Below are 57,671 nucleotides of genomic sequence, written 5' to 3'. Positions count from 1 at the left end.
TGGCTTATTATCAATCGTCGAAAACGCTACACTTTTCTTCTCCGAAACATTATCCGAGCCATCAATGGCAATCGCATAAAGGACATAATCCGTCTTCGTTTCTAACCCTGTCGCTTGGAATGGGACTTTCTCGTCCATTAAGACCGGACCGTTGCCACTTAGCGGGACGCCACCTGTTTTAATCTCACTAATTGTCGGTGCTTTTTCTTTCGCTTTTTTAATGACGTAGTAGTACATACCGTCTTCGTCTACCGTTATCGTACCGTCTGCAATTGTTCCGCCCGCTTTTACATCTAATTGAGTAATTTTAGGAGCCGATTCGTCAGAAATTACGGTATCTCCTACTGGATCACGGGATACAGGTGTACCGTTTTCATCTTCAATATAGCCGATGTTCGGTTCGTCTGTTTCAAAATCATCAAAAATCGTATTTACCGTTGTGCCTTTTGGAATAATGGCATCATTAATATACGCAAACTCGCCAAGATCTGAATAGCCGCTTTTTGTCGTTACATAATAATAATCATACGTGCTGTCTGTATTGAATTTGACGTTTTTTAAGGAGTTTTTGTACACATACTGAATATCATGTACACCGAAAACCGTCATATTGTAGTCATTATCCAAATACATCGCTTTTGCATCGGCATAAAATTCGAAATTCGTTACATCTCCGCGTACGGTTAGGCGATCAATCTCTGAATCCGCCTTCACAAATGCACGGTCTGCTGTTACTACCAAATTTCGAAGATCTGAGCCTTCAAAATCCACGTATTTCTTAACGTTGGCCATACGTTCTTTGTATTTCGATGTAGGAGAAGTCGACGGATTCGTCTTATCCTTTAATGTTTCATTATCTATTGGATTTAAAAAATCATCATTCTTTGACTCTGTTGGTGTATCCCAATCGATAAAGCTTGCAAAGTTTTCAACGCTCGCAAAACGAACATTTTGAAGCGCTGCTAATGAACGGCGTGGTGCTTCTGCAACCTCCACACGTCCTGTGAAATTAAGGTTTTTTAAACGAATGTAGCTACCATTAATCACAAGCTCTCCAGCAAATGATGTGTAATTGCCATCAAGTGCTAATAAGCGTGAAGAAGTACCGCTTGCGTTTAACGTCAATTTCGTAATATTTGTGAGCGTATTGTTAGCGAATGTTCCTTCAATATATGCGCCATTTAAAATATTTTTATTCGATGCGTTAATCACGCTTCGTAAATGCGATGCAACCGTATGGGCCACGCCGTTAATATAAATCGTATTACCTGACACATCACCTACTGTATAAAGTGGTGTACCTCGGTCTGCTTTTTCTGCACGCCAAACAAACGTCGCCATTTGCGCACGTGTCACATTTTTAAACGGATCAAACGTAACGGTTGTCGTACCTTTTGTTACATTTAAATCCACTAACGTTTGAATATAGTAAGCCGCAAAATTCGTTGGTGATACGTCTCTAAAGCTGTTATTTAACTTCGAAGACATTCCGAATTGAAAGCCTAATGTAATGATTTTCGCCATTTGGCCACGTGTAATTGGCTCATTTGGCTTGAATGTATTATCTGTAAAGCCATTGATAATTCCTGCTTCTGCTAAGGCCGCTATGTAACGGTAATTACCATTGTTCACATTGACATCTTTGAAGCCTGGGTTTTTAGGGTTTGCTATGTTGACATCAATCGCAAGTGCTAACATTTTTGCTGCATCTGCACGAGTGATCGCTTGATTTGGTTTAAATGTGCCGTCTGCAAAACCTGTCGCAATATTGCGGTTTACTAAATCAATGACAGGTTCGTAATAGTCGGCATATGGATTTAAATCTTTAAAGGTCGCTGCGCTTGATGGTTGCGGCATGGCCACAAGGATACCACTAGCTGCGACAACTGTTGCCACAGTAGCTTTTGACAGCGTACGTGTTTTTTTCGAGTCCATTTTGAAAATACCCCCTTTTGAAGTTGTGGAATCGGCATGGCTCTTCTTAAAATTCTACTCTTTTTATATCGGTCAAACCGAGTAAAAACTGTATAGAAAAAACGATTTGTTTTACTTTTTGAAAGAAAAAACGACATATTAATACCTTTTTCATCCAAATGTTTAAACCTAATGGGTAAATTACATTTATAACACTTTATAAAAATGAGTATTTTCACCTAGACAAAAGTGTCGAAAATATGAATTTTAGAGCACGATAATCAGCACACGAATTTCGATGGATTAATTTACTCGTTTATGTAACATTTTTCCTTTTCGTACGAGTTTATTATCTTTAAATAGGAAAATTCTATTTTATTCAAAATTCTATTTTTGGAAGCTAATTGGATATTGATTAGAACAAAACACACAAAATCAGTGTCTCTGCCCTTCAACGCAAGTATTTTGCTTAAACAACATCCGTGAAATGATAAGCAAAATCGGTATAAACTACTCTTCGTTAGCTAGCAAAAATAAAAGCAACGAAAGGGCAATACGAAAATGAAAAAATTTAGCATTATGATGGCAACCTTCATTCCTATAATTTTTAGTATTACATTAATCGTTACACAAGCTGCAAAATCTTCTAATTGGAAATCCTATTCAAATATAGCAAACAACAAAGAATGGTCGATTACATTCAACCAATTGATCGATCCGAATTCAATCTCAAACAATGTTTATCTGGTAGATAGTAACAATTCAAAAGTTGCCATTACAGCAAATGCTTCTGGCAAAGTATTAAAGGTAAAACCAACTGCCAATTTAAACTATAATGCCCACTATAAAATTGTCGTAACAGATAATTTAAAGTCAACGAAGGGGAAAGCCATGAATCAAGAAATTATCATTCCATTTACAACGATGAAACACGCTACTTCCGCTACTACTGCCGTTAAAACGTTTTCTTCAGAATATGATTTAACTTGGAACATGCCCTCTTCTGATTATAAGCAATTCTATTTAGCCGGCACAAAAAGTGATGAAACCGTTGGCGGCTATGAAACACGCGCTGGTCAAACAGTATTTGGCATCAAAGTCGGTGCTTCTCGTGATACCGTTAAAGCAAAATACGGTGCGCCCATTTCTAGCATCCAAAAAAATAATGTGAAGTATACACAAAAATACGTCGACAAATATAGCCAAGAAACAAGCGGGACGTATTTAATCGACAATCAATATGTCACATTTTTCTATGATGCACAAAAAAACTACACAGTGCGTTCGGCTACTTGGGTAAATGCCGATACTGAAATGTCAAAGCCAGGATTTTTTGCAACACCATCTGCCGAGTTACGTGATGGTCTTGAAAATTTAATGGTGGAATTAATTAACCAAGCACGTGTTGCTGAAGGCCTAAACGCTTTAACTTACACGCCAAAATACAATTCCATCGCACGTAAACATAGTACAAGCATGGCCGATAACAATTACTTCGGTCATGTGGACTTAAACAATTTACGTGGTGGCGACCGCATGAGGAACGGCGGCATCTCTTACAACTGGTGGGGAGAAAATTTAGCGTACGGTCAATACAGTGCGATTTATGCACATGAAGCGCTTATGAATTCACTTGGTCACCGTGAAAATATTTTACGTAAAGAATTTACACATGTATTCGTTGGCGTAGACTTCAACAGCAAAAACCAACCATACTTCACCATGAACTTCTATTCTTTATAAAGTGAGCCTGCAATCAGGCGATTACGAAATAAATTATAAGAAGCTACGGACTTCAACAAATCCTGTAGCTTCTTTTTATTGCATATAGTTTGCCATTTCTTCTGTTAGCACAGCCACTTCAAATGGATACCAATAATACGTTGACCCGTCAAAACAAATTGTATACCGATCAACAAGCGGACCATCGTGATAAAACAGCACTTCAAAATAGTTCGGATCCCGATTTTCAAAGTTCGGTTCAAAATCTAGAGTTTCTTCACTGTCATTTAATAGGGCTAGAAAGGCTTGAATATCGGCTTCACTTTCTAGCTTATTGACGAAGCGATACCCTCCTAATGACAGCATTTCATGTATTTCAACTTTATAAATATCCCGTTGCTCAACATTTTCGAAACGATGATTTCCATTTTCCTCGTAAATTTGATAGCCGTTAATTTTATTTTGCGGATCTTTTACCGCATAGACTCCTTCTGCGCCTTTCACTTCATAAATCTTTGTTCCCTTTTCACGATAGGAAGCGTCCCCATTTTTTGATCGGTAGGATGAATTCGTGATGTTTCCGTCTAATTTAAATTTCACCACGGATACCACTTCCCCCAAGGCTTGTTCTGATGCTAGTTCCTTCGAATAGTTACTCATATATGTAGTGTCATCAAATTTCACAAAATCGACCCAGTCAATAATCGTTTCCGGAAGAAAACATCCAGCAAGTAGCAACGATAACAAAATGACAATTGTGATTTTCTTCATCATTATCCGCCCCTTTTTACAATTAGTCGTTCGAATATGAGAAATGTTTCACCAAAATTCTGGTATTCGTCTATAGCTCGTTTTTGCACTATAATTTTCTGAACATTTAAAATATAATTGAAATCACAGCTATTATTTCGAATTCATTGTTGTTATAATACTGTTAAAGAAGTATTAAATCTGTATTACTACAGTTATATAAATTGATTGATTTAAAGGGGGATACGGTCATGACAATTTTAAACGGTTTAAAAATACTCGACTTTTGTTCACTATTACCAGGGCCTTTTGCGACGATGATGTTTGCCGATTTAGGTGCAGAGGTTATCCATATTGAATCGGAGCGACGTGTGGATTTGATGCGTATCATGCCTCCATATGATGAGGATCGTGAATCTTACATCCATCAGCATTTAAATCGCTCAAAAAAATCGCTCAAGTTGAACTTAAAAACACCCGAAGGAATTGATATTGTAAAAAAATTAGTTGCCGATTATGACATTGTCATTGAAGGATTCCGTCCAGGTGTGATGAAACGTCTTGGCATTGACTATGAAACTTTGCGTGAGCTTAATCCGCGCCTTATTTACTGCGCGATCACAGGTTATGGGCAAACGGGTCCTTATGCAAATCGACCAGGTCATGATAACAACTATTTATCCGTTGGCGGGGTACTCGATCATTCACGTTTAAAGGATAAAAAGCCAGTAGCGATGGGCATTCAAATTGCAGATATTGCAGGTGGGACAATGCATGCAGCAGTTGGGGTGCTTGCGGCTGCATTACACCGCGAAAAAACAGGTGAAGGTAAATTTATCGATGTTTCGATGACAGACGCCATGTTTGCGATGAATGCGCTGTACGGTTCACAGTATTTTGGCAGTGGGCGCCCTCCTCAACCCGAGGAGGAGATTTTAAATGGCGGGACATTTTATGATTATTACCGCACAAAAGATGGCCGCTATTTTTCGGTGGGCAGCTTAGAGCCACAGTTCCGAAAATTACTTTGTGAGGCGCTCGGGATTCCAGAGTTAATCGATAGTACCTTTAATGATTCTGCCTATACACAGCAACGCTTTAAAGAAGCGGTAAAGGATGCATTTTGTTCGAAAACATTTGAGCAATGGCTAGAAATTTTCAACGAGGATTTCCATGGTTGTGTGGAACCGGTACTGACATTTGATGAAGCCTGTGAACATCCGCAAATCATGGCACGCAATATGCTCGTCGACGTACCAAAACCAGACGGCACGATGCAACGTCAAATCGGCACCGCTTTAAAATTTGACGGTGTTGAGCCAAATTATCAATTTGTTGGGGCTAAAATGGGGGCACATACAGAGGAAATTTTATCGCAGTACGGCTACTCCCCTGAACAAATCGAGCAGCTATCAAAAGACTTCATTTTAAAATAAATGCAAAATAAAAAGGTGTATCAAAACAATTCACGTAATTGTTTGGTACACCTTTTCTAACTTATCATCCTACTGATACGAATGCAGAATAAATTCCTACACCTGCTATTACAGAAAGCACTATACCTACACAACTTAATAAAAATCCTTTAATCATCGTTTTCACTCCTTCTATAATTAAAATTTTAATAGAAGGCGACTGTTTTTAGCTGTAAGAAAAATCACACCTAAACCGATCTTTTTTAATTTATACCGGTATCGTAATTCGTTGTTCAATAAACTGTCGGAAATGATGCAAATGTGATGGGATGAAAAGATATTTTTTATAAACGTATAATAACTTTTCTACTAAAAGATCTTCTTCTTCGTGGAATAGTATTTTCAATAAATTACAAATATGCTGTGACGTCATTTCTGCAATGGCATAGTACGGGCCTTTTTTAGCTAAATAATTGTCTTGCCACGTCGCAAGCGATTCGCGAATAATTTGGGCGGAGCCGTCCACTAACACGGCAATATCTTGTTGAACGGTCGCTTCAATTTTATGAAGTTCTTCTTCCAAATTGTGCGAATTTAACAATTTAAATAGTACCGTACACGTCGCAAGTTCGTAATCTTTCATCAGTTCAAACGCTTTAGAAAGCTGTTCTTGCTTGACGAGTGTATCGATTAACACGTAAAAAACATGTTCCAAATAATTTGCGCGATAATTTTTTACAAGCGCACTCGGCTGTGGATTCATACTACTGAGCACATCTTCATATTCGACAACAAGCTCAATGGCATGGTCATTCAAGCGCTCACCCTCAATCAAGTACATACCATGTTCAATAATATGCTCATAATCCTTTTTGAAGATGGCCTCTTGAAAGAGCATATACCCAAGTAACGTATGTTCTTTGTCATTTAACGCGAAATTCCCCGTTGACCAGCTTCGTTGCAGTGTTTGAATGCATTTTCTTAGCTTCAACATATGTCTTCGTCCACTCGTAAAATGCGTACAAACATTGAGTAAATGTAGCTGTTTTAATGCGTAAGAGCGCGGATTTTCGTAATCTATGTGCTGAATAAGCTTATGTAAAATCGTTGCCGCGCGGTTTATGCTTACTTCACTTTTTAGCTGTCTTTTAAAAATTTGCATTAGCTCAACAGGCCGATCCATTTTTTGCAGTGACTGCTGTAAAAATAGGGAATACATTTTTTTCGCATAAATCGTTTCCCAAAATGCCGTATGCTCTGAATAAATTGGCTGGATTAAAAAGCGATCGTTTACTTTATAAACACTAATTTTATCGAGCCCTGTTGGTGTTATCGGTGCACTGATCGGCTTCGAAAAAATAAATTCAACGACTTGAGCAAACTGTACTTCCCCGTGAACTTGTAAAAATTGAAAGAGCGGTTGTTTATTTTGTGGATTATCAAAAAAGTGCTGGATTTTTTCGTTCGCCGTTTCGATATTAAAATTGGCTTCATGAAAAGAATCGTAAAAAAACAAATTCACTTTCCCCCAATAATTTTTGAGTAATTGAAAGCAAAATCGTTCAGCCCGGTCTTGTTCGATTAAAAATTCTGCACTATTTAGCGCTTGTCCCCATATCGTTTGTTCCTGTAGTGCATGTTGAAAATGTTCGTCCAACGCTTTTTCTAGTTTCTCCCCAGTATGTCCATTCGTACGTTGAAAGAGCTGCTCATCAAAGAAAAGCAACACTCAAATTCCCCCTTCAATCATTTCCCTTTTTCTCTATTTAAAAATATACCAAAGATTTGAAGCTGGTGAAAATAGGATTTCATACTTTTATATCGAGTAAAGTTGCATTTAAAAAAGCATACCTTCTTTCTTTTACTATTGGAATGAAAAAGAAATCGATATGCTTCCTTATTATTCGGTTTGTAAAATATCCGTTGCGATGATTTTTGTTGGGTTTGTTTGGGTTGGCATACTTCTCGTTGTTACCTCGTAAAAGACGAATAATAATTTTCCAACTAAACTACTGACGTCGATACGTTTCCCTTGTAAATTGACTATTTCTGTTGAATCATTCACATGTAGCTTTAATTTTAGTTGTTCACTATAAAGCGTTTTATCAAATGCGCCAACGGAAACTTCACCCTTTTTACCGTATTGATTGAAAATGACAAGTAACGGCTCAATTTGCGGTGGATGCACCATAGGTAAAGGCTCTCTCGAATCAACAAATGCAATGATTTTCCCCTTTACAGGAATGGCAGAAGCACCAATTTGATGCCCCTCCTTTGTCATAAGAGGTGTTTTAGCCGTAATTCGAAACACGGCGGATTTATGATCATCACGTTCACTGATTGTTTCAAGTAAGCCGATACCAGACTTCACACTAATGGAGATGACAATCGCTTCAATCTTTTTGATTAATGGTTGCATAACATCATCCCTTCTACTTTTCTCTTAGATTATTATTCCCGAAAAGTAGCACATAAAAACGTCTTAACAATCATATTGACGTTTAATTGGCTTGAAGATTCGTGCTTTTTTCAAGAGTGATTTTGGCATTTGCATCGTCGCGGTTACAACACCTGGATGACGTCCAATTTCGATAGAGCCAGTAATCGTTGCACGGTTTTTAACTTCCTCAACAGGTAGATCAAATAATTTTGCCGCGCGCTCTAATGCATTATCTGTCGCGCCATTTAAATTGGCACCACTGCCTACAATCGATAATGGGAAGCTATCTTCTATTTGCTTCACGCCATATTCTTCTGCTAAATCGCGTGCAATGCGTTTTTCTTCTTTTGTAAATGGTTTCGCAGTGTAAGGTAAATCCTCAACATTTGGTAATAAAATCGGTCCTTCAATTGTCACTTTTTTAAGTACACTTACTTGTAGCTGAATAATTCCTGACACATCTGTTGTGTGACCCGCAATCTCACCATCGCCTTGCATTGCGTGCATATCGCCTACATACACACCACCACCTGGGACTTTTACTGGGCAAATAAGGACAGCCCCTTCACGCACTCGGCTAATGTCCATATGACCATCTGTACGGTGAATGTCTAATTCGTCCTCTGTCATTGTAAATTCATGCGGTGCTCCAATTAAGAACGTTCCGAAGTCCCCTGCATTATGCGAATCAGGCATTGCTTTTGACGGTGTTGTCCCAAGCTGTCCTACAAATGGACGCATTCTGGCCATCAGCCCGATTAAATCACTAGGTGCGAAAGCCGTAGCAGGATTTTGAATCGATTTTTCAGGTGTACGCATAAAGCTTTTCGCATTTTGCGCAATGCGGCGGGCTGCTTCTTTACCAACTGTTAAGCCGATTTCCCCTTTCGGATTAAACGTCATCGTATAACCGTTTGATAATTTAAACGGCGTGGTATCTGTACCACATGTTGCACATTTTATTGCTTCTTGGCCGATACCTTGTACGATCGTTTGTGGATGTAATTTCCCGCAACCTGGGCATTTCACCTTAACGAACGGATCGCCGATAAAACGATCACTTTGCGCTTCATCTGTACCTGAAGAAGTAGCAATCGATGTTACTTGAATCGATTTAATTTGAATCACAAGTGCATCGCCTACTTCTGCACCTTCTACAAATACAGGCGTTGTTACTTCATGACCCCCACGAATAGCAGGTGTAATCATAGGCCCCCAGCAACCTGGAGCCGTGTTGGCAATAATCGTACCGCCGTCTTTTAGAGGTCCGAGCATCGGCGCGTTCGGATTTAGCACACCATCTGTAAACTCATTAACGAATAATGTTTCTACCGCTTGTACGGTTGGCTCCTCTGGATAGATTGTTTCTACGGATTCATTATTTTCCTCTATCATAGATGGATATTGTTCATTTAACATCGAAAGTCCTCTTTTCTTTTTCTATATTATTAAGAAGTGAAAAACTTCGTTAATTTCATTGCCATATTTGAAAATTTAAAACGCAAAATACCTTCTTCCTTTATTATACAATTTTTAGAGACCCATTTTGTTGTGATTTTTTTAACAAAGGTAAAACTTTTCCACTTCCTTTATAATGAATCGTAATAAACAAGTGAAAGGACGGGGTTTTTTTGGAGCAACCGCGAATTTTAATCGTTGATGATGAGGCGGATTTACGCAATTTAATGAAAGCCGCGCTAAAAAAAGAAGGCTTTACGGATATTGAAATGGCGAGCTCAGTCGAAGAAGGTTGGCATACTTTCGAACAGTTTGACCCAACAATCGCTCTGCTAGATGTAATGCTGCCAGATGGTGATGGTTACGAGCTATGTCGGAGAATCCGTGAAATCTCCCATATTCCCGTGTTGTTTTTATCCGCAAAGTCCGATGAGGTCGATAAAATTTTAGGACTTGCCATTGGTGGCGATGATTATATTACGAAGCCGTTTAGTCCAAAAGAAGTCGCATTCCGCGTGAAGGCACAGCTACGTCGTCTTGGATTTACACAAAACGTAGCCGCGCCTGTAGACAATGCTATTGTATGCGGCCCCTTTGAAATGAATGCCGACGAAACGGAAATAAAAAAGGACGGGCAGCTGCTTGAGTTAACCGCGAAAGAAGTCGGATTAATGGCCTGCTTTATGCGTAATCCGAATCGCATTTTAAGTAAGGAAACTTTGTTTGAGCGCGCATGGCATGAAGAATTTTTTGGATCGGATAATACACTGATGGTGCATATTCGTCGCCTACGTGAAAAGGTTGAAAACGATCCTTCGAAGCCGACGTTCATTACGACGGTGAAAGGCTTAGGCTACAAATTCATCGTTTAACGGAGGCTAAGGAGTATGAAATGGAAATTGACGAATCGCTTTTTAATGACCATTTTAACGATTGTGTTCATTGTCATTGTTGTCAACGTGCTGCTGCTGTTCGTCATTTTATATAAAGAGGCAACAAGTAGTGTCGGAGGGGCAAACGACGAAAAAGCCGAAGTATTTACAACCGATTTTAAGCAGTATATATCACTAGACAACCAAGTACCCATCGTCTCAGAAGCCGGGTTAACCGCGCTGAAAAATCGCAATGCCTGGATGCAAATTTTGGATGAAAACGGAAGCGAAGTAGCCGAATACTTTTCACCAGAAGAAGCACCAACTCATTACCGTCCAATCGATATGATTCAGCACTATAAATACCAGGAGTTCGATGGGATGACGACCATTTATGTCAGTAATTTTGAACAGTACAGCTATATACTTGGCATTGTGGACCCGGAAGTTTCTCGTCACACGTTTACACTAAAAGGCTATACGGTGCTACAAATGATTTCAAAATACTTATTGTATATTGTCATTGTTGATTTAATCATAGCGCTCATTGCGGGGCTGATGTTTGGCTCGTTGTTGACGAAGCCTCTGTATGCAATGATAGACGGGATTCAACAGCTGAAAAATCGTGATTTTCACTTACGTAAAGTAAAACGCCCTGGTATTTATAAGCAGGTGTTTACGAATTTACAAGACGTTTCGACAGAGCTTGGTAAGCAGGAAGCCGAGCGTAAAAAGCTTGAGCAAATACGCAATGAGTGGATTAGTAATGTGTCACATGATATGAAAACGCCACTCGCTTCCATTCAGGGCTATGCGGAGCTTTTAAATGATTCAGCTGTAACCGACGCTGAGCGCATGGAATATGCCCAAGTGATTGAACGAAAATCGATTTATATGCGGGAACTCATTGATGATTTCAATTTAACGATGAAGCTGCGCCAGCAAGAAATGCCGCTACAATTAGCGAATGTACGTGTTGAAAAGCTACTACGGGATTTAGTTATTGATGTATTGAACGACCCACAGTTTAGTATGCGGGAAGTGATATTTGAAAGTACTGCACCCGAGCTTGTGTTGAAACTTGATGAGCATTTAATGAAGCGTGCGCTACTCAACTTTATCGTCAATGCGTTCATTCATAATGATGATAATACGGTCGTGACAGTCCTGTTAAAAGTAACTGAAAATAATCATGCCACAATCGAGATTCGTGATAACGGGCGCGGCATGAACACGGAAGTATTAGCGAATGTATTTGAACGTTATTACCGTGGTTCGAATACCGAAAATATACGTGGCACAGGACTTGGCACTGCGATTGCGCGTGATATTATTGTGGCGCATGGTGGCGAGGTAACCATTAATAGCGTAGAGGGTTCAGGGACCGTTGTGCGGGTAGAGATTTAATAGGAAATACTAAGGCAAGAACTAAAATATCACGTTATGTTTCATAGTCAAAAGCATTATGATGCAGTTAGTCGTGTATTAGATATATGAAACGTTTCTTTCCTAATAACTAGACATTATAAAACCACCTAAACCGTTGTCATAACAACTTCTTAGGTGGTATATTTTTTAAATCCTATTAGTTAATTTGAAGATTACAACTTAAATTTTGTAACTAATCGTTGTAGGGATTCAGCCATTTCAGATAAGGCGTTCGCAGAAGAGGATACCTCTTCCATAACCGCTAGTTGCTCTTCAGATGAAGTGGCAATTTCTTCGGTTGCTTCGCTCGCTTGTCTAGCCATTGCTAAAAGCTGTTGCATTGCTGCAGCCACTTGCTCGGATTGAGCAGAGAACTGTGTCGCAGTAGATGAAATTTCCTCCATTTGAGGATTTAGCATCTGCATACTGTCTAAAATATGACCAAATTTATAAGCCGTTTCTTCCGTTACTTTTATACCTATTTCTACATTATCTGTTACATGACCCATCATTTGTACAGAGTGCGTTGTATCTGTTTGAATCGAATGGATGAGTTCAGCTATTTGCGTAGCAGAATCACGAGATTGTTCCGCCAATTTACGGACTTCATCTGCTACCACGGCAAATCCCTTTCCGTGTTCACCTGCACGAGCCGCTTCGATGGCAGCATTTAGCGCAAGTAAGTTTGTTTGATCCGCAATACCTGTAATGACATTTACAATAGAATCAATTTCTGCTGACTGTTTGTTTAATTCATTCACTTTTTGACTTGATTCAAGCACAGTCTGTTTAATTATTTCCATTTGATTAAATGCTTTTTCAACGGTTGTGTTCCCGTCCTTTGCATAGCCTGTTGTTTCATTTGTTAATGCAGAAATACGCACACTATTTTCAGCAATTCGTTCAATACCAACGACCATTTCATTCATGGCCTGTGTACTTTCCGTTAAACTTACTACTTGTACATCTGTATCTTTCGCCATTTGGTTGACCGCCGTGGTTGCATGCTCAACAGATGCTGTCGCTTCTTCTGCACTCGCATTTAACTCTTCACTCGAAGCCGCAACATGTTCAGCACTTGTTGAAATTTGTTGAACAAGCTCATTTAGCTGTACGGTCATTTTGTTAAATGCCGTTTCAACGTTTTTCATCTCGTCATTTGTATGTAAGGCGACCTTCACTCCTAAATTGCCATTTGCAACCTCAGTTGTTCCTTCTTCTAATAATTTTATCGTTTGTCGAATCGCTAAAAATAAGCTAACAAAAAGAAGAAGTGCCACGATAAAGATTACAGAAATTACGATGAAAATAATAATCTTCTTCTGTTGTAAGTCATCGAACTGTTGCTGTAGCGTAGATGCCACTGTCTCAAGACTTGTTGTATAAAACTCAAAGTTATCATTGATTGACGTTGTCGCTAAATCGTAAAACTCTGTCGCCGAAGATTTACCCTTTCCTAAATCATGGATAGCTGTTAAATAGATATCTGAGCTTTCTAGTAAGACTGTATAGGGTGTTTGTAAAGAAGACGCTATACCTGCATCATTGAATGAAATTGCCATTGTTTGCTTCAAGTTCTGAATCTCTTCTTGCACGGGGAAATAGATGGCATTCATTTCTTCTAATTGTGCTTTCCTAACAGCACCACTATTAATAATACTCACGCCTAATGCGCGCATTTGTCCAAATTGCTCTGTTAAATTTGGTAACTCAATCGATGCATTATAAATCAAATTAAAGTTTTCTTTTGAATCTGATAATAATAGTTCAGAGTTATTCGCCACATCTGACATTAAACTCAAAATATCCGATGTTAAAGCGGCATATTGCGAAAGAATATCTTTTGAATTCTTCCATTTTGTTTGCTGCAAGTCAGTCCATTTTGTTTGAATAGCTTCTAGGTTTTCTTTCGTTTCAAAGTCATACTTCATCTCAGGTTCTAATGTTTGAATTTTTTCAAATGCCTGATCGACTTTCTCTACTGTTTCCTCTAACGTCCCTTTAACAGATTCGTCACCTGTTAATAACGTAACATTTAACCCTCGTGTTTGCTGCGCATATTGCAAGACATCTTTTAATGCTAAGTTATATTCGGCGCCTTCCACACGTTTCTCAATCTGATTCGTTTCATCTCGCATCGTACCTAGGTAAGATAAACTAACCCAAAATAAAGGGACCAATAATATAAACCCAATAATCAAAAATTTTTGAGAATACTTCATCTTATTTAATAGACGAATAATAGGTGAAAAAATTTTCATAAGTACCTCCTAAAATCATTTCTATATAAAATATAGAATTACTCTTGAAATACTATATTAAAACGCACTATATATCTAATCTTTTGAACTACTTATTTAATCTTTGTTGGACTTTAGAATTATTTATACTACAATCATCAGTCTCAATTAGTAATATTTGGATTGAATTTCACTATTTTTATCAATTTCAATACATCCAATTTTTAGATATACGAATAAATTCTATAAGATTTAAATATATATAATTGTTTGCGTATAAAAAAATACGGTTTCGTAATGAAAGGGGTAGAAATGATTGAACAAAATTACTTGCTGTTTTATTTTAGCGGTGAGCATTCTTTTAATAGGTTGTAGCGACGACACATCCTATAAAAAACCTGTTTCAAATACTACTAATGCACCTTCTATCAATGCTGAGGGAAAAAGTTCAACTGGCACTTCCACATCTGTTTTGAACAATTATGAAAATGACTATGGGGAATTTGAGGTATTTTATTCAAGGGACAAACTCGATTTAAAAGAAACGTATGAAGATTTCGGGTTAAACGTCTCTTCTGTCGAGTATGGGGCTTTTTTAGTTTCAGATGCATATGATTACTATCCAGATCTTGAAAATAATGAAGGGAAAATTGGCTATGTGAAAATACATATAGCTATGGAACTTCCCGCAACTTTGGACCCTGCACTATTCTTTTATCCTAGCCAAACTGTGCTAACAATTGCTCCAGATATTCCTCCCATTGCTACGGATAATAATTTTGCTGACGAGGTGGCTGTGAACTTAGGAGAAGTAGCAACAGATGAAGGTTATCTTTTCTATCTCTTAGCGCCAAATGAAGTTAAAAAACTCGATGAAGTAAAATCGTTCACCTTATCAACCTTTGCTCCTTTCACTTCAAGGAATATGGAGCTGAAGGAAGGCTTTAGCTTTACTGTTACGTTGGATTAAACGAATTGCCTTTTCTAGTTCTAAAGAAGTTTTTAACTGAACTTATTTCTCCCAATTTAAATTTCCATAAGCTTAAAAATATAAAAAATTCACCCTAGCGACATAATAATGGCTAGGGTGAACATGTATTTTTATTCTAATTTCCTCATTATTTCTGGATGGCTTTAAATGCCGCAGACTGTGCTTCAATTCCTCGTTCCGCAGCAAAACGCTCGATACTAGAAGCCCCAAAGAAACCATCGATTTCAGGGACGCGACTAATTACATACTGCCATCCGCTACGCCAATGATATGGCCGTTTGTATGTATTTGCGCATTTAGCCATGGATAAATGCGTTTTTTATATTGCACTTAAATATAAATCTAGAGAAGCCTCTACTTCTTTCGCTACAAGCTCTACAAAATCGTCATAGTCTTTCGTTGTATGTGCTTTATCTAATGCGTTGTAATAGGCTAAGCGATTTTCTACACGAATAATAATTGATGGGTACCCAGATTTCATTAACTCTAAGTTCAATAATAATCTTGAAGTACGACCGTTTCCATCAATAAAAGGATGAATGCTAACAAAAATAGCATGTAGCATCACACTACGAACAATCGGATGTAAGCACTGTGCTTCCCCGTCATACCAACTCATTAACGAATCCATATGTTCCTGAATCTTAAATGGTGGTGGCGGTGTATGAACAGCACCTGAAATAAACACTTGCTGGTCTCGATACACACCTGCATAGTTATCATCAATCCCTTTTAATATGAGACGATGTAAATTTTTAATTTGCCAATCGGAAAAAGACTCTTCTTTATGAACAATATCTTCAACATATGAAATAGCATCTCGGTGATTGATGACCTCTAAATGCTCTCGCATCGTTTTCCCGCCTACTGTTATGCCTTCAAGTACAACTTTTGTTTCATTGATCGTTAAGGTATTGCCTTCAATTGCATTTGAGTTGTACGTCCATTCTAAAAATAACTTTTCTCGTAGACTTTGGACTGTATATTTTGGAAGTGGACGTTTTGCATCTAACTGCTGCTTTTTTATATCAATTTGTTCAAGCACCGTTTCATCTCCTTTATAGATGAAGGTTTATCACTTATCATATTATATGTTAATTTTATCTTGTCTATAGAACGTTTGTAATTTAGAGTTAAAATAATTTTATTTGCTCTGTACTTGATAAGTTACTATTTTTTTCACCAACCACTTTATACCCCATCGACTGATATGCCTTTAATCTCTTATCAAACATCTTTTGAAGCATGGGTACGTTTTGATCAATGTAATCATATACTTTCACTACCGATTTATTATCATGTGCTCGATGTAACCTTCCGACATACTGTTGCAGCGTTCCTTTCCATGATAAGGGCATTACTAAAAATAATGTATCTAATCTAGCATTATCAAAGCCTTCGCCTATATATTTACCTGTTGCAATAATAAGTTGTTCCTCATTCATATTTGGGTTTTGCAGTGCATCTAATTTCTCTAGCTGTTCCTTAGATTTCATACCGCCAGTTAGCACGATAATATTTTTTACAAAATTTTTAAACATCGTTTCTAAAATTTTCACATGTTCTAATCTTTCAGTCAAAATCAACGGAGCAGCTCCCTCGTTTAAAGCTTTTAAAACATCATCAAAAATCAAATAATTTCTTGCAGAATCATGCACTATTTCTTTATAAATTTCTTGGATTTGCTTCGTATCATTTGGCATGGAACACTTAAAATTCGTATAACGAGGATGTAAAATTTGTTCAAATAAATGTTGCTTTGCATTGGACTTAGCTGTGACCTTATAACGAATTGGACCTAATTGCATCATCATAATTGGATGTAAGCCGTCTTTTCTCATTGGTGTAGCGGTTAAACCACAAACATATTTAGCTTCTACTTTTTTCATTACTTTCTCAAAGCTTACTGCCGAAATATGATGACATTCATCTACAATAATCTGACCATACTTTGTCAGGTCATCTTTTATTTCCCCGCGATAATTTAAACTTTGAATGGTAACTATATCAATAGTAAATGTCTGTTTATTTTTCCCTCCGCCAATCTGTCCGATCAATGTTCCTTTATCTATAAAAGTATTAAGACGTTCTTTCCACTGCTCCATTAATTGCTTTCGATGAACAACAATTAACGTATTTACTTTTCTTTGCGCTATCAGGGCTGCAGCAATCACTGTTTTACCAAAACCGGTAGCAGCCGATAAAATCCCGATTGGATAATCTAAAAGCTTTTCTACCGCTATTTGTTGCTCTGATGTTAAAACCCCTTTAAAATTAGCTGTTATTGCTTTACCTATTTGTGTTTGGTCATCAAATAAAGGCTCAATTCCTTTATTTTCTATTACCTTTATTAACGCTTCCTTACATCCGCGAGGGATAATAATAAAGTCCGCTGTTTCTTCGTGACAATTTATATTTTTAGGAATTCCATGTGTACTTAAACGTTTAGCCTGTGCTTTGAAAAATTCTGGATTCTTTAATGAAGATAATTTTAAAAGCTCATGCATTATGTGTGAAGGAATTTCATGTTTATTTAAATGGAGTCCATTTTTTTCTATTATCTTCAGAGTTAATGGGAGCTTTTCTACAGGATTATTTTCCTTGTTTTCTATTTGTATAATCTGCTTCTGCTGAGAAGGTACTCTTACTATTTTTTTCACACTACTTAAATCTAATTTACGAACTTCCTGTAGGTAACCCCATTGATCTTCATACGGATTAAAATCTTCATCTATAAATACACTATTTCCTTGCATACGAGGTCCTCGTTGTAAAGGAAGTGCGATTAAATTTCCGAAGCCTCCCTTTGGTAAAGTATCCTGATTCGGAAAGAGCCGATCATAAGAATCCATTCCAAGTTCATATCGATTAGATAGCGTTTCTGATAACAAAAAATTTCCTAATTGACGAGCTACCTTTGCTGAAACAGGTTCACTAAAAAAGATCCACACATGCCCCCCATTGCCAGACCTCGAACGCTCGATACTAACAGGGATATTCATTCTTTGGCACGTTTCTACGAATGCTTGTATATCTTTTTGCCAATCTCTCTTATCAAAATCTACCGCTAAAAACCAGCATGTCTCATCCTTTAACAAAGGGTATAGACCGATAGTGACCTCACCTGCAAGATGTCGATAAATCACTTCATCCGTAAGAGGCATGAGCTGTCTCACCTGACATTGCGAACATTTTATAGTTGGTTTTTGACACAACGGTGGCTGCCACTCCAATGCACAGGCAGGTGTATAGCCAGATTTGAGATTCTTTGATTGCCACCGAACAGCATAGACATCATCTCTCCCTCGAAATAAACTTTTGAAAATCTGCACTCTTTTTCGAAGAATTGTTTCTTTTGTTTGTTCATTTATATTAATTGGCTTAACCGATACTAATGTTTCGTTTGCTTTAAACTGTTGCCGCTTAAGTAGTTGCTTTAAATATAAATTTTCTTGTTGTAACCTTCTGATTTCTAACAAAGCTTGATGAAGTTGCTGCTCTATATTCATCACCTTACACCTTTCTGAAATTTATATTCCGATTTATCTAATCTTTATCTTAATTTACCATATCTATACAACTAATAGCATACGCTTCAGGAGATTGGATGAGTTCGATTTCCTTTTTGTTATAAAAAAACAGCCTAACTTAGTATGTTAGACTGTCTAAACTCTCTTTATTATAAACCGCACTTACTTATGATACAGTCCTCCGTAACAAATCCCAATACGCAAATTCATTCGAACGTTCTCTATGACTTTCAATTTCTCCATCTATTCTAGTAGTTATATTACCTACTCTCGAAACTTATCTTTCACCTTAGTTGGCAGCTCATCAAACTGAACTTCATCATAAGAACTTACTTCGTTCCCTTCCTTTACATAGAGTTTTAAATACGCATCATGGCGCAAGTTTTTTTGCGCAGAGAATTTCACGTCGACATCTTCCCCCTCTTCATCATACGCTGTTTGTGTGTACCAGTAAGTGTAGTTAACTACGCCGTTACTTGTCACGTAACGTTCTTCGTCACCATCTGCTGTAATTTGAACATATAAGTTGTCTTTTCCTAAGCGATTAAAGTCCATTGTTGCAAGTACTGCTAATGCGCCAATCACTAACACGATTAAAATTCCACACATGATAAATATTTTCTTCATTCTTTTTCCCCTGCATTATATTTTTTGACGAATCGTTTTATTGAAATAAGAGACAGTTAGTACATAGTAAATCGCGTAAATGAGTGAATACACAACAATCCAAATCACAACAGGCACGACAATATCTAAACTTAGCAGCATTGAGAATGCCTTTAATGCGAACATACTGTGTACAATCCCGACAATTAACGGAATCCCGAAGATTAAGCCGACTTGGGCACGGATTGTTTTCTTCATCTCTTTGTTGTTTACGCCCACTTTATATAAAATTTCATACTTGCTGCGATCTTCTTCAGCTTCGGTGATCATTTTGAAGTAAATGATACTACCCATTGCCATTAAAAATACTAATCCCAAGAAGCTACCAGCGAACAATAGCGCACCAAATGATTGCACACTTGCATGATACGTTTCTGGATAACTAGAGAAGCTTGAATTTTCGTCAAGTTGCGATTCGATTTGTTTTGAAACAGCAAGTTGATTTTTTTCATCTTCCATTTCAACAAGCTGATACACTTGTTGCTCGCCTTCTAGCTTTTCAAAAACTTCATCCGCTACAACAACGGTTACGAACATGGCTGGTGTATTAAAAATGGCATCCGATGTAAAGTCTTTCACCATGTACTTCTCTTCACCGACTAACATTTCTTCACCCGTGTACGCCCGAGAAAAACGCTCATCATAATACGCATCGATGACGTACACATTATTTCCCGATAACGATAGGACTTCTTTCCCCTGCAATGAAGCTATATTATTATATTGAGATAATGTTACAAATGAATAATTATACTCGTTTTTGAATATAGTTAGATCTTCATTTTTAACCATCAAAGACTCGTTGTATATTATTGCATCAGACTGTATATCTATAGCATTTCCTTGCCACATCAACGTATTTGGTGCATATTTTTGTGTATCTTTTCCAATATTGTAATAAAGACCAAACACAGCTCCACCTGCAGTAATTGTCGTTGCACTCAAAATGGCAATTAATGTTAAAGTTTTCGCATTTCCACGGATACGGTATAGCATTTGTGAAACGGTCATTAAATTGAGGCCGCGCCATGCCCAGCGTTCGTTATTTTTTAATTTCGATAAAACGAATACCGTTACGCTATGGAATAATAAATAAGTACCTACCACAACAAGCAGCACAATAATCAGTGGCGTTGTTAAAATCCCAAGCGCCATCCAGGCTTTTGACGTAATAATATCTTGTGCAGCTAAATAATAGCCGGCTCCGATGAATAATACGCCGAGTAGCGCTGTAATGAATTTGGCCTTTGGTAAATCCTCGCCTTTTTTCTCGGCATGAAATAAATCAATTAACTTAAATTTATAAATCACATAATAGCCTTGCAGCGATGTGAATAAGAAAATCACGATAAACACAAGTAATGTTTGGCGAACCGCTGCGCCAGATAATGTAAAGCTCGAAACTAGTTCAAGTCCCATTAGTTTGATTAAAATTGCAAGCAATCCTTTTGAAGCAAAGAATCCTAAAATAATTCCGACTACTAATGAAAACAAGCCAATCATCATATTTTCAAAAAAGAGTAGAAAACCGATTTGTTTTTTACGTACACCGAGTAATGAATAGAGGCCCATTTCTTTTTTACGTTTTTTCATGAAAAATGAATTTGAATAAGCGATGAAGATGGCGACAAAAATAATGAGCATGACCGACGAAATATTCATTAACGTACTAACTAATGTCGAGCTGCTCGCTTCAGTAAACATCTCATCACTAAATTTCAGTGTGACGAACGTAAAGTAAATGAGGATACTAAACACCATTGATCCGATATAAAGCGAATAGCTTTTCATGTTACGACGAATATTTTTTACGGCTAAATCAAATAACGTCATGCATATCACCGTCCATTACTGCTAGCTCCTCTAAAATAAATTGAAAAAACTGCTTTCTAGTTTTCATACCTCGGAATAATTCCTTATACGTAATACCATCTTTGATTAACAAAATACGTTGGCAAAAGCTTGCGGCATACGCGTCATGTGTGACCATCATAATAGTAGATTGTTGTTTTTCATTTAAGACACTTAAGCTTTCCAGTAAATCTGTAGCTGACTTTGAGTCGAGGGCTCCAGTCGGCTCATCAGCGAAAATCATTTTTGGCTCTGTAACGAGCGCTCTTGATGCGGCGGTACGTTGTTTTTGCCCCCCTGAAATTTGATATGGATATTTATTCAGTAACTCGTGAATGCCAAATTGGGATGCAATTTTTTCAACACGTGTTTTAATATCAGCTGGCTTCACTTTTGCAATGGCAAGTGGAAGCACGATATTTTCGCGAACAGTTAGTGAATCTAGTAGGTTATAGTCTTGGAAGATGAAACCTAAGTGATCACGACGGAAATCAGCAAGCTGCTCTTCTTTCATCTTCGCGATATTCGCCTGATCGATGATGATATCACCTGACGTAGCGGTATCGATTGTTGCTAATACGTTCAGTAACGTCGATTTCCCAGCACCCGAAGGCCCCATGACGCCAACGAATTCCCCTTTTTCAATTTCAAATGATATATTTTTTAATGCTTCAAATGTTGTAGCACCTTTGCCGTACACTTTTGAAACGTCTTTCACTTGTAATATTGTACTCATTTTAAACACCTCGTTTTGTTGTTACTCTTACTATACCGAGTGAACCTTACAGCAAACTTCTGTGTACCTTACATAAACCTTAAGTTTTAAGCCCTTTTGTTATACATGTCATATTTTTGTTATCAAAACTTCATCTCATGACAGCGTAATTTCGAAAAAAACCGCTCCAAACATTGACTTAACAACATTTAGAGCGGTTTTCATTAGTTTACATATGCATTACACTTTCATTAAAACGGCAATTTCATCAAATTTTTGCGCTATAGTAATAGCAAGTTCAAATGAATATTTACTTTTACTCATTATTCCACCTAGTAGAAAGTCTAAGCTACTAGAATGCGTGAACGAAAAATACTCTTCTATTTTTGAACCATTTGACTAAACACCTCTTTCATAAACACAAGCAAAAGTGCCATCTGATTCTTAATTAATCAGATGGCACTTTTGTCGTTTTTCTATTATTTACTTTTGGCCGTAACGTTTTGGTGCTTGCATAATTGCATCCCATACACCACTAAATGGCGGTGCATACGCTAAATCTAAGTCGAGTAAGCTTTCAAATGTCATATGGTTATAAAGTGCCGTCGCAAAAACATCTATTCGTTTATCTACACCATTCGTTCCAACCGCTTGCATGCCTAACAGCTTACGACTACTTTGCTCCACAAGTATACGAATTTTCATCGGACTTACATTTGGATAATAGCTTGCAATATCATTTACTTCCATCACATGCGCCTCAACGACTGTGTTTAGCTTATCCGCTGCAGCATTGTTTAACCCCGTCAGCCCAATTTGTAAGTCAAAGAATTTCAAAATGGACGTGCCGACAATACCCTGGAATTTGTGATCAAAGCCGGCAATATTGAGACCTGCAATGCGCCCTTGCTTATTGGCTGTTGAACCAAGTGGCAAGTAGTCAATTTCTTTTTTCACACGGTGATAATGCGATGCACAATCTCCCGCTGCATACACATGTTCAATAGAAGTTTGCATTTTTTCATTGACGATTAAAGCGCCGTTTTCAAGTTTTGCAAAGCCTTCCGCAAATTGCGTATTCGGACGTACACCTGTTGCGACAATTACAAGATCTGTGTCATACATACCGCGCTTTGTTCGCACGCCTTCTACAAAATCCGTGCCTTCAAAACCTAAAATTTCTTCATCTAATAATACTTCCACGCCGTGTTTCACTGCCTCATCATAAACAAGCTGTGCTAGCTCAGGATCAAGTGGTGCCAGGAGTTGTTTTGCACGCTGAATAATACGTACATTGATTCCTCGATCTCGAAGCGTTTCGGCAACCTCAAGCCCAATATAACCTGCACCAATGACCGTTGCATGCTTTGCGTTCGGTAATTCCTGCACAAGTGCATCCATTTCAGGAATGGACTTCACATGATGAATCCCTTTTAATTGTCTATTTTCCACAAGTGGCATCGTTGGAGAAGCACCCGTAGCAATTAGTAATTTATCATATAAAAATTCAAAGGGCTCCTTGCTAATAACATCTATGCCACTTACCTTTTGTATCTTTGTATCAATATGCATTACTTTATGAAAAATGCGCGCATCAATACCATATTTCGAACGGAATTCCTCCACATCACGTGCGATTAATTCGTTCGCATTTGGCACCTTGCCGTTAATAACATACGGCAAACCACATTGCCCATATGAGTAAATATCTCCTTTTTCTAAAACAAGAATTTGGGCAGCTTTGTTATTGCGTACGATTTCCATCGCCGCACTCATCCCCGCTGCATCGCCACCTATAATAATGACCTTCATCTCGAATCACTCCTTGTTAAATTATTCCCTTTTAACTAAAAAATACGCCTCAATTATAAATTTTACATACTATAACGACATATGCCTACTACAAGGTTCTCATTTTTTAGCTTTCCAAAATATGCTACACTAACTATCAGAATAATCTTAACTTTGAGGAGCTTTTATGACTATGACGAAAACATCGATTGGTATTATTGGCACGGGCGTTGTTGGTGAACGCATTATTAACCAAGCATTACAAAATGAACACTACGAAATTACGGCAATTTTTGATGAAAATAAAGAACGTATGAACCAGCTTGCGACAAAATATAGTATTCCCACAACAGACAATTTGCAAGACTTGTTAGCACGAAAGCCTGACTGGGTCTACATCGGCACACCACCTGTTAGTCATGCACCGCTTGCTGAAGAAATTGCGAAGCACGGCTTACCTATTTTATCGGAAAAACCACTCGCACATGACGCGGCAGATGGTGAAATGATGGTACAAGTCGCGAAGAATGCGAACGTCAAAACAGCCATGCATTTCCCACTTATGTACGGAGCTGCGGTGCATCAATTGAAGAAAGAATTAGCTGAGGACATGGGAGAAATTACACGTATTGAACTGCATACCTACATCCCAGAATGGCCACGCAAATGGCAGCAAAATCCGTGGATTGCCTCACGCGAGCAAGGCGGCTTCATTCGTGAAATTTTCCCGCATTATTTACAGCTGACACATCACTTATTTGGGGACATCAAAATTATTGCGCACGAAACAACGTATCCTGAAAATACGGTACTTTGTGAAACAGGGATATCAGCTTTAGCGAAAACTATGAGCGGTATTCCCATGGTCATTAATGGACTTGCTGGCATTGGCCAAGAAGAACGCATTGATTATAAAATTTTTGGTACGAACAAGGTATTAACACTACGTAACTGGTCACAAGTTTATACGAGCAAGGCCTATGAAGCAGAACTAGAAATTATACAGACAGAAAACCCAGAAACAATGCTTGAAGCTTGTCGCAAAGCGCTTCAAGGTGAAGAAGCATTCGTTGTAACATTTGAAGAAGGTTTAAAAGTTCAGCGTTGGGTGGATGAATTACTAAAATAATGATAGACATTTATTTTGATAGACAAACAAAGGGGGATTTTTCATATGGATCTTTTACATTATCCGTTTCCAAGTAAGCGGAACACGGTGATTGCTAATCGTGGGATGATCGCAACATCGCAACCACTTGCCGCACAGGCTGGTCTAGATATTTTGAAAAAAGGCGGAAATGCGGTGGATGCAGCAATTGCCACAGCAGCTGCGCTAACAGTTGTTGAACCTACATCGAATGGCATTGGCAGTGATGCCTTTGCACTTGTATGGATGAAAGACGAACTATATGGTTTAAACGCTTCAGGTCCGTCCGCTAAATCCATTTCTAAAGATGCCCTAACTGCAAGAGGTTTCGATCAAATCCCTATGCATGGTGTCATTCCAGTAACAGTTCCTGGAGCTCCTTCTGCCTGGGCCGCATTGTCGAAACGTTTCGGGAAATTACCATTAGCAGATGTACTAGCACCGGCGATTTCTTATGCAGAAGAAGGCTATCCGATTTCCGTGACACTCGGACAAAATTGGAAAAATGCCTATAAAAAGTATAAGAAAACCTTCACAACAGAGGAGTTCCAGAGCTGGTTTGATACCTTTTCAATCGAAGGTCGGATGCCAGAAATCGGTGAAGTTTGGAGCTCTCCTGGACATGCCGATACATTACGGAAGATCGCGGATACTACCGGCGATGCATTTTATAAAGGCGAACTTGCTGACAAAATTGATGCCTTCATGAAAAAATATGACGGCTATATTACAAAAGAGGACCTAGCAAGCTATGAGCCACAATGGGTTGACCCAATTAAAGTGAATTACAAAGGCTATGATGTATGGGAAATTCCACCGAACGGACAAGGCATTGTTGCACAAATGGCATTAAATATTTTCCAGCATGGCGAATCGAAATGGCAGGACGCGGATACGCTACATCAACAAATTGAAGCGATGAAGCTTGCTTATACAGATGGCAAGGCATTTGTAACCGAGCAGGCGCAAATGCCAGTCGATGTCGCTACACTTTTATCATCTAAATATGGTGAATCTCGATTCGCAGAAATTGGAGACACCGCGCTCGATCCAAAGCCCTTTGATATTCCTAAAGGAGGAACGGTGTATTTAGCAACGGCGGATTCGGACGGGAATATGGTGTCATATATTCAAAGTAACTACATGGGCTTCGGTTCAGGTATCGTTATTCCAGAGACCGGCATTTCTCTACAAAACCGTGGCTATGATTTTTCACTCGATGAAAGTCACCCGAACTTCTTACAACCTGGAAAGCGCACATATCACACAATTATTCCAGGCTTCCTAACTAAGGATGGGCAGGCAGTTGGTCCATTTGGTGTGATGGGTGGCTATATGCAACCACAAGGGCATTTCCAAGTGGTAACGAGTACGGTCGATTTCCACTTAAATCCGCAAGCCGCACTCGATATGCCGAGGTGGCAATGGATGGGTGAAAAACGCATTGAAGTCGAGCCGCATTTTCCGAATTATTTAGTGCAAGCCCTTCAGCGTAAAGGCCATGACATTCATGTGGCTGTAGACGGCGGCATTTTCGGACGTGGTCAAATTATTTGGCGTGATCAAAAAACGGGCGTATTGTATGGCGGTACAGAGCCTAGAACAGACGGTACAATCGCTGCGTGGTAAATAAATGAATAAACGGCTTATTAATTCTTCCATAGATTAATAAGCCGTTTTTAAGTTAGAAAATTCCTTCAAAAAACAATTTGTTACAAACCTTTTTTCTCCAGGATTTCCCCTTCTTTATTTGTCCAAATATAAAGACGAATAAAATTTTTAATAAATAAAAAAATGGACAATGCTCAAAAATTTTGAGGCACTGTCCTTATTTTCACTCTGCAGATGGTTCTGTTTGTGAATCTGCGAATAATTGTCCTTTGCAAAATGCTAAAATTGTCGCTTCTTCGTCTTCTTCTAAAGCAAAGTCTAAATACTCATTCGTCGCTTTATCTAAAATGAAATAATTCATGATGCGTACGTTTTCTTCGATGACACCGACAATCGCACGGATTTCTAAACCAGCTTCTGAATAAAGCTCGTCCTCTTCATCGACTTCTACATCTAGTAAAAACTCATAGCGTTTACCTTCAATAATATTAGTTGGATCTAATAACTCTTCAATTGAAAATTGCGTAATGTTCATTTTCATAACTCCCTTCAGGAAATCTATCTACTTTATCATAAACTAAAAATCGCGAGCGTCAAATGAAATCACAGTGACAGCATTGGCTTCCTATGCCAAACTGTAATTAAGGAGGGATGGATTTTGAAAAATTTACTTTACTATCAGGATGCAATGAAACAAGAATTTACAGCAAATGTGTTGAAAACGGGTGTAGAAGATGGTCGTTCTTACATCGTTCTCGACAACACCGCCTTCTATCCAACTGGCGGCGGTCAACCACATGATACCGGTTGGATTAATGAAATTGAAATTATTGATGTTGAAAAAATAGACGAGGGAATTCGACATTATACACATGCCGATGTGTCGATTATTTCTGGGGAAATTACAGGTAAATTAAACTGGGCACGTCGCTTTGATCATATGCAGCAACATACTGGGCAACATATTTTGACAGCGGCATTTGTTGAATTATACGATATTCCGACAACAAGCTTCCATTTAGGTGAGGGACTTGTGACGATTGATTTAAATGTAACAGCAATTACGGAAGAACAACTAGAAGCTGTTGAAAATCGTGTGAATGCTATTATTTTAGAAAACCGTCCGATTGAGACAAAATGGGTAACAAAAGAGGAACTTTCTCAGTACAACTTACGAAAAGACGTGAAAGTTGATGAAGATATTCGCCTAGTCATTATTCCGGATTACGACTACAACGGCTGCGGCGGGACACACCCAACAGCCACAGGACAAGTCGGCATGCTTAAAATTTTAGCGACGGAAAAAATGAAACAGCAAATCCGCATCCATTTTGTATGTGGGAATCGTGTACGTACTCAACTTGCGATGCGCAAACAAGTGTTAACAGATGTTGCTCGCCAATTAAGTGCTCCAGAGGAAAATGCAGCCGAAGCCTTACGTAAATTTGTACAAGCTACGAAAGTAACCGAAAAGAACTTAACAGAAGCTCAGGATGCTTTACTTGAATACGAAGCAAAAGATTTAGCAAAACAGCAAATAGCTGCCGCTCATTTTGAAAATCGCTCCATCCAGCAGCTTCAAAAGTTAGCGCGTTTTATTACACTGGAAAACCCGAATGCCGTAGCACTTTTAGTAGCGGAGAATCTAGACAAAATTCAATTTGTTGCAGCTCGTGGTAGCGAGCAAACGCGTTCTATGAAAGATATTTCAGCAGCCGCTCTCCCGCTTATTAATGGTAAAGGCGGCGGAAATGATGCGCTCGTTCAAGGTGGCGGAGAGAAAGTAACAACACCTGAAGCACTACTAGATGTAATGAAAGCTGTATTACGATAATAAAAAAGGAGACATGCGTATAGGCACGCATGTCTCCTTTTAGTTTTCACTTTTACTTCAGCATTTTATAATTTAAACTGTTGAATCGATACTTGTAATTCTCTCGCCATTTCTGATAATTGCACGGCTTGATTGGCCATTTCATCCACGGTTTGAAGTTGACCTTCTGCTGAATGATTTACTTCTTTTACATGAACGGCTGCTGATGTAATCGACGCAGACATTTCTTCCATCGAGGCCGAAATTTCTTCTGTGTTGGCACTCATTTCTTGTGCCGAACCGCTTAATTGCTCGATTTCTGTTGCAATTTGTGTAACGGCATCAACAATTTCACCGAAGCGCTCTTCCAACTGATGAATCGACTGTAAACCAAGCGTTACATTTTCTTCACCAGATTCTGCCGCATGCACGGCTTCTTCCGTATATTGTTGTACATTTGAAATTAACGCATTAATTTGAGCAGCTGAATGGGCCGTTTGCTCTGAAAGTTTACGAACTTCCCCCGCTACAACCGCAAAGCCCTGACCCGCTTCACCTGCACGCGCCGCTTCGATTGACGCATTCAGTGCGAGTAAGTTAGTTTGATCTGAAATATCTGTAATCATTTTTGAAATTAGCCCAATTTCAATTGATTCTTCTTTTAGCTTATGAATGACCTTTAATTCAAGCTCTGTACCCGTTTGAATCGAATTCATTTGGGCAATCGAATGACGAACCGCATTATAGCCATCACGAACTTTTGTTTCAATAAAGTCTGTGTGCTGTACAACGGTACTTGCCACTTCTGCTACTTGTTGAATGCCCATTGCCATTTGCCCCATTGTTTGGGCACCTTCTTCTGCTGCATGAGCTTGTGCATCTGAGCCACGCTCTACTTCTTCAATGGATTGCGAAATGACTTTTGCATTGTCTGTCACTTTTTGTACGTCACCCATTAATTCGCAAGATGCTTCGCTTACATTTTCTGAGCTTGTTTGCACTTTTGTAATCATCGCACGCATATTATCGACCACTTTCGATAAGGAGCGCGATAAGACACCGAGCTCATCATGACGTTTTTGATGACGCTCATGCGGTTTATGCGTGAAATCACCTTGCGCGATAAATTCACTGATTTTTACAACCTCACGAATCGGACGGCTTAAGCTGCGCGATAGGAAGATTGCTACCACAAATCCGATAAGTAACACACTAAATGTTGAAATAATGAGTACGATGCGCATCGTCATTAAACTAATGAACATTTCGCTTTCCTTCGCCATCACACCCATTGTCCAACCATTATCTAATGTATAGTAGCCTAAGAAACGATTTTTTCCATCAGAGTGCTTAAATTCATAGAAGCCCTTTTCATTTGCGATGATTTCTTCAATAGCCGTGGCTTCACCTGTACTTTTGCCAGACTCCTGTGCTTCTACAATGAAATTCTTTTGTTCTTTAATGTAACTTGCATCTGGATGTGCTTGCATCGTGCCATCTTTATTTACTAAAAAGGCATATCCTGTTTCACCAACAACGATATCCTCTAATATGGATGATACGAAGTAACCATCCATACGTGCTAATAACAATGCTTTTTCACCAGTTGTTGTAGTAATTGGCGTTGCTATCATGACAACGGGTTCATTGGTAACACGGCTAATGATCGTATCCGAGATCGATGTTTTCCCTTCGAATGCTTCTTGAATGTAGGAACGGTCCCCTAACTCTGCCGTCGAGCCATCTAAATAATGCGCGACACCTTTTTCATCCACGATACCGAAGTCTAAATAGTCTTCACTTTTCGCTAGGCGTTTTTTTAAATAAGCAACTTGCTTACCGAAATTCATATTTTGAATGACTTCCTGCTCAGCAATTCCCTCTATTTCACTATTCGTACGTTCAAAAAATTCTCCTATGTACTTCGAAACATCTTCTGCTTTTGACTGTAAGTTATCACGAATTTGAATTTCCAATGAATTGTAGCTATTGTAATAACTCGAAACTCCTAATATTGCACATGTCAACGTCAAAAGTACTATAATTGATGCTGTTAACTTTGCACCAATCCCTCTGTTTTTCATCCGGTTCCCTCCAAAATAAATAATAAATCACTTTTATCAATTTCTAGTTCTTTATTATTATTTTATTGCCTTTAAATACCTATGTTTCTCATCATATAGAATTATCAATAAGAAGTAAATATGAATTGGGAAATATTAGTAACGACAAAAAAACGCCACATAAATGACGTTTCTTCTGTTATTTGCTATTTAATTCTACTACTATAACTTCTGGTAAATTGAAAATACGAAATGGGAATAGACTATTTCCTAATCCACGACTAATAATCATTTTTGAATCATTTTTATTAAAAATCCCTGCACTGTATTTTGGTAGCAATCCTTGCGTTGGCGCAACAAGCCCACCGATTAATGGTAATCTTATTTGCCCACCATGTGCATGACCCGTAAACACTAAATCCATCTCTTTGTCGACATAGGTTTCAAATTGTTCAGGACGATGGGATAACAATACGGTAAACAAATTCTCATCTACATTTTGCATTGCTTCATCGATCGATACATCTACAGCCTTTCCCATTAACGGATCCTCGATACCAAGAATGGCGATGCGTTCCCCGTCACGCTCTACCACCATTGCATCATTTGATAACACGTGCACCCCAAGTTCACGTAGCGTAGCATAAATTTCATTCACCTTATTTAGCGCCACTTCGTGATTCCCGAGCACGTAATAAACATCCGCAATTTCGACAAACTGCTCTACAGCTTGCAAGCTATTTTGTAAATCGTAGCGCCGACTATCAACTAAATCACCCGTTAAAAAAATAACATCTGGTTTTGACTTGCGCACTTTTTCTACTAAATGCGCCTGATTTCCACCGAACGTTGCATCATGTAAATCACTAATTTGGACAATCCGATAACCATCAAAACTCGAAGGAATTTTTTCGGATTCATGTACAAGCTCTGTCGTTACTAACCAATGATTATTCACATATAAAAACACATAAACGACTGCTACAAAAATAGTAAACTTCAATAACTTCTTCAAAGGATTCGCTCAATTCATCTTTGATTCGTGCGCTACTCAATCCACCCACTATTATCAATGATATTGAAGTGTCTTGGAACATTCAAGTGTAAAATGCGAAGGCCAATTATTTCTTCGAACGGATTGTACGTATCTTCATAGACAGTCATCGAATCATACAACTCCAATGAAAAGTGCATCGTTTTCGCGGAAATTTCTTTTTCTACCTCTTGGATATAAAAGTTATTATCCTCAAATTTAATTTCAGGTGGATTGATAAGCTTCGAGATATTAGCGCGATTTATAAAAATTGGTGTTTGATAATAGGAAGCTTCGATGTCATTTGTATCGGAATCATTCCATGTCACGACCACGCGCAGATGATAGCTATTATCTGCTCGGACAATTTCAATATTTTCTTCTGTTGCTTCAAAGGTTTTCGTAAATTGTAAATACTCCGGCTTCAAGTTATCGACATTTTTATATTTGATATCTTGCGAAAGCTTTTGGTTTTCCTCAATATAAACTTGAAGCTCATCATCCGCTGCTATACGTTCATATTGACTCGATAGGATGAACAGCGCGACGAATGCAATGATTCCACATGTAAAATAAATATTGGCGAACCAAAACGTACGCTTCGGTTTCCAAATGCGAAACTTTGCTAGTAGCTTTCCTAGTCCTAAAATAATTATCACTACTAAAATAATGGGTAAAATAGTTATCAATGCAATACTACTCATAAACGAATCACCTCTTTTCGCTGATTGATCCATATAGCTACTGCCCATAAGAATAAAATATATAGCATCGTTCTCCCTATCACATTTAGCGCATCGTGACCAAATACATCTGTCCAAAAATCGTTTGTAAACTCACGAACAAATAAAGTACATCCGATAAATAGCACGACACAAGCTACCTTTGAAAAATCAAATAGAAGATGAAGGACATAACCAACCATCCCTGCTAGCAGCGTTCCTAATAAAAAGACAGCTATGGAAGTCCACGAAATTAGGGCGTTTGGAAGCATAAAGACTTCATTTGTAATCAGGATGTTAATACATAGAGAAATACATAATGTACTCATTGCAGAAATCACCACGAACACGCTTAATATGCATAGGACTAAAACCGTTGAGATCGTCTCTATCCGCTTTGTCGTAACAATTGAAAAGTTGTCATAGGATAGCTGCTTCGATGCGAAAATCCAGCCGATAATTAAGCATGCGAGAATACTAAAAATAAACAGTCCATCCAATGTATAAAATTCTTCTCGGTAATTCACAAATCCGCGCCCGTACCCCATCATTCCACTACCCCCGCTGGATAATAGCGAGATTAAAATATGCACAATCAATACCGTACCAAATGCAGAGCTATATGCCTTGCACTTCCATTTCACTTGTTCAACAATATTATGTGCCGGACTGACTTTCACGATAGATGTCATCAATTGTTCCCTCCTTGCTGCTTGTTAGTACTTTACAAACTTCACTTGCAGATAAACTTTGTGCACGCACATTGTCTGGTAATGACTGATTTGATACTTCCACAATCGCTTCAAATATCGGCCCATTTTCACGCTTGCTAAGCACGGTATAGTTTTCTAAATACGGCTCGACATTTCCCTTTTGTCCAACAAGCTTCACAGCCATTTGCTGCACGGCGTCTACAGAAGCAAAAAGTTCTATTTGCCCCTCATGAATAAGTAAAATATCCTCGATTAAATGCTCCATTTCATTTAAGTAATGACTCGAAATGATGATTAATCTTGGATGCGCTATATAATCTTTTAAAATGACGCGATACATATCATCGCGAATCGCCTCGTCCATTCCATTCATCGGTTCATCAAGTAATGTAATCGCACAGCGCGTTGCTAATCCGTACACTAAATTGAATACTGCCTTTTGACCCTTTGATAATAGGTAATGGTGGTTTTTATCGGAAATACCTGCATATTGTAGCAATTCAAATGCTAACTTTGTTTCAAAATGAGGATAAAAGTTTTGTGCTTCATTTAGGATTTCCTTTAACGTCAATACAGTCGGAAACGTCATCGAGTCTTCTATAAAAATTGAATTCGCGGCAACCGTTAAATTCTGAAATGGCTTTTGCCCAATTACCTCTACCTGGCCTTTTGAAGCTTTCACATGTCCTGCTAAAATTCTCAGTAGCGTCGATTTCCCAACGCCATTCCGTCCGATTAACCCTATAATTTTTGGCTCATCTATTTGAAAAGAAATATTCGAAAAAATAGCTGTTTTCCCGTAATTCTTTGCTAACTTATCACAGTGAATCAACGCTTACTCCTCCTTTTGAATATGCTGAATTAGTGCAATTAAATCTTCATCAGAAACGGCCAATCGCTTTGCTTCTTGCACAATTTCCTTCGCCATTTTTGTTAATGTTTCACTACGACGTATTGTTAATATTCGTTGCTTTGCATCACTTACAACAAACATCCCAAGTCCCCTTTTTTTATATAAGATTTCTTTTTCAACTAAAATCGTAAGACCCTTCCCAGCTGTTGCTGGATTAATATTAAAAATTTCGGCGAGCTGGTATTGTGAGTACACTTTGCTATCTGGTAATAGACGGTCAGCGATAATTTCATTTTCGAGCCATTCGGCGATTTGAATATAGATCGGCGTCGTACTTTGTGCAGTAAAATCCAATGATGGACCTCCTTTCCTTCTTTGTTAATTAAGTGCATTAGTGTTGTAATGTACTATATAAAAATTACGCTTTTTTGTCAATTAATTCAGAAAAATTATCCACAATCGCTACTTATCCACAAAGTTATCCACTTTTCATGGAGTTGTTCACAATTTAAGCAGGTTTTTTCAACAGATTATTAAATAGTTATCCACAATTCATTACCCTTTTTAATTTAAGTTTCTATTAATAGATGTGTGATTTGACGGGCTCCGCTTCTAAAGTCACAAAGATAAGCCATAAAATTCGGTATGACTTTTTTCTACATCTTAAATTAAAAAACGCCAATTAATGCAGAATCCATGACACCTTTTCCTATAAGGCGTCATTCGCGATTATAGCTAAACAAAAATTCATTCATCCACAAATATATCCACAGGTTATCCACTAAATATAGAAAAAGGCATTTTATAAGCTAGATTGCTTACAAAATGCCTTAATGGATTTATTTTGTTTGATCCGTTTCTACTTCGGACGATACGTGGAATTCTTCATCCCCAAACAATACAAGTTTCAGTGCGTCATCTCCAGAACCTTTTGCTAAAGGAACTCTTGAACGGTACGCCGCGCGACAGACTAAATGTCCTGCAACAGGAGCTGTGATGAATACGAAAATAATCCCTAAAATTAATCGAATACTAACATAGCCGTCATGAAACCAGAAATAAACGAATGCGCCGAATAAACATAACAATACAGAAAGTGTCGCACTTTTTGTCGCTGCATGTGAGCGTGTGTACACGTCAGGTAAGCGAATCATTCCGAAAGCACTGATCACACTTACAATGGATCCAAGTAAGATGAATAGTGCCGCCATTAACTCAATCAGTTGATTTCCGCTCAACGATGACACCTCTTTCAATATATTTCGAGAATGCGATTGTCCCAATAAACGCTAAAATCCCGATGATTAAAATTGCCTCTAAGTATGCTTTGGTTTTTAACACAATCGATACAATCGCAATCGCAGAAATTAAATTAACGCCAATCGTATCAAGTGCGATCGCACGGTCTGGTAGTGATGGCCCTTTAATAACCCGATAAAGGGATAACGCAATTGCAAACATAAACAACGTAAGGGACAACTTTAATATCATATCAATCATTGTGTCACCTCCAAAATGGCTTTTTCGAATTTATCAATTGAACGCAGTACCGTTTCCTTGGATTCTTCAATGTCCATTGCATGGATATAGAAAACACTGCCCTCTTCAGACACTTCCATTACGACTGAACCGGGTGTTAATGTTAATAACAAGGCCAGCGCTGTTATTTGCCAGTCCCCTTGTAAACGCGTTTCATACGTAAAAATACCGGGTGTAATATTTAGCTGTGGATCAAGTATTTGTTTTAAAACACTATAGCTCGATAATAATAGCTCTTTAATAAATAAAAGAATGAGCTTCAAAATTTTTACGACACGTCCCAAGTAAAATTGCATACCGAAAAATCGGTGCATCGCATATAAAATAAATAGACCGACCACAAATCCAGATAAAAATGTCGTAATATCTGCATTTGGGTCGTCATTTAATAGGACCCAAAGCGTGGCAATAAATAAATTTAAAATAAATTGTCCTAACATCGATTTTCCCTCCTATCCCGCAATAATCGGCAGTAGAACCTTGTCGATTGAAGGTTCACTTTATGGATCCGTCGTTAAAATCGCATCGATATAAACAGAAGGATTCATTAATGTATGTGCCGCATCATTGACGTATTTGGCAATGCCTTCTGCGCCAACACCTAATACCACAATACAAATCGCGAAGAGCACAAATGACACAAGCGCACTACGTGGAATTGGCTTTTTGTCTTCCTCACTAATCAATGTTTCACCAAAGAACGACGCAAGAAAGATTCGTAATAGCGAATACAACACAATAACGCTCGAGCCAAACCCTAACGCCAATAGCACATAAGACCCCGTTTCAATCGCACCTTGCCCGATTAATACTTTACCGATAAAACCACTAAGCGGAGGGATACCAACTAGCGCACACATCGTCAGGAAATATAGCCAACCAAACAACGGATAGTTTCGGATTAATCCACTCATATTTTTTACGACAATCTCACCCGTCAATAACACCATCGTTCCAATAATTAAAAAAAGTAGTGCTTTTGCGACCATGTCATGAATTAAATAATAAACAGCCCCTGCCATTGCTTCTTCTGTACCAATCGAGAGCCCTACTAATATGAAGCCAACACCGATAATAACGTTATATGAGGCAATCGAGCGTATATCCCGACCAGCTAAAGCGCCCATACAGCCCGCGATAATGGTTAAACCAGCCATTATTCCAATAATCGTATGTGTAACATCTGCTTGAAGTGGGAACATTAGTGTGAATGTACGGAACAACGCATAAATACCGACCTTCGTTAACAATGCAGCAAAAATTGCTTGTATGGCAGTTGGTGGCACACTATAGGAACCCGGAAGCCAGAAGAACAGCAGTAACCCTGCTTTTAAAGCAAATACAAGTAAGAAAATTAATGCCACGACCGTTAATAGTGGCTCTTGTCCCACTTCTGCAACACGCTGAGCGATATGCGCCATATTTAATGTTTTCACTGTGCCATATAAATAAGCGAGCGCTACTAAGAACATCCATGAGGCAACGACATTAATTAGCACATATTTTAATGATTCACGGAGTTGAACCTTCTCGCCACCAAGAGCAATCAGTGCATAAGAAGCAAGTAACATCACTTCAAAACAAACGAATAGATTAAATATATCCCCTGTTAAAAACGAGCCATTTACACCCGCGATTAAAAACATCACAAACGGATAAAAGAACATGCGCTCATGACGATGTCCAATTGTTGAAAAGGCATAGATTAGGCAAATCGCCGTCACGATGCTCGCCGTTAAAACAAGTAGTACTGCAAAAGAATCGGCTACAAATAAAATGCCAAACGGTGGCGCCCAACCACTAAAATCAAGGCGCATGATTCCATTGGTATAGACAAGATTTAGCAATACAGCCGATACGCCTGCGATAAATAGAAGTGTCAGTAAACTAATGATGCGTTGCAATTTAATTTGTTCTCGTAAAAATACTAATAAAATGCCTGTAATAATCGGCACAATTAATGGTAAAACAATAATATTATTCATCCGGTGAACCTCCAAGCTCTTGGAAATCATCCGATCCATTCATTAAATACATGCGATACGCTAATACTAATAAAAAGGCAGTTACAGCAAAGCTAATAACAATCGCTGTTAAAATAAGTGCCTGTGGTAATGCATCGGTATATGGTGCTGCCGCCTGCCCTAAAATTGGCACACTTCCTTTTTTCAGACCACCGACTGTTAAAAGTAGCAAGTGAACCGCATGAGATAAAATAGCAGTTCCCATAATGACACGAAGTACACTTCGAGAAAGGACTAAGTATGTAGCCACTGCGACAAGAATCCCGACTAGAACAATCATTAACGATTCCATACTATTCATCCTCACTTATATTTAAAATAATTGTCACAAGCGTTCCAACAACTGTTAATGCTACGCCTGCCTCGAATATCGTCACCGTTGAAAGATGCTTTTCACCTAAAAACGGGATGTTAAAATAACCATCAATATGTGTTAAAAACGGGACATCAAAAAACAACGAGGCAATCGCAGTTCCTGTCGCAAGTAAAACGCCTAATGCCGCTACCTTTTTAAAGTCAAAAGGCATGCCACGGTGAACCGTTTCAATATCGTACGTTAAATATAAAAGTACAATAGCAGAACCTAATACAAGCCCACCGATAAAACCCCCACCTGGCGCATTATGGCCAGCGAAAAATAAATACATCCCCAAAGTTAAGATGATGAAAACGATCATCTTAACAACGGTTTTTAAAATCACATCATTTACTTTCAACGTCTGCATCCCCCTTTTTCGCCTTTAGCTTAATGAGTGTGTAGACGCCAAGCCCTGCAATAAATAATACAACGACTTCAAGCATCGTATCGAACGCACGGAAATCTCCTAATATCGTATTAACGATGTTTTTTCCACCCGCTAGATTATAAGAATCCTCAAAATACGCAGAAATCGGCTCAAATTCATCGTAATTCATGACTGCTAAACCGATGAATGTTACGGTCGCACCGACAGCAATCGAAATGGTTATCTTCGTAAACTTAAAGGTTTTTGATACTTTTTCCTTTGTAAGCTTCGGTAAAAATTTGAACGATAATAAGAATAATGCCGTCGTAATCGATTCAACTACTAATTGTGTCAGAGCTAAATCAGGTGCACGGAACACAACGAAGAAAAACGCAACGGAATACCCAAGTACCCCGTTTAGCAGAACGATTGTAATGCGCTGTTTGGCAAATAAAATCGCAAGTGTAGCAAAAATCATAACAAACACTAAAATCAGTTCATACGGTTCAATCACAGAATCCTTCGAAGGATCCCAGCTAAACACATCTGCATAAACCATATAGCCTGCCAGAACCACAACAAAGAACACATAAATATAAATAAAGTAATACGTTAAATTGCCATTCATATAACGTTTTGTTACTTGATCTGAACGATATTCACTTGAACTAATTACACGCTCATAAATGCTATTAAATGAATATTTTTGAGGAAAGATTTGATACATTGGACGCCATTTTTTTAATGTGCGATACAAGAAAACCCCAACAATCACAACCCCAATAGTCATGATTAATTCCGTATTGATATAGCCATGCCATGCCGAAATATGTGGCGTCATTTCATCGGTTGATGGGAATGTTGGATAAATACTCGCCATCGCGGGTCTTAAAATATAATGACCTAAAATGTTCGGGAACATAAAGATTCCAACAACAAGTCCAATCAAAATATAGGGCGGGATTAACATACCAATTGGTGCTTCATGTGGTGGCTTTTCCAAACGGTCTGGCTGAATCTTACCAAAGAATGTTCGCATAACGATAATAACGCAGTAAATAAACGTAAACACACTTGCAATCCACGCAACAATCGGGAATAATAAGCCAACACTATCAAGTGAGAAAATATCCAACTGTGTAATTTTCACGGTCGCCATAAAGAACATTTCTTTACTCAAGAAGCCATTAAATGGTGGTAATCCCGCCATTGAAAAACTTCCAATAACAGCAATTGTAAATGTAAATGGCATCAGTGACATTAAGCCACCTAAGCGACGAATATCACGTGTTCCGACTTCATGGTCAACAATCCCGACCATCATAAAGAGTGCCCCTTTAAATGTCGAGTGATTGATTAAGTGGAACAGTGCAGCAAAAGTAGCCTGGGTATAAATGACCGACTGTGTTGAGTAACCCAAATGGAGCGCAGCTGAGCCCAGTCCAAATAAGCTCATAATTAAGCCAAGCTGACTAATTGTCGAATAAGCCAGTAATGCTTTTAAGTCAAATTGACGAACCGCATTAAAGGAACCCCAAAATAGCGTTACGATTCCCACACCACTCACAGCCCAGAACCAAACTTCATGCCCACCAAAGATTGGTGTCATGCGGGCAACTAAATAAATTCCTGCCTTAACCATCGTTGCTGAGTGTAAATAAGCAGAAACGGGTGTTGGGGCCTCCATTGCGTCTGGTAACCAAATATGGAATGGAAACTGTGCGGATTTTGTAAAGGCACCAAGTAATACTAAGCACATGGCTGGGATAAATAGATTACTAGATTGCACGATGTCTAAATTTGCGATGATTTCACGAATACTAAATGTACCCGAAACAACATATAACATTAAAAATCCCGCTAGCATTGCAACGCCACCACTGACTGTGATTAACATTGCCTTTCGCGCACCTGCACGCGAAGCTTTACGATGATGCCAAAATGCGATTAATAGGAATGACGACACACTCGTTAACTCCCAAAATACATAAAGCACCATTAAATTATCGGAAAGGACGACGCCTAGCATAGCGCCCATGAAAAGTAATAGATAACAATAGAAATGATGTAGTGATTCTTTCGTTGATAAGTAAAAAATAGAATACAATATAACCAAACTACCTACACCTGTAATGAGTAAACTAAAAATTATACTCAATCCATCTAAATACGTTGTTATATTGATACCAAAAGAGGGGATCCACTCGAACGTCTTACTAAAGGTTTCGCCATTTGCGATTCGAGGGATATATGTAGCTAATACCGTAAATAATAGTGCGGGTACTACTAAAACAAACCAACCTAAGTGTATGTTTTTGAATCGCCTGTATATAAACGGAATGCATGCCGCAGCGATAAACGGAAGCAGTATTGAAAATGCAACAATCAAAAGCAAAAACCTCCTACCAAATTTAGTCTATGTACATGATGTATTTAATAATAATGAATCTCCAAACCTACTTGACTATCCATATAACTCACTTCATAATAATGTGGCATATAGATAATTAGATTTTTACAAAATAAAATAAAAAAGAAAATATATCCAATAATAAATCTTAACGGAATATTTCCTAAATAATACACTATAAAGTATACAATAATAATGTATCCAATGCACTGTAATAGCATTGATTTTGTCTCATTTATGCTTAATTTTTCAAAATCCATTCATTTTCGATACATTATCATACAATATGAAAAAGAGGTGCGAACTAAAATGAAATATATAAAAAGTCGATTGGACGAAAGTATTTTAGTTTGTGTATATTACGGACAAAACGGGGAACGATTAATTCGCCGCGGACACAAACTGGCAACGTTATTAGACTGTCCACTCTATGTGTTAACAGTCGATTCAAAACCACTCGATGCATTTGATGCTGAAAAATCCGGTTATATTGAGCAATGGAAGCAGCTAACGGATGAACTAGAAGTGGAAGAGTTCATCATTAAAGACGACGAACGCCGACCAATTCATAAAGTGATCACAGAAGTTACGATGACTTACAATATTTCACAAATCATCGTCGGACAAAGTGCACAAAGCCGCTGGGAAGAAATAACGAAAGGTTCGTTCTTAAATGTTTTACTAAAAGAAATTCCTTTTGTTGATTTTCATATTGTTTCGGTAAAGCGCCCTTCTGAAGATGAACAAATTGATATTTTTGAAAAAGGGGTCCGTGCTTACCTAATTGAAGAGAATGGTGAATATAAGGTTGCATTTACATGCCCAAAATTAAATTCTCTTGAAGGTATTTTCTTTAAGGAAATTGGGACAGACTTTGACAATGGCATTTTCAAATTTTCGTACGATAACAAAATGCATGAAGTTAATATTACAGAAGGCATCGTTACAGATCCAAACCGTATTCCTGCAGGATGTCGTTTAGTAAATGAATAAAAAGTAGGGCCACTTTCCATTATGGAGAGTGGCTCGTTTTTATTCTAATATAGTATATCAGCTTGTTTTTGCAACATGATCCCTCGGTAATAAAAACGCAATGAGTAACAATACGGTTAAAATCGAAATCGCAATCATCGTCACGCGAATACCAAAGTTATCCATCACAAGTCCAATTACAACGGAACCAATCGCCCCCATACCAAATGCCACGCCGACTGTTAATCCCGCCATCGTGCCAATTTTTGATGGAACTAATTCCTGAGCATAGACGACCGTCACGGAAAAGCTAATCATTATGAGTGCGCCTATAATAATTAGGAATAACACAACAACTGGTAGCGGAACAAATGGTAATGCTAAGCAAAATGGAATAGGGCCTACTACTGATAGTAAAATGACATTTTTTCGCCCAATTCGGTCTGATAAGGGCCCTCCGAAAAATGTGCCAACAACTCCTAACGCCATAAATAAGAAAATGAGCAGCTGTCCACGCTCTACCGATACCCCGTATTCATCAATTAAATAAAACACATAAAAGTTCGTTATATTGGTTACATAAAATGACCGTGCGAAAATAATAACTAACAATAAACCAAGTGCCATACCAATCTGCTTTTTCGATAAAGGCGGTAGTGAGGAAACAAGCACCTTTTTCACATTTGATAATTTTTCCGCTTCTAATTGACGCTTATACCACGCCGCAATTTTTGTCAGCATAAAAATACCAACAGACGTCAGTACGAGTACCATTGCCGCACCTTTCATGCCAAATGGCAAAATGATAAATGCGCTTAGTAATGGGGCTAATGCTTGTCCTGAATTACCACCTACTTGATAAATCGATTGTGCTAAACCTCGCTTATTTCCCGCTGCCATAAAGGATACACGGGAACCTTCTGGATGGAAAATAGCTGAGCCAATTCCTAAAAAGATAACAGACACTAAAATCATCCAATACTCCCCTGATAAAACAAGAAGCGATAACCCAATAAACGAACTTACCATTCCTATTGGTAATGCATATGGAAATGGTTTTTTATCCGTCATAAACCCAACAGCTGGCTGAAGTAAACTTGCAAAGATATTAAGTACAAAGGAAATCATCCCAAGCTGCGTAAAGGTTAAGCCTAAATCGCGTTCAAGTAAGGGAAACATTGCCGGGATAACCGATTGCATCGTGTCATTAATTAGGTGACAAACACCAATAGCCACCATGACGGGATAAATTGGGTTTGACTGGTTCTGATTCACTGTTGTCATCTTTTCACATACTTTCTGTCATTTAAAATCGTATATTATTTTTCGTTTTGCTCATGCTACTCGATAAGGGAGTGATCTATGATGGAGCTAAATTTAGGTGAAATGCTGATACGTACAACCTGCGCATTTTTTGCGATATTATTACTCGCACGCATTATAGGCAAAAAACAATTAAGCCAACTGACGTTTTTCCATTATGTAACCGGCATCACATTTGGTTCGATTGCTGCTGAAATTTCAGCCCAAGTTGAAACCCCTTTTTTAGATGGCTTAGTTTCTCTAATATGGTGGACTATATTAACACTTCTCATAAGTTATTTATCCTTTAAATCGAAAAAGGCGCGCATATTATTCGATGATAAACCGATGATTTTAATTCGAAATGGCATCATTTTAAATGATAATTTGAGGAAATCGCGGCTACATCCTGACGAACTCACGATGCTATTACGCGAGCAAAGTATTTTTTCCCTTGACGAAGTACTTTACGCCGTTTTCGAAACAAATGGTGAACTTAGCGTTATGAAAAAGCCTTTGATGCGTGGCGCCACAAAAGAAGATGTCAACATTGCTGCACCCGCACCACAATTTTTGCCAACCGAGCTTATTTCAGATGGAAAAATTATTACAAAAAATTTAGCGGAGCTTCAACTAACAGAAGAATGGCTATTAAAAAAGTTATCTAAAAAGAATATTAACAACGTAAAAGATGTTTATTTTGCGCAAGTTTTAGAAAACGGTTCGCTCTATATTAGTTTAAAAAATGTTAGTCCACCTTCATAGTGCAATCGGTGTTACAATACCGATTAGCTTTTCGTGAGGGTGGCCATGTTCCGTAATAAGCAATGCTCGATTAAACGCTAAAAAATACTTTACGTGAGTAAGCTCTCTCATCGTATGATCGATACGATTAAAGGCCGTCAAAAAACGCTCTGAATTTTGCATGTTCGCCACCACCTATTTTTACTTCGAAATCAATTAAAAACTATTATAGTATTAATTTTCTGAAAAGTTAATGTAAAAAAACGCAGTAAAGGATTAAATGCCTCCATTCACTGCGTCTCTGTTAAATTTTCACCATACTCATACGCTTCTTACTCATTATAACCCCAAATACACTCACCACTATCATGATACTGATAACAGCAAAAAACGTCCCCCAATAATCTTTTATCTCCACACTATCCGTCAATAAAGCAACCCCATAATTCGGTAATTTCCAAGGTGTTACCTTCCAAAAGCTGCCGATAATTGCATCGATAATTAAACCCACTGGAATGACTAAAATCGTAATTACCGCTGCCACTGCTGTTTGGAATGCCGCACTCATTGCAACTGTTACAGCCATAACAAATAGGAGCCACACACAATACGTCGCAAGCATCGCGAAGAACTTCGACCATTCCACCGTGCCATATAGAAGTACTGTGTAATACATACTCCCCGCATAACCCGCGACTGCGCTTAATACCGCGACAAGACTTGCCACAAGCCATTTACTTAAAAATAAGGCAGTAAATGAAATTGGCCGTACGTATAAAAGTGTCGCCGTACCATTTTGTCGTTCCCGACTAAACGTGCCAATATACGCTGCGATTAACACCAGTAAACCAATCGACTGAAATTGCCCTGTTGATGCAAGTAATAAATCAGGTGCACTAAGTTCAGGCATCGTCATTGAAAATCCTTCTGGCATATTACCCACTGCTTTTAAAATGTCATCCATAAAGTAATTAACGAGTGGATCACTGACACCGAGAAGTACGAAGACAAGCGGAATCCACAGCATTTTTAAGCTACGCCAGCTTTCACGCCATTCTTTTAAAAGTAACGTTTTAAATTGTTGCATTCGTCCCCGCCACCTTCATAAAAATTTCCTCTAAGCTCGCCGTTTCCCGCTCAACCTTTACTACTTCATAAGGCGCAATGGCTAATCGATTCAGTAGTTGCTGCATCGAAGGCACGCCATTTTGAATTTCAACAAACACCGTATTTTGCTCTACCGTTGCTTGTAGCTCTGACTGACTTGCAAAGTGCAATGCACCTTCCGTTGTTGCAAACGCTACTTTAAAACGCAGCTGTTCAAACTTCGCCTTCACTTCCTCGAGCGACCCTTGCTCCACTAATTGCCCATTACGTAAAAACAATAGCTGATCGGTCATTTCTTCTGCATCGTTTAAAATATGCGTCGAATAAAGAATCGTTGTTTGCTGTTGGATTTCTTTTAATAAGTTCATTACTTCGCGTCGTCCACTTGGATCTAGTGCTGAAACAGGTTCATCCAGTAAAAGTAGCTTTGGCTTATGAACAAGTGCCTGCGCAATACCTAAACGCTGCTTCATCCCACCTGAAAACGTAACAGTCTTTTTGTTCATCGCTTCACCTAACCCAACAAACTCCAACATCTTTTGACTATCTTTTTTAATCGAGCGCTTATCCATTCCACTTAAACTGGCAACCATTTCGATATACTCAAGTGCTGTTAACCATGAATAATACTGTGGATATTGTGGTAAAAAACCAATCGCCTTACGTATATCCGAAACGCCTTGCATCTTCATCTCACCGCTTGATGGTGTGAGTAGGCCTGCGAGCATCGATAACGTCGTCGTTTTCCCCGCACCGTTTGGACCAATTAGCGCGGTAGCCGTATGTTCCTGTAAAGTAAACGAAATATCATCTACCACACGAGTCGCACCAAACTGCTTAGTTAACTGTCTAACCTCAATGCCGCTCATTGATTTTTACGTCCAATAATGAAATATAAAATCGGTCCAATCGTATTCATAAATAAGGAAATCAGTATCCATAACCATTTTGGTCCGCGCGTTTCATGTGCGCGCACAATATCAACAATGGCAACAGCCGCCAAGACTAGCTGCAAAATAAGTAATGGCGCAACTAATGCCCACGGAATATTCGTTAACGTTTCCATTTTTTAAACCTCCTCTAATCGTAAATAATGATGTAAATTGGTCAATAAATTCGTGTAACGCCCATCACTTTGAAGTGAAGCAAACAAAGGATTATTCGCAATCGTTTCATATAATGCTTTTTTAATCGTTTCATTATCACGCGGTGTTTGCGTGCTCAAAACTAATTCCCGTGCCATCCAATCATCCAGTAAGTAAAAGTACGTATCCCCTTCAAGACGCATCGGAAATTGAATTTGCATACACGCCTTTACGTACTTTTCAATACAATAAAATGCCTGCTCAAATCGCTGTTGCATCGCGTAGCCACTCGCAGCTTTTACATAAAATACGAGTGCTGTATTAACATTTAAGTGCGCTAATTCAAACGTTGTAATAATGGCTTCCATACGACGAACCATTTCATCAAAATAATCCGTATTGTCTAGCTCTAGTAACAAGCTTTCTCCAGCATTTGAAACGATTGAATTAATTTGTTGATACGCGTGAACCTGCAAAATCTCCTTCGCTTTATCCGTCTGACCAAGCATTTTTTGGGCAGTCGCGATAAGCTGCTCCGTTCCGAGCTGAATCGGTACATCTTCTCCTAATAATTCGAGCACTTTCGTGGCATTTCCTTGTATTACATAAACAAAGCCTTCCATCATAAGTGCTTCATTTGCCATTTTGTAGTCCCCGCTATATTCCTCAACGCGTTTACAGAGTGCTAACACCTTTTCAAGAGTTGCCTCACGATTTGTTGTTAAATCTAAATAATTCACATACAGCTGGGCCATTTTTAAAACGAATGGAAAACATGAATAATATTCAGTAATAAGCCCATCAATTTCAGCATCAATTTCATCAAATGGCTTTAGCGTAAAATCTTTAGCAAGTGTTGAATAAGTTTCTAAAATACGTTGTTCGGTCATTTGCGGTTCATAGCCGAGTAAGTCATCAATCGATACATTAAAATATGCTGCTAATTTCGGAAGTAGTGAAATGTCTGGATAACTCTGTCCCTTCTCCCACTTCGAAACTGCCGCACGTGATACGCCTACGTAGCGTGCAATCTCTTCTTGTGTGACATTTAATTCTTTTCGCTTTGTCGTGAAAATCGTGGCAAATTGAAAATGATTCATCGTCCTCACCTCTCTCATTACATTATAAGTAGAAATTTTGAATTATTATAGCGAATATCCGTAACATATTATAACTTTTGTCAACCAACAGTTACATTTAAACATAAAAAAAGACCAACTCATTTGTACTGAGTTGGTCTATATATCTTCCATTAATCTTCAATGAATTGTTTAATCTCTTCATAGTTTGGTAGTGCTGTTAATGCACCTGCTTTCGTTGCAGCTAATGCGCCTAGCTTGTTACCGAAAGCTACACAATTCACTAAATCTTCTGGTACAGTTGGTAAACCATTGTAGTGAACATAACGTAAAACACCCGCCATGAAAGCATCCCCAGCACCTGTTGTATCTACTGGTACGATACGATCTACTGGTACATGTGTTATTTCGCCATTTAAAACAGCAAATGCGCCATCTCCACCAACAGTGACTAACACGATTGGTACTAATAGCTCGTCCAACTTCGCTAAACCGTCTTCAATTGTTTCTGTTTCAGTTAGGAAGAACAACTCTTCATCTGTAAGCTTTAAAATATCCGCGTCTTCGAAAAATGTTGAGATGGTCTCACGGCAAATCTCTTCAGATTCCCAGCGTAATGGGCGAATATTGGCATCAATTGCAATAATTGCACCCTTATCTTTTGCCATATTTACTGCAACACGTGTCGTTTTAAGCGCAGTTGGCTCAAACATTGTACCTGAGCAAACATTTAAAATCGACGCACGTTTGAATGCTTCTTCTTGCAGCTGTTCTGGCGTTACTTGTAAGGCTGGCGTCTCATCGACATAATCTTTAAATTCGCGCTCACAGTTTTCTGTTAAGTGTACATACACACCACTTACACGCTTTGCCTCATCAAAAATAGCATAATCTAAATTGACGCCTTCTTTTGTAATTTCTTGACGACAAAATTCTGATGTTTCGTCATCCCCTGTAATCGTAATTAATGCAGATGGTGCACCAATTCGGCTAATCCCAGCAGCAACATTAATCGTGGCGCCACCTAAATATTTTGTAAATGATGTATTGGTTTGGTCATTTGCAATATAATCAACGAACGCATCTCCGTATACTAAGACGAATTCTTTGTCTGACTGACTCATGAGTTGTCTAACCTCCGACGTTTTTATTCCTTCTAATTTAACATAAAATTGCGCTATAGTTAAAGCTTTATACTTTTCTGAAATAATCCTTTTACCATCTATGTCCATATTTCTGCTATACTGTGTTCGATAAGGAGAGGATTTTTCATGACAATAATTATTCGACAAGCTAAGATTCAGGATGCTTCTTCAATCGCTCCACTAATTTATGATGCCATTGGGGACATTGCAAATAACTTAACTGGCAAGCAGGAATTAGCTGAAATTTTAGCTTCATTACAACAATTTGTGACGGAAACAAACAATCGTCATAGTTACCTAAATACATTCGTCGCATTACAGGAAGAAGTCGTACTTGGAATCGTCGTTTTATATGATGGCAAAACAGGTCGCCAGCTCGATCGTCAGCTTGAAGCTCAACTTGCTGAAAAAGGTATTCATGTAACCCTAGATGCAGAGGCTCATGATGATGAATATTATATCGATACAATTTGTGTATCCGAAAAAGCACGTGGTCTAGGTATTGGTACAAAACTATTACAATTTGCTGAGGAAAACGGCAAACAATTGGGTTATGACAAAATTTCGCTAAACGTTGAGCTAGAAAAAATGGATGCACGTCGTTTGTATGAACGAATGGGATATGTTATAACAGAACCTTGGACAATTATTAAAGAACCATTTCATCATATGGTGAAATCGCTTCATTAGAAGAGGAAGTAACATTTATGAAACCATCTTGGATTTATTCATTACTCATCATTATTGCATCAAGTAGTTACGGAATTTTATCTACGATTGTAAAAGTCGCTATGCAACACGGCTTTACTTCAGCAGAAGCGATTACAAGCCAGTATCTATTTGGCTTTATACTCGCGTTTATTTTATTCGTTACAACACAACGTACATTGCCGAGATTAAATAAATCTGGCGTCATTACCCTAATTACGGCCGGTGTACTTACAGCAATTACAGGTATTGTTTACGGACAATCCTTAAATTACTTACCTGCATCACTTGCAGTCGTGATGTTATTCCAATTCACCTGGATTGGACTATTTATGAACTGCATCATCCATAAGCGCTTACCAAGTCGCATCGAGCTTATTTCGTTAGCATTTTTAGTCGCTGGAACAATTTTAGCTGCTGGAATTTTGAATGTTGATTTATCGCAAATTGCTTGGCAAGGTTGGGCACTTGGATTATCAGCAGCATTTAGTTTTGCTGCATTTTTACAAGTAAATTCTCGACCAGTTTCAGGTGTAACGACAATCGGACGAACATTTATTTTATCGATTGTTTCACTGATCATCATTTCAATTTTCCTTTCCCCAGAAATCATTTGGAATGGGCAAATTACAGCAGGCTTATGGAAATTCGGCTTATTACTTGGGCTTTTCGGTATTATTTTACCGATTCTATTATTCTCAATCGCTGCACCAAAAGTGGGCGGCGCACTCGTTTCAATTTTAAGTGCCATGGAATTACCCGTTGCGATTACGGTATCGGTCATCGTATTAAAAGAAAATATTACCTTACTGCAAATTGGCGGTATTTTACTCGTATTAATCGGGATGAGTTTACCCTCATACTTCGCAGCCAAAAGAAATAAACAGTTACAACAAAACCAGTAGACAAAATTGTCTACTGGTTTTTCTTTTTTATAAATTGCTATAATATTCTAACAATTGTAAAATTAAGGTGTATGAATCGTATTTCATACTGAGATTGGAGGCCAACGACATGTTCTTTCAAGATTTCCGTAATCATATTAATGAGAAGGAAGGAATTCGATTCCCTTCAAACAGCTATCGTCAAATGGTATTGCAACCTGCCTATGACGAAGCACGCAAGCATTTTTTAGATGCGATGGTTCAAATTCATATTGCCCATTTAAAAATGTTACAGGAACAAAACTTAGTAACCGCTGACGAGGCCCGTCAAATAGGAAAAGCCATTCAAAAATTAGATTTAGAATATTATAAAACGCGTGACTATAACCCTCAATTTGAGGATTTATTTTTCCGTATTGAAAATAAATTAATTGAACTAGGTGGAGACATTGCCGGCAATTTACATATTGGGCGTAGCCGTAATGATATGGGCATTGCGATTTACCGTATGACGCTACGTAAGAAAATGCTGACGCTCATGCACGAACTTCTTGCCTTACGTAGCTCTCTCATCGCATTTGCAGAAGAACATGTCGAAACGATTATGATTGGCTATACACATACACAGCAAGCACAGCCTACTACATTTGCTCATTACTTAAAGGCCGTCATTGATCAATTGGCGCGTGACTTTAAACGTATGCAAGCTGCGTACGCAACGATTAATCGTAGTAGTATGGGCGCTGCCGCATTAACGACGACAGGCTTCCCGATTAGCCGAGAGCGTATGCAGGAACTCCTTGCTTTTGACGATTTGATTGAAAATGCGTGGGATGCAGTAGCGGGTGCAGATTATATCGCTGAAGCTGCAAGTGTCGTCCAACTTGCCGCGCTCAATTTAGGTCGCACATCACAAGACTTTTTATTGTGGGCCACACAAGAATTTAATGCCTTCAAACTTGCTAATCCATATGTTCAAATAAGCTCCATCATGCCACAAAAGCGTAATCCTGTTTCCATTGAGCATACGCGCTCCCTTCTTTCTTCCGTTGTTGGGGATTCTGGAACCGTATTACAAATGGTGCACAATACACCATTTGGGGACATTGTAGATACCGAAGATGATATGCAGCCATTTTTATGGCGTGCCATTGATCGTTTAGCCGGTATATACACGCTATTTAGCGGTTTGATTGTAACAATGGACGTCAACAAAGAAACTTTATTGAAACGCGCGCAAAATAGCTTTGCCAATGTAACAGAGCTTGCGGATACACTCGTTCGTTCTGATGGTATTTCCTTCCGAAAGTCGCATAAAATTGTTAGTTTATGTGTAAACGACCTCATTGCTAATAATGAGGAATCTTTAGCAAATCTCACATGGCAATTAGCTAATGAGAAGTGCTTAGAAGTAACGGGAAATTCATTACAAATTAACGAGATTGCCTTTTATCAAGCCATTCAACCCGAGTATTTCGTCAATATCCGCACGTTAAAGGGTGGTCCATCTCCTGCAACGATGCGTGCTTCATTAGTTCAAGCAGAGGACGAATCCGCAGTTTTTAAACAATGGCTAAACGAAAAATCTGAGGCAATTGTTCAAGCTGAGGCTGGTTTAATAGAAATATTAAAGGAGTGGAATGAACATGACTAATCGTTATATTTTAGCCGTAGATGGTGGGGCATCGAAAACCGTATTTACTATTCGGACGGTAGACGGGCGTGAACTTTTTTCAGCGACATCAACAAGTTCCAACTATCAAGCAGTAGGTGTAGAACAAGTACAGCATCTATTCATTGGACTACTACGTAGTGCAGCTGCACATTTACAGGATTTGCATATCGATGTTGCGATTTTTGCCATTTCAGGTGTGGATACGGTACAGGACAAAAAAATCGTCGGAGAAATTATTAATGAAAGCATTGCCCGCAGTCCCTTTACCATCGACCAAATCATCATCGAAAATGATGTCGAAGGAACATTAAAAGGACTTGCTGAAAATCATGTGAGTCTTCTTATTTCAGGAACTGGCGCAATTTGTTATAGCTATATAAACGAAGAAGTTTACCGAGCGGGTGGATGGGGACATCGAATTGGCGATGAAGGGAGTGGCTACTGGATTGGCAAACATATTGCTAAAGCGATTTTCCGCGCTGCGGATGGGCGCAACAAACCAACTAAACTCACGGACATTTTATTAAAAGCACATCGCGTCACAACAACGGACGAATTGTATAATCTCATCTATTCGTCCGACTACACGAATGCCCGACTTGCTAGCTTTGGCTCTTATTTACAAGAAGGCGTGGAAATGAACGATGCCGTCGCCCAATTCATTGCCAAAAAAGCGGCAAATGAGCTCGTATTATTAGCTACAACCGTACTAACCCGTGCGAACTATACAAATGGTCAGCATACTTTCTATTTAAATGGTGGCGTGTTAAAAAACAATCCGTGTATTACCGAGCAAGTAGTAAATCAGCTGCAACAAGCTTACCCAGACCTGACCATCTTACTATGTGAGGAAAAACCAATTGAGGCGATTTTCAAACGTGGAGTAAATGAACAATCCAAAAAAATCGAACACTAAAATTAAGGCGGAGACGTTGTCATTCAACATCTCCGCCTTTTTTATTTACTCTTCTGATTTCTCTTGATTTCCAAATCTAGAATCAATTAAATTTTTAGCATCTTGTTTCATGTCATCTGTAATGGATAAATACACTTTCCCAAGTGCCGTTAACATAACGAATGCATCATCCGTCAAACCCGCAAGTGGTAAGAAGTCTACGATTAAATCAAAAGGCAAAATAAAATACCCAAGCGCTGCTAACACAATGATTTTATTGGATTTTGGCATATCTGGACTTTTTAAAGCAACAAACAACGTGGCTGCCGCATGCAATGCTTTATAGCCAAGCCCCCCACCAAAACGTTTAAATTTATTTAAAAACTTTTTATCGGTATAATGTTTTTCTTTTCCTGTAATCATTTTATCGAAATTGTATTGTTCTTTCATAACAATTCCCCTTTCAACGACTTAAAATGCGTAAAGACCGACTCCATTAACCTGTAGTAATTTATCTCAGCGTTAACATTCAGTAATACGCCCAGCTCAAAGCTTAAAAAATCGAAACCAATACGACGGGATATCCCCGCCCGTAAAAGCTCGATTGGTGAAGGCTACTAATCCGTGGGGGTTCCTCACTCATATGAATTGAAGTTTCACTTTATTTACGTTTGCGTTTAGAAAAAGTTTCATTTTTAGTATAGCCAGCTCTTATAAAATTCACCCAAATTTGATGCATGATTTTAGATGAGTTTAGAACTTCATCATAATAAATAATTGAATTTTTTCGCAGTTTTGCATGACCAACTGGTACTTCATAAAGAGAAACTTTCCTCTTAATCGCTTCGACTAGCATGTTCGTATCGTAGCGGAATGATTCCCCCTTTACCTTATACAGCCAAGTTAAATGCTCTTTTGGAATGTAACGGAGTCCTGTTTGCGTATCAAGCAAACGCTTATGGAAGAACAGTTCAAACAGCATCGAATTTGCCCGATTTTGCAGCTGATTGACTAAAGGGTAATCTGAACTTTTAAAATCACGCACACCTAAAATAATGCCGTCCGAAAATATCTTTGTACTAGAAAGAATTTGTTCAACGTCCAATACTGAATGCTGTCCATGTGCTCCAACTGTAATAATCCCTTTGGCGCGTGACTTAGTATTCAATATATATTCCATACCCGTTTTGATAGCGCGACCTTTACCATAGTTTTTTTCATGCGCTAAAACGATACAACCAGCATTATGTAACGCTTCAAATATCTTTTTATATTTTTCATCACTACCATCATCGATGACAATCACTTTTTCAACTGCTAACGCCTTCAATTTCTCCGTAAAGTCCACAATCGCGGGCAATGGGTTCAACGCAGGAATTATGACAATGACTCGTTCCATTTCGCAAGCTCCTTTGAAATATATGAGTAAATTCAAGTGTATCTGTAATTTACAGTTAATTCAATGTATAGAGAAAATTGTCACAATAAAATATTTATACGAAACCTTTTAACGTAAATATAAGTTTATACTAATATATATACACTCAAATTTATGGAGGATTACACATGAACAAATTCAATTTAGATGGAAAAAAAGAAATCGCCAAAACCCTTTTAAGTTATAAATTCGCTATCGATGAAATTAGTACGAAAATATCAATTTTAGAAGAAGAATTTCGTTTAATTCACGAGTATAGCCCAATTGAGCATGTAAAAACCCGCGTAAAAAACCCGAAAAGCATTTTAAAGAAGATGGAAAAAAAGGAGTTAGACTGGTCCATTCAAGCAATTGAAGAACATATCCGTGATATAGCAGGTGTTCGAATTGTTTGTTCTTTTGAGGAAGATATTTATCGTGTCGCAGAAATGTTATGTAAGCAAAGTGACATTATCCTTATCGATAAAAAAGATTATATTAAAAAACCAAAAGGCAATGGCTATCGTAGCTTACATTTGATTGTGAAAATCCCTATTTTCTTATCTGAGGGGATTCGTCATGTATTTGTTGAACTACAAATCCGTACGATTGCAATGGACTTCTGGGCAAGTTTAGAACATAAAATCTACTACAAATACAATAAAGAAGTTCCACAACATATTAACCAAGGATTAAAGGAAGCAGCCGATCAAGCGGCCGCATTAGATAATAAAATGGCTGAACTTAATAAAGAAATTAATATATTAAAAGAACTCGATGATACGAAAGAAGAAAATATAGATAAATACATCCGTGAATTTTTATCATTTAACATAAAAGCATAAATGAAAAAGATGGCTTCTCTAATTTGCAAATATATCATTATTTCTACAATAATATATACAGATAAAATGCATAAAAAGACCGTGAACGTTCACTTTATTTCATTTCTTCCGATAAAAAGTATACTTACTAAAAAGTGGAATAATCATGAATGGAGTGCATACGTATATGATGAACCGTGACTTACTTACAAACCTTTGCAATGCCATTCCAGAAACACATCGACCTTTAACTGAGGCTTTGCAAGGTGCCGCACGTTATACGATTTCAAATCCAACACTATCTTTAAAAAAAGCCAACCAAGCATTAAGCATTATTGTACGAGATTTATATGCAAAGGAAATGCGAAAAGATAGTACAAAAAGTGAAGTACGAACACTCCTAAATAACAAAAACTTTATCGGAAAAATAAAACCGCGTCGTATGTATTTATTGATGAATTTAATTCAAAAAATGTCATCCATACATCCGAATAATATGATTGATACAAAAGTAGCGAAAATGGTCGTGGATTATTTAATTGACCTTACTGATTGGTATATTAAACACTTAACAAAAGGCGAAAAACTCAATAAAGCGGCATTATTTGATCTTGAAGAACTGCCTTCACCAACATCATTTGATAACTTTGATTTTGCTGCGCATGATTATGAAGATGCTGCAAAATGGTTTTTAATAGCCGCTGAAGAAGGTAACCGTAGCGCCCAATATAACCTAGGGGTCCTTTATAATCACGGGCAAGGCGTACGAAAAAATTATAAAGAAGCGGCAAAATGGTATGCATTAGCCGCCGAACAAAACGATTCAAATGCGCAATATGCACTTGGTGTGTTGTATCAACTTGGTAAAGGCATCGAGCAAAATGAGCCAAAAGCAGCGGAGCTCTATAAAAAAGCAGCACTTGCTGGCAATGCCGATGCGCAGTATAACCTTGGCTCTTTGTATAACCAGGGGGATGGGGTCGAACAAAACTTTGAACTCGCAGCTAAGTGGTACGAAACTGCCGCTAAGCAAGGCAATACAAGTGCCCTTAACAACCTCGGCTTTTTATATCATGATGGTAAAGGCGTCGAACAGAGTTATGAAAAAGCAGCTGCCCTTTTTTTCGAAGCAGCAAAAGCTGGAGACGCGAGTGCACAATACAATCTCGGCTACTTATATTCAAAAGGACGCGGTGTTGAACAATCCTTCGAACATTCTGCTTGTTGGTTTTTATCTGCCGCAATCCAAAATCATACGAATGCCCAGTTTCAATTAGCACTTCTTTATAAAACAGGACAAGGCATTGAAAAGAGTGAAAATGAAACCATTAAGTGGCTTACGCTTGCAGCTAACCATGGACATACGAATGCACAATATTCACTTGGTCTCATTTACAAGCAACAAAATACGAAAACCGCGAATACAGAGGCCATTGAATGGCTATTAAAAGCAGCCGCCAATGAGCATATTAGTGCAAATTATGACCTCGGTACACTTTATTTACAAGAGGGCCATCGTGAAACGGCGATCAAATGGCTAAAACGTGCTGCCATCCATAATCATGTAAAAGCACAGCAAAAACTCGGTAAACTAGCTTTAGGCGATGAACAAAATCTACCAAATTACACAGAAGCACTTAAATGGTTCCGCACTGCCACAACGCAAAATGATCCCGAAGCAGAATATCAGCTTGGATTATTATATGAAAATGGGCTTGGCACTATAGTCAACTATGATGAGGCTCGTCATTGCTACCGTTTAGCTGCTGAACAAGGGCATATCGAAGCACAATACATGCTTGGTAATATTTTCGACAAAGGCCTTGGTGTTACAAAAGACTTCTCAGAAGCAATTAAATGGATTCAAATTGCTGCAACTAAAGGACATACAAGAGCGCAGTTCCAACTCGCACAAATGCATGCGAATGGCGAAGGAACCCCACAAGATTATAAAGAAGCAGCCAAGTGGTATCGCATTGCTGCACAACAAGGACATGTAAAAGCACAGTTCCAGCTTGGCATGCTGTATAAAAAAGGACTCGGTGTTGCACAAGATTATACCGAAGCAACACGTTGGCTAAAAAAGTCAATTGAACAAGAACTATAGAAAGAAGGCAGAGCATATAAAAATTACGCTTTGCCTTCTTGTCATTTATTCTCGTACAGACTGTCCAATTTGCTCAGAAAACAGTCGTACTGCCTCATCAATATCAACAGATTGATTTTGCTCTTGTAACGCTTCACCAATAGCAATAATTGCTTGCTCTAACATTGCTGCAGTCGTATTCCCCATATGCCCAATTCGGAATGCCTTGCCTGCTAAATGTGCTAGAGCACCCGCTACAATAACACCACGACTTGCTAAACTAGCTCTAAATATCGCATCCTCGACCCCTTCAGGATATAAAATACAGCTTAACGTTGGAGCAGCTACTGTTTCAGCAGCAAGTGGAACCATTCCATAGCTACGAAGTGCATCGCGTACCGCCTTACCAAATGCTATATGACGTGCTTCACGCTTCTCCATACCTTCTTCTAATACAATTTCTAACGCCTTATCATATGCATAAATTAAATTTACTGGTGGTGTCGCAAAATACATCGCAGGATTTGTCATAATAGTACGCCAATTATGTATATCAGCATAATAAGCAGGTACTGATGCCATTTGTTCACGCGCGTTTAATGCTTGTGGACTAAATGCCACAATCGCAAGACCAGGTGGAATTCCAATTGCCTTTTGAGAACCTGTTAACACGATATCAATTTTATACATTTCGTTGTTTCCATACACTTTTGCCATATCTTCTTGAAGTGCTGCTGTTGCTACAACGCCATCGACAATGACAAGGGCACCTGCTGCTTTTATAATTGGCACAAGCTCCTCTAAATCTGAAGACACGCCTGTTGACGTATCCGCATGCGTAATCGTTACCGCTTTATAGGTGTTTTTTTGTAATATTTCTTCGATAAGCTTCATATCTACTCGCTCGCCCCATGTTGCTTGAAGTACATCGACTTCAATACCAAAAGCTTTGGCAAGTGGTGTAAAACGATCTCCAAAATAACCATGACTAATAACTAACATTCGTTCGCCTTTAGCTACTGTGTTCACGATGGCCATTTCCATCGCAAGTGTACCTGAACCCGCAATAACATACACTTCTCCGTCTGTATTAAATAGTTTCTTCGTGTTAGCAAGTGCATTTTTAAATATTTCCACAAAACGAGGATCCGTATGACCACGCGTTTCACTTGCTAACGCATCATAAATTTCATCAACAACTGGTGTAGGTCCTGGTACAAGTAGTAACTCTTTATTTTTCATCAAACTATCCCCTTTCTTTGAAAAACAGAAAATGCCCTTCTAGCCCCATCAAAACTAGAAAGACATTATT

General features: G+C 38.4%; 52 protein-coding genes and 1 pseudogene (1 of these 53 only partly in view). 16 read left to right on the top strand and 37 right to left on the bottom strand.

What is annotated here, in order from left to right:
- Positions 1-1,935, bottom strand: partial view of an S-layer homology domain-containing protein gene (locus DCE79_RS00795; protein WP_108711266.1) — the start only. Its footprint begins 2,391 nt before the window's first position; 1,935 of the gene's 4,326 nt are visible here — the first part of the coding sequence; it begins with the start codon at positions 1,933-1,935; its stop codon lies beyond the left edge, outside the window.
- A gap of 540 nt (positions 1,936-2,475) precedes the next feature.
- On the opposite strand from DCE79_RS00795, the gene DCE79_RS00790 reads away from it, so the two are divergent.
- Positions 2,476-3,657, top strand: coding sequence for a CAP-associated domain-containing protein (locus DCE79_RS00790; RefSeq protein ID WP_108711265.1), 1,182 nt, complete (start codon positions 2,476-2,478; stop codon positions 3,655-3,657).
- 75 nt (positions 3,658-3,732) lie between these two features.
- Here DCE79_RS00790 and DCE79_RS00785 read toward each other — a convergent pair whose 3' ends face one another.
- Entirely contained in the window at positions 3,733-4,407 is a 675-nt protein-coding gene (locus DCE79_RS00785) for a hypothetical protein (protein WP_135841916.1), read from the bottom strand.
- A 230-nt stretch (positions 4,408-4,637) separates the two neighbouring features.
- On the opposite strand from DCE79_RS00785, the gene DCE79_RS00780 reads away from it, so the two are divergent.
- Positions 4,638-5,822 (top strand): CaiB/BaiF CoA transferase family protein, encoded by a 1,185-nt coding sequence (locus DCE79_RS00780; RefSeq protein ID WP_108711263.1) that lies wholly within the window; start codon positions 4,638-4,640, stop codon positions 5,820-5,822.
- A 247-nt stretch (positions 5,823-6,069) separates the two neighbouring features.
- Here the strand turns inward: DCE79_RS00780 and DCE79_RS00775 are convergent, their stop codons facing one another.
- The 3 genes from DCE79_RS00775 to DCE79_RS00765 form a co-directional block, all read right to left on the bottom strand.
- Positions 6,070-7,530, bottom strand: a complete 1,461-nt coding sequence (locus DCE79_RS00775; RefSeq protein ID WP_108711262.1) for a Fe-S-cluster redox enzyme — start codon at positions 7,528-7,530, stop codon at positions 6,070-6,072.
- Positions 7,531-7,701: 171 nt separating this feature from the next.
- Positions 7,702-8,220 (bottom strand): hypothetical protein, encoded by a 519-nt coding sequence (locus tag DCE79_RS00770; RefSeq protein ID WP_108711261.1) that lies wholly within the window; start codon positions 8,218-8,220, stop codon positions 7,702-7,704.
- A gap of 63 nt (positions 8,221-8,283) precedes the next feature.
- Complete coding sequence (locus DCE79_RS00765; protein ID WP_168214708.1) at positions 8,284-9,636, bottom strand: acetamidase/formamidase family protein; 1,353 nt, start codon at positions 9,634-9,636, stop codon at positions 8,284-8,286.
- A 236-nt stretch (positions 9,637-9,872) separates the two neighbouring features.
- Here DCE79_RS00765 and DCE79_RS00760 point away from each other — a divergent pair, with 236 nt between their 5' ends.
- Both DCE79_RS00760 and DCE79_RS00755 read left to right on the top strand, forming a co-directional pair.
- A complete protein-coding gene (locus DCE79_RS00760) occupies positions 9,873-10,571 on the top strand; it encodes a response regulator transcription factor (RefSeq protein ID WP_108711259.1) in 699 nt (232 codons plus the stop codon).
- A gap of 15 nt (positions 10,572-10,586) precedes the next feature.
- On the top strand, positions 10,587-11,978 hold the full coding sequence (locus DCE79_RS00755; protein ID WP_108711258.1) for a sensor histidine kinase: 1,392 nt from the start codon (positions 10,587-10,589) through the stop codon (positions 11,976-11,978).
- Between the two features lie 194 nt (positions 11,979-12,172).
- On the opposite strand, the gene DCE79_RS00750 is transcribed toward DCE79_RS00755, so the two are convergent.
- Complete coding sequence (locus tag DCE79_RS00750; RefSeq protein WP_108711257.1) at positions 12,173-14,260, bottom strand: methyl-accepting chemotaxis protein; 2,088 nt, start codon at positions 14,258-14,260, stop codon at positions 12,173-12,175.
- 295 nt (positions 14,261-14,555) lie between these two features.
- Between DCE79_RS00750 and DCE79_RS00745 the strand changes: the two genes are divergently transcribed.
- Complete coding sequence (locus DCE79_RS00745; protein WP_108711256.1) at positions 14,556-15,209, top strand: hypothetical protein; 654 nt, start codon at positions 14,556-14,558, stop codon at positions 15,207-15,209.
- Between the two features lie 148 nt (positions 15,210-15,357).
- On the opposite strand, the pseudogene DCE79_RS00740 reads toward DCE79_RS00745, so the two are convergent.
- The 7 genes and pseudogenes from DCE79_RS00740 to DCE79_RS00710 all read right to left on the bottom strand — a co-directional run.
- Positions 15,358-15,477: pseudogene (locus tag DCE79_RS00740) on the bottom strand (phosphoenolpyruvate hydrolase family protein); the annotation flags it as partial.
- Positions 15,478-15,549: 72 nt separating this feature from the next.
- Positions 15,550-16,275, bottom strand: coding sequence for a Fic family protein (locus tag DCE79_RS00735; RefSeq protein ID WP_108711255.1), 726 nt, complete (start codon positions 16,273-16,275; stop codon positions 15,550-15,552).
- Positions 16,276-16,363: 88 nt separating this feature from the next.
- Positions 16,364-18,739 (bottom strand): TOTE conflict system archaeo-eukaryotic primase domain-containing protein, encoded by a 2,376-nt coding sequence (locus tag DCE79_RS00730; protein WP_108711254.1) that lies wholly within the window; start codon positions 18,737-18,739, stop codon positions 16,364-16,366.
- Positions 18,740-19,024: 285 nt separating this feature from the next.
- Entirely contained in the window at positions 19,025-19,387 is a 363-nt protein-coding gene (locus tag DCE79_RS00725) for a YxeA family protein (protein WP_108711253.1), read from the bottom strand.
- A 15-nt stretch (positions 19,388-19,402) separates the two neighbouring features.
- Complete coding sequence (locus tag DCE79_RS00720; RefSeq protein ID WP_108711252.1) at positions 19,403-21,259, bottom strand: ABC transporter permease; 1,857 nt, start codon at positions 21,257-21,259, stop codon at positions 19,403-19,405.
- A complete protein-coding gene (locus tag DCE79_RS00715; protein WP_108711251.1) occupies positions 21,246-22,013 on the bottom strand; it encodes an ABC transporter ATP-binding protein in 768 nt (255 codons plus the stop codon). The genes DCE79_RS00720 and DCE79_RS00715 overlap by 14 nt, the downstream gene beginning before the upstream one ends.
- A gap of 462 nt (positions 22,014-22,475) precedes the next feature.
- Positions 22,476-23,804 (bottom strand): FAD-dependent oxidoreductase, encoded by a 1,329-nt coding sequence (locus DCE79_RS00710; RefSeq protein ID WP_108711250.1) that lies wholly within the window; start codon positions 23,802-23,804, stop codon positions 22,476-22,478.
- Between the two features lie 172 nt (positions 23,805-23,976).
- Between DCE79_RS00710 and DCE79_RS00705 the strand changes: the two genes are divergently transcribed.
- Positions 23,977-24,912: a Gfo/Idh/MocA family protein gene (locus tag DCE79_RS00705; protein ID WP_108711249.1), complete on the top strand. Its 936-nt coding sequence runs from the start codon at positions 23,977-23,979 to the stop codon at positions 24,910-24,912.
- 45 nt (positions 24,913-24,957) lie between these two features.
- Positions 24,958-26,559, top strand: coding sequence for a gamma-glutamyltransferase family protein (locus tag DCE79_RS00700; RefSeq protein ID WP_108711248.1), 1,602 nt, complete (start codon positions 24,958-24,960; stop codon positions 26,557-26,559).
- A gap of 205 nt (positions 26,560-26,764) precedes the next feature.
- On the opposite strand, the gene DCE79_RS00695 is transcribed toward DCE79_RS00700, so the two are convergent.
- On the bottom strand, positions 26,765-27,076 hold the full coding sequence (locus DCE79_RS00695; RefSeq protein ID WP_108711247.1) for a DUF6509 family protein: 312 nt from the start codon (positions 27,074-27,076) through the stop codon (positions 26,765-26,767).
- A gap of 123 nt (positions 27,077-27,199) precedes the next feature.
- On the opposite strand from DCE79_RS00695, the gene DCE79_RS00690 reads away from it, so the two are divergent.
- Positions 27,200-28,375: an alanyl-tRNA editing protein gene (locus tag DCE79_RS00690; RefSeq protein ID WP_108711246.1), complete on the top strand. Its 1,176-nt coding sequence runs from the start codon at positions 27,200-27,202 to the stop codon at positions 28,373-28,375.
- A 65-nt stretch (positions 28,376-28,440) separates the two neighbouring features.
- On the opposite strand, the gene DCE79_RS00685 is transcribed toward DCE79_RS00690, so the two are convergent.
- From DCE79_RS00685 to DCE79_RS00625, 13 genes are all read right to left on the bottom strand, one after another.
- Entirely contained in the window at positions 28,441-30,438 is a 1,998-nt protein-coding gene (locus DCE79_RS00685; protein ID WP_108711245.1) for a methyl-accepting chemotaxis protein, read from the bottom strand.
- Between the two features lie 178 nt (positions 30,439-30,616).
- Entirely contained in the window at positions 30,617-31,432 is an 816-nt protein-coding gene (locus DCE79_RS00680) for a metallophosphoesterase (protein WP_108711244.1), read from the bottom strand.
- A 32-nt stretch (positions 31,433-31,464) separates the two neighbouring features.
- Positions 31,465-32,154 (bottom strand): glucose-6-phosphate isomerase, encoded by a 690-nt coding sequence (locus tag DCE79_RS00675; RefSeq protein ID WP_108711243.1) that lies wholly within the window; start codon positions 32,152-32,154, stop codon positions 31,465-31,467.
- Positions 32,151-32,864: a silver transporter gene (locus tag DCE79_RS00670; protein WP_108711242.1), complete on the bottom strand. Its 714-nt coding sequence runs from the start codon at positions 32,862-32,864 to the stop codon at positions 32,151-32,153. The genes DCE79_RS00675 and DCE79_RS00670 overlap by 4 nt, the downstream gene beginning before the upstream one ends.
- Entirely contained in the window at positions 32,830-33,717 is an 888-nt protein-coding gene (locus DCE79_RS00665) for an ATP-binding cassette domain-containing protein (RefSeq protein WP_108711241.1), read from the bottom strand. Before DCE79_RS00665 ends, DCE79_RS00670 begins: the two co-directional genes overlap by 35 nt.
- 3 nt (positions 33,718-33,720) lie before the next feature.
- On the bottom strand, positions 33,721-34,092 hold the full coding sequence (locus DCE79_RS00660) for a GntR family transcriptional regulator (protein ID WP_108711240.1): 372 nt from the start codon (positions 34,090-34,092) through the stop codon (positions 33,721-33,723).
- Positions 34,093-34,577: 485 nt separating this feature from the next.
- Positions 34,578-34,976, bottom strand: coding sequence for a Na+/H+ antiporter subunit G (locus tag DCE79_RS00655; RefSeq protein ID WP_108711239.1), 399 nt, complete (start codon positions 34,974-34,976; stop codon positions 34,578-34,580).
- A complete protein-coding gene (locus DCE79_RS00650) occupies positions 34,954-35,238 on the bottom strand; it encodes a Na(+)/H(+) antiporter subunit F1 (protein ID WP_108711238.1) in 285 nt (94 codons plus the stop codon). The genes DCE79_RS00655 and DCE79_RS00650 overlap by 23 nt, the downstream gene beginning before the upstream one ends.
- Positions 35,235-35,717 carry a Na+/H+ antiporter subunit E gene (locus DCE79_RS00645; RefSeq protein WP_108711237.1) on the bottom strand — a complete coding sequence of 161 codons (483 nt, stop codon included), beginning with the start codon at positions 35,715-35,717 and terminating at the stop codon, positions 35,235-35,237. The genes DCE79_RS00650 and DCE79_RS00645 overlap by 4 nt, the downstream gene beginning before the upstream one ends.
- Positions 35,718-35,777: 60 nt before the next feature.
- Positions 35,778-37,262, bottom strand: a complete 1,485-nt coding sequence (locus DCE79_RS00640; RefSeq protein ID WP_108711236.1) for a Na+/H+ antiporter subunit D — start codon at positions 37,260-37,262, stop codon at positions 35,778-35,780.
- Positions 37,255-37,593: a Na(+)/H(+) antiporter subunit C gene (locus tag DCE79_RS00635; RefSeq protein ID WP_108711235.1), complete on the bottom strand. Its 339-nt coding sequence runs from the start codon at positions 37,591-37,593 to the stop codon at positions 37,255-37,257. The genes DCE79_RS00640 and DCE79_RS00635 overlap by 8 nt, the downstream gene beginning before the upstream one ends.
- A gap of 1 nt (position 37,594) precedes the next feature.
- A complete protein-coding gene (locus tag DCE79_RS00630; protein ID WP_108711234.1) occupies positions 37,595-38,017 on the bottom strand; it encodes a Na(+)/H(+) antiporter subunit B in 423 nt (140 codons plus the stop codon).
- The gene (locus tag DCE79_RS00625) at positions 38,004-40,415 is read right to left on the bottom strand and encodes a Na+/H+ antiporter subunit A (protein ID WP_108711233.1); all 2,412 of its coding nucleotides are present in this window, start codon (positions 40,413-40,415) and stop codon (positions 38,004-38,006) included. Before DCE79_RS00625 ends, DCE79_RS00630 begins: the two co-directional genes overlap by 14 nt.
- A 330-nt stretch (positions 40,416-40,745) precedes the next feature.
- Between DCE79_RS00625 and DCE79_RS00620 the strand changes: the two genes are divergently transcribed.
- Positions 40,746-41,429 (top strand): adenine nucleotide alpha hydrolase family protein, encoded by a 684-nt coding sequence (locus tag DCE79_RS00620; protein ID WP_108711232.1) that lies wholly within the window; start codon positions 40,746-40,748, stop codon positions 41,427-41,429.
- Positions 41,430-41,486: 57 nt separating this feature from the next.
- Here the strand turns inward: DCE79_RS00620 and DCE79_RS00615 are convergent, their stop codons facing one another.
- Positions 41,487-42,692 carry an MFS transporter gene (locus DCE79_RS00615; protein ID WP_108711231.1) on the bottom strand — a complete coding sequence of 402 codons (1,206 nt, stop codon included), beginning with the start codon at positions 42,690-42,692 and terminating at the stop codon, positions 41,487-41,489.
- An 81-nt stretch (positions 42,693-42,773) separates the two neighbouring features.
- Between DCE79_RS00615 and DCE79_RS00610 the strand changes: the two genes are divergently transcribed.
- On the top strand, positions 42,774-43,475 hold the full coding sequence (locus tag DCE79_RS00610; protein ID WP_234417301.1) for a YetF domain-containing protein: 702 nt from the start codon (positions 42,774-42,776) through the stop codon (positions 43,473-43,475).
- Here DCE79_RS00610 and DCE79_RS18400 read toward each other — a convergent pair.
- From DCE79_RS18400 to DCE79_RS00585, 6 genes are all read right to left on the bottom strand, one after another.
- On the bottom strand, positions 43,470-43,637 hold the full coding sequence (locus tag DCE79_RS18400; RefSeq protein WP_159083025.1) for a hypothetical protein: 168 nt from the start codon (positions 43,635-43,637) through the stop codon (positions 43,470-43,472). The two genes, DCE79_RS00610 and DCE79_RS18400, sit on opposite strands and share 6 nt — an antisense overlap.
- A gap of 121 nt (positions 43,638-43,758) precedes the next feature.
- Positions 43,759-44,541 (bottom strand): ABC transporter permease, encoded by a 783-nt coding sequence (locus DCE79_RS00605; RefSeq protein ID WP_108711230.1) that lies wholly within the window; start codon positions 44,539-44,541, stop codon positions 43,759-43,761.
- Positions 44,528-45,430, bottom strand: coding sequence for an ABC transporter ATP-binding protein (locus tag DCE79_RS00600; RefSeq protein ID WP_108711229.1), 903 nt, complete (start codon positions 45,428-45,430; stop codon positions 44,528-44,530). The genes DCE79_RS00605 and DCE79_RS00600 overlap by 14 nt, the downstream gene beginning before the upstream one ends.
- Positions 45,427-45,627 (bottom strand): PLD nuclease N-terminal domain-containing protein, encoded by a 201-nt coding sequence (locus DCE79_RS00595; protein WP_108711228.1) that lies wholly within the window; start codon positions 45,625-45,627, stop codon positions 45,427-45,429. The genes DCE79_RS00600 and DCE79_RS00595 overlap by 4 nt, the downstream gene beginning before the upstream one ends.
- A 3-nt stretch (positions 45,628-45,630) precedes the next feature.
- Positions 45,631-46,746, bottom strand: coding sequence for a helix-turn-helix domain-containing protein (locus DCE79_RS00590; RefSeq protein ID WP_108711227.1), 1,116 nt, complete (start codon positions 46,744-46,746; stop codon positions 45,631-45,633).
- Positions 46,747-46,898: 152 nt separating this feature from the next.
- Positions 46,899-47,849: a carbohydrate kinase family protein gene (locus DCE79_RS00585; RefSeq protein WP_108711226.1), complete on the bottom strand. Its 951-nt coding sequence runs from the start codon at positions 47,847-47,849 to the stop codon at positions 46,899-46,901.
- Between the two features lie 147 nt (positions 47,850-47,996).
- Here DCE79_RS00585 and DCE79_RS00580 point away from each other — a divergent pair, with 147 nt between their 5' ends.
- The 4 genes from DCE79_RS00580 to DCE79_RS00565 all read left to right on the top strand — a co-directional run bounded on the left by DCE79_RS00580 (position 47,997) and on the right by DCE79_RS00565 (position 52,053).
- Positions 47,997-48,560: a GNAT family N-acetyltransferase gene (locus tag DCE79_RS00580; protein WP_108711225.1), complete on the top strand. Its 564-nt coding sequence runs from the start codon at positions 47,997-47,999 to the stop codon at positions 48,558-48,560.
- A 17-nt stretch (positions 48,561-48,577) separates the two neighbouring features.
- Complete coding sequence (locus tag DCE79_RS00575) at positions 48,578-49,483, top strand: EamA family transporter (RefSeq protein WP_108711224.1); 906 nt, start codon at positions 48,578-48,580, stop codon at positions 49,481-49,483.
- A 109-nt stretch (positions 49,484-49,592) separates the two neighbouring features.
- Positions 49,593-51,116: an argininosuccinate lyase gene (argH, locus tag DCE79_RS00570; RefSeq protein WP_108711223.1), complete on the top strand. Its 1,524-nt coding sequence runs from the start codon at positions 49,593-49,595 to the stop codon at positions 51,114-51,116.
- Complete coding sequence (locus DCE79_RS00565) at positions 51,109-52,053, top strand: N-acetylglucosamine kinase (RefSeq protein ID WP_108711222.1); 945 nt, start codon at positions 51,109-51,111, stop codon at positions 52,051-52,053. Before argH ends, DCE79_RS00565 begins: the two co-directional genes overlap by 8 nt.
- Positions 52,054-52,098: 45 nt before the next feature.
- Here the strand turns inward: DCE79_RS00565 and DCE79_RS00560 are convergent, their stop codons facing one another.
- Together DCE79_RS00560 and DCE79_RS00555 are read right to left on the bottom strand one after the other, a co-directional pair.
- The gene (locus DCE79_RS00560; RefSeq protein WP_108711221.1) at positions 52,099-52,482 is read right to left on the bottom strand and encodes a YkvA family protein; all 384 of its coding nucleotides are present in this window, start codon (positions 52,480-52,482) and stop codon (positions 52,099-52,101) included.
- A 211-nt stretch (positions 52,483-52,693) separates the two neighbouring features.
- A complete protein-coding gene (locus DCE79_RS00555; protein WP_108711220.1) occupies positions 52,694-53,431 on the bottom strand; it encodes a glycosyltransferase family 2 protein in 738 nt (245 codons plus the stop codon).
- 167 nt (positions 53,432-53,598) lie between these two features.
- Between DCE79_RS00555 and DCE79_RS00550 the strand changes: the two genes are divergently transcribed.
- Together DCE79_RS00550 and DCE79_RS00545 are read left to right on the top strand one after the other, a co-directional pair.
- Positions 53,599-54,294 carry a GTP pyrophosphokinase gene (locus DCE79_RS00550; RefSeq protein ID WP_108711219.1) on the top strand — a complete coding sequence of 232 codons (696 nt, stop codon included), beginning with the start codon at positions 53,599-53,601 and terminating at the stop codon, positions 54,292-54,294.
- Between the two features lie 145 nt (positions 54,295-54,439).
- Positions 54,440-56,380, top strand: coding sequence for an SEL1-like repeat protein (locus DCE79_RS00545; protein ID WP_234417300.1), 1,941 nt, complete (start codon positions 54,440-54,442; stop codon positions 56,378-56,380).
- A gap of 45 nt (positions 56,381-56,425) precedes the next feature.
- Here DCE79_RS00545 and DCE79_RS00540 read toward each other — a convergent pair whose 3' ends face one another.
- A complete protein-coding gene (locus tag DCE79_RS00540; RefSeq protein WP_108711218.1) occupies positions 56,426-57,601 on the bottom strand; it encodes a pyridoxal-phosphate-dependent aminotransferase family protein in 1,176 nt (391 codons plus the stop codon).
- Positions 57,602-57,671: the final 70 nt, after the last annotated feature.

This window comes from Lysinibacillus sp. 2017 (genome assembly GCF_003073375.1).
In the GTDB taxonomy this organism is placed as follows: Bacteria; Bacillota; Bacilli; order Bacillales_A; family Planococcaceae; genus Solibacillus.
This window is presented reverse-complemented; position numbering and strand designations above follow the sequence as displayed.

Excerpts from the sequence above, each read along its gene's own strand:
- DCE79_RS00615 (WP_108711231.1), bottom strand. The coding sequence starts at position 42,692 with ATGACAACAGTGAATCAGAACCAGTCAAACCCAATTTATCCCGTCATG.
- DCE79_RS00730 (WP_108711254.1), bottom strand. The coding sequence starts at position 18,739 with ATGAATATAGAGCAGCAACTTCATCAAGCTTTGTTAGAAATCAGAAGG.
- DCE79_RS00695 (WP_108711247.1), bottom strand. The coding sequence starts at position 27,076 with ATGAACATTACGCAATTTTCAATTGAAGAGTTATTAGATCCAACTAAT.
- DCE79_RS00650 (WP_108711238.1), bottom strand. The coding sequence starts at position 35,238 with ATGATTGATATGATATTAAAGTTGTCCCTTACGTTGTTTATGTTTGCA.
- DCE79_RS00770 (WP_108711261.1), bottom strand. The coding sequence starts at position 8,220 with ATGCAACCATTAATCAAAAAGATTGAAGCGATTGTCATCTCCATTAGT.
- DCE79_RS00790 (WP_108711265.1), top strand. The coding sequence starts at position 2,476 with ATGAAAAAATTTAGCATTATGATGGCAACCTTCATTCCTATAATTTTT.
- DCE79_RS00715 (WP_108711251.1), bottom strand. The coding sequence starts at position 22,013 with ATGAGTACAATATTACAAGTGAAAGACGTTTCAAAAGTGTACGGCAAA.
- DCE79_RS00605 (WP_108711230.1), bottom strand. The coding sequence starts at position 44,541 with ATGCAACAATTTAAAACGTTACTTTTAAAAGAATGGCGTGAAAGCTGG.
- DCE79_RS00600 (WP_108711229.1), bottom strand. The coding sequence starts at position 45,430 with ATGAGCGGCATTGAGGTTAGACAGTTAACTAAGCAGTTTGGTGCGACT.
- DCE79_RS00635 (WP_108711235.1), bottom strand. The coding sequence starts at position 37,593 with ATGGAATCGTTAATGATTGTTCTAGTCGGGATTCTTGTCGCAGTGGCT.
- DCE79_RS18400 (WP_159083025.1), bottom strand. The coding sequence starts at position 43,637 with ATGCAAAATTCAGAGCGTTTTTTGACGGCCTTTAATCGTATCGATCAT.
- DCE79_RS00620 (WP_108711232.1), top strand. The coding sequence starts at position 40,746 with ATGAAATATATAAAAAGTCGATTGGACGAAAGTATTTTAGTTTGTGTA.
- DCE79_RS00610 (WP_234417301.1), top strand. The coding sequence starts at position 42,774 with ATGGAGCTAAATTTAGGTGAAATGCTGATACGTACAACCTGCGCATTT.
- DCE79_RS00645 (WP_108711237.1), bottom strand. The coding sequence starts at position 35,717 with ATGTTAGGACAATTTATTTTAAATTTATTTATTGCCACGCTTTGGGTC.
- DCE79_RS00560 (WP_108711221.1), bottom strand. The coding sequence starts at position 52,482 with ATGAAAGAACAATACAATTTCGATAAAATGATTACAGGAAAAGAAAAA.
- DCE79_RS00550 (WP_108711219.1), top strand. The coding sequence starts at position 53,599 with ATGAACAAATTCAATTTAGATGGAAAAAAAGAAATCGCCAAAACCCTT.
- DCE79_RS00575 (WP_108711224.1), top strand. The coding sequence starts at position 48,578 with ATGAAACCATCTTGGATTTATTCATTACTCATCATTATTGCATCAAGT.
- DCE79_RS00700 (WP_108711248.1), top strand. The coding sequence starts at position 24,958 with ATGGATCTTTTACATTATCCGTTTCCAAGTAAGCGGAACACGGTGATT.
- argH (WP_108711223.1), top strand. The coding sequence starts at position 49,593 with ATGTTCTTTCAAGATTTCCGTAATCATATTAATGAGAAGGAAGGAATT.
- DCE79_RS00725 (WP_108711253.1), bottom strand. The coding sequence starts at position 19,387 with ATGAAGAAAATATTTATCATGTGTGGAATTTTAATCGTGTTAGTGATT.
- DCE79_RS00580 (WP_108711225.1), top strand. The coding sequence starts at position 47,997 with ATGACAATAATTATTCGACAAGCTAAGATTCAGGATGCTTCTTCAATC.
- DCE79_RS00540 (WP_108711218.1), bottom strand. The coding sequence starts at position 57,601 with ATGAAAAATAAAGAGTTACTACTTGTACCAGGACCTACACCAGTTGTT.
- DCE79_RS00640 (WP_108711236.1), bottom strand. The coding sequence starts at position 37,262 with ATGAATAATATTATTGTTTTACCATTAATTGTGCCGATTATTACAGGC.
- DCE79_RS00765 (WP_168214708.1), bottom strand. The coding sequence starts at position 9,636 with ATGATAGAGGAAAATAATGAATCCGTAGAAACAATCTATCCAGAGGAG.
- DCE79_RS00750 (WP_108711257.1), bottom strand. The coding sequence starts at position 14,260 with ATGAAAATTTTTTCACCTATTATTCGTCTATTAAATAAGATGAAGTAT.
- DCE79_RS00710 (WP_108711250.1), bottom strand. The coding sequence starts at position 23,804 with ATGAAGGTCATTATTATAGGTGGCGATGCAGCGGGGATGAGTGCGGCG.
- DCE79_RS00565 (WP_108711222.1), top strand. The coding sequence starts at position 51,109 with ATGACTAATCGTTATATTTTAGCCGTAGATGGTGGGGCATCGAAAACC.
- DCE79_RS00670 (WP_108711242.1), bottom strand. The coding sequence starts at position 32,864 with ATGACATCTATCGTGAAAGTCAGTCCGGCACATAATATTGTTGAACAA.
- DCE79_RS00585 (WP_108711226.1), bottom strand. The coding sequence starts at position 47,849 with ATGAGTCAGTCAGACAAAGAATTCGTCTTAGTATACGGAGATGCGTTC.
- DCE79_RS00555 (WP_108711220.1), bottom strand. The coding sequence starts at position 53,431 with ATGGAACGAGTCATTGTCATAATTCCTGCGTTGAACCCATTGCCCGCG.
- DCE79_RS00720 (WP_108711252.1), bottom strand. The coding sequence starts at position 21,259 with ATGACGTTATTTGATTTAGCCGTAAAAAATATTCGTCGTAACATGAAA.
- DCE79_RS00595 (WP_108711228.1), bottom strand. The coding sequence starts at position 45,627 with ATGGAAACGTTAACGAATATTCCGTGGGCATTAGTTGCGCCATTACTT.
- DCE79_RS00705 (WP_108711249.1), top strand. The coding sequence starts at position 23,977 with ATGACGAAAACATCGATTGGTATTATTGGCACGGGCGTTGTTGGTGAA.
- DCE79_RS00590 (WP_108711227.1), bottom strand. The coding sequence starts at position 46,746 with ATGAATCATTTTCAATTTGCCACGATTTTCACGACAAAGCGAAAAGAA.
- DCE79_RS00685 (WP_108711245.1), bottom strand. The coding sequence starts at position 30,438 with ATGAAAAACAGAGGGATTGGTGCAAAGTTAACAGCATCAATTATAGTA.
- DCE79_RS00545 (WP_234417300.1), top strand. The coding sequence starts at position 54,440 with ATGAATGGAGTGCATACGTATATGATGAACCGTGACTTACTTACAAAC.
- DCE79_RS00675 (WP_108711243.1), bottom strand. The coding sequence starts at position 32,154 with ATGAGTAGTATTGCATTGATAACTATTTTACCCATTATTTTAGTAGTG.
- DCE79_RS00785 (WP_135841916.1), bottom strand. The coding sequence starts at position 4,407 with ATGAAGAAAATCACAATTGTCATTTTGTTATCGTTGCTACTTGCTGGA.
- DCE79_RS00755 (WP_108711258.1), top strand. The coding sequence starts at position 10,587 with ATGAAATGGAAATTGACGAATCGCTTTTTAATGACCATTTTAACGATT.
- DCE79_RS00780 (WP_108711263.1), top strand. The coding sequence starts at position 4,638 with ATGACAATTTTAAACGGTTTAAAAATACTCGACTTTTGTTCACTATTA.